Source organism: Acinetobacter endophylla, assembly GCF_053543775.1.
In genome coordinates this window covers 1-57671 of sequence record NZ_JBLVOM010000258.1, presented here as the reverse complement: position 1 = coordinate 57671, position 57671 = coordinate 1, and the positions used below count along the sequence as shown (strand labels likewise).

50 protein-coding genes, 6 tRNA genes, 1 other RNA gene and 2 pseudogenes (1 of these 59 running past the window's edge) are annotated in these 57671 nt (G+C 43.3%); 29 read left to right on the top strand and 30 right to left on the bottom strand.

Annotated elements, in window-relative coordinates; all coding sequences use genetic code 11:
* From ACNPNW_RS14410 to ACNPNW_RS14395, 4 genes are all read left to right on the top strand, one after another.
* Positions 1-169: the final stretch of a 16S rRNA (uracil(1498)-N(3))-methyltransferase gene (locus ACNPNW_RS14410; protein WP_129716726.1), read on the top strand. Its footprint begins 542 nt before the window's first position; the window shows 169 of its 711 coding nt (coding positions 543-711); its start codon lies beyond the left edge, outside the window; its stop codon occupies positions 167-169.
* 178 nt (positions 170-347) lie between these two features.
* Positions 348-3224: a putative bifunctional diguanylate cyclase/phosphodiesterase gene (locus ACNPNW_RS14405; RefSeq protein ID WP_129716728.1), complete on the top strand. Its 2877-nt coding sequence runs from the start codon at positions 348-350 to the stop codon at positions 3222-3224.
* Positions 3225-3364: 140 nt separating this feature from the next.
* Entirely contained in the window at positions 3365-5644 is a 2280-nt protein-coding gene (locus tag ACNPNW_RS14400; protein WP_129716730.1) for an NADP-dependent malic enzyme, read from the top strand.
* Between the two features lie 94 nt (positions 5645-5738).
* On the top strand, positions 5739-6974 hold the full coding sequence (locus ACNPNW_RS14395; RefSeq protein WP_129716731.1) for a multifunctional CCA addition/repair protein: 1236 nt from the start codon (positions 5739-5741) through the stop codon (positions 6972-6974).
* A gap of 83 nt (positions 6975-7057) precedes the next feature.
* On the opposite strand, the gene epmA is transcribed toward ACNPNW_RS14395, so the two are convergent.
* The 6 genes from epmA to greB all read right to left on the bottom strand — a co-directional run bounded on the left by epmA (position 7058) and on the right by greB (position 10675).
* Positions 7058-8032 (bottom strand): EF-P lysine aminoacylase EpmA, encoded by a 975-nt coding sequence (gene epmA / locus ACNPNW_RS14390; RefSeq protein WP_129716733.1) that lies wholly within the window; start codon positions 8030-8032, stop codon positions 7058-7060.
* Positions 8029-9096, bottom strand: coding sequence for a 4-phosphoerythronate dehydrogenase (locus tag ACNPNW_RS14385; RefSeq protein ID WP_129716735.1), 1068 nt, complete (start codon positions 9094-9096; stop codon positions 8029-8031). Before ACNPNW_RS14385 ends, epmA begins: the two co-directional genes overlap by 4 nt.
* 180 nt (positions 9097-9276) lie before the next feature.
* A tRNA-Ser gene (locus ACNPNW_RS14380) sits at positions 9277-9366 on the bottom strand.
* Positions 9367-9639: 273 nt separating this feature from the next.
* Positions 9640-9729: transfer RNA gene (locus ACNPNW_RS14375), tRNA-Ser, on the bottom strand.
* A 273-nt stretch (positions 9730-10002) separates the two neighbouring features.
* Positions 10003-10092: transfer RNA gene (locus tag ACNPNW_RS14370), tRNA-Ser, on the bottom strand.
* 88 nt (positions 10093-10180) lie between these two features.
* Positions 10181-10675, bottom strand: a complete 495-nt coding sequence (gene greB, locus ACNPNW_RS14365; RefSeq protein WP_005103930.1) for a transcription elongation factor GreB — start codon at positions 10673-10675, stop codon at positions 10181-10183.
* A gap of 362 nt (positions 10676-11037) precedes the next feature.
* On the opposite strand from greB, the gene ACNPNW_RS14360 reads away from it, so the two are divergent.
* Entirely contained in the window at positions 11038-12153 is a 1116-nt protein-coding gene (locus ACNPNW_RS14360; protein WP_004280534.1) for an MltF family protein, read from the top strand.
* A gap of 93 nt (positions 12154-12246) precedes the next feature.
* Here ACNPNW_RS14360 and ACNPNW_RS14355 read toward each other — a convergent pair whose 3' ends face one another.
* Both ACNPNW_RS14355 and ttcA read right to left on the bottom strand, forming a co-directional pair.
* Positions 12247-12633 (bottom strand): SCP2 sterol-binding domain-containing protein, encoded by a 387-nt coding sequence (locus ACNPNW_RS14355; protein WP_004280536.1) that lies wholly within the window; start codon positions 12631-12633, stop codon positions 12247-12249.
* A gap of 206 nt (positions 12634-12839) precedes the next feature.
* Positions 12840-13766 (bottom strand): tRNA 2-thiocytidine(32) synthetase TtcA, encoded by a 927-nt coding sequence (gene ttcA, locus ACNPNW_RS14350; protein ID WP_004280538.1) that lies wholly within the window; start codon positions 13764-13766, stop codon positions 12840-12842.
* Between the two features lie 499 nt (positions 13767-14265).
* Between ttcA and ACNPNW_RS14345 the strand changes: the two genes are divergently transcribed.
* Both ACNPNW_RS14345 and htpX read left to right on the top strand, forming a co-directional pair.
* Positions 14266-15138, top strand: coding sequence for a lytic transglycosylase domain-containing protein (locus ACNPNW_RS14345; RefSeq protein ID WP_448767087.1), 873 nt, complete (start codon positions 14266-14268; stop codon positions 15136-15138).
* 176 nt (positions 15139-15314) lie between these two features.
* The gene (htpX, locus tag ACNPNW_RS14340; RefSeq protein ID WP_004280540.1) at positions 15315-16220 is read left to right on the top strand and encodes a protease HtpX; all 906 of its coding nucleotides are present in this window, start codon (positions 15315-15317) and stop codon (positions 16218-16220) included.
* A gap of 81 nt (positions 16221-16301) precedes the next feature.
* Here htpX and ACNPNW_RS14335 read toward each other — a convergent pair whose 3' ends face one another.
* The 4 genes from ACNPNW_RS14335 to ACNPNW_RS14320 all read right to left on the bottom strand — a co-directional run bounded on the left by ACNPNW_RS14335 (position 16302) and on the right by ACNPNW_RS14320 (position 23447).
* A complete protein-coding gene (locus tag ACNPNW_RS14335) occupies positions 16302-16883 on the bottom strand; it encodes a DUF4112 domain-containing protein (RefSeq protein WP_129716737.1) in 582 nt (193 codons plus the stop codon).
* Between the two features lie 74 nt (positions 16884-16957).
* The gene (mgtE, locus tag ACNPNW_RS14330; protein ID WP_129716739.1) at positions 16958-18298 is read right to left on the bottom strand and encodes a magnesium transporter; all 1341 of its coding nucleotides are present in this window, start codon (positions 18296-18298) and stop codon (positions 16958-16960) included.
* 190 nt (positions 18299-18488) lie between these two features.
* Positions 18489-21587, bottom strand: coding sequence for a multidrug efflux RND transporter permease subunit (locus tag ACNPNW_RS14325; protein WP_448767086.1), 3099 nt, complete (start codon positions 21585-21587; stop codon positions 18489-18491).
* 258 nt (positions 21588-21845) lie between these two features.
* The gene (locus tag ACNPNW_RS14320; RefSeq protein WP_004280550.1) at positions 21846-23447 is read right to left on the bottom strand and encodes an isocitrate lyase; all 1602 of its coding nucleotides are present in this window, start codon (positions 23445-23447) and stop codon (positions 21846-21848) included.
* A 662-nt stretch (positions 23448-24109) separates the two neighbouring features.
* On the opposite strand from ACNPNW_RS14320, the gene ACNPNW_RS14315 reads away from it, so the two are divergent.
* The 3 genes from ACNPNW_RS14315 to ACNPNW_RS14305 all read left to right on the top strand — a co-directional run bounded on the left by ACNPNW_RS14315 (position 24110) and on the right by ACNPNW_RS14305 (position 26877).
* Positions 24110-25099 carry a LysR family transcriptional regulator gene (locus ACNPNW_RS14315; RefSeq protein WP_005097703.1) on the top strand — a complete coding sequence of 330 codons (990 nt, stop codon included), beginning with the start codon at positions 24110-24112 and terminating at the stop codon, positions 25097-25099.
* A gap of 127 nt (positions 25100-25226) precedes the next feature.
* Complete coding sequence (paeA, locus tag ACNPNW_RS14310; RefSeq protein WP_005097704.1) at positions 25227-26549, top strand: polyamine export protein PaeA; 1323 nt, start codon at positions 25227-25229, stop codon at positions 26547-26549.
* A 46-nt stretch (positions 26550-26595) separates the two neighbouring features.
* Positions 26596-26877: a hypothetical protein gene (locus tag ACNPNW_RS14305; protein WP_005097706.1), complete on the top strand. Its 282-nt coding sequence runs from the start codon at positions 26596-26598 to the stop codon at positions 26875-26877.
* A 52-nt stretch (positions 26878-26929) separates the two neighbouring features.
* Here ACNPNW_RS14305 and ACNPNW_RS14300 read toward each other — a convergent pair whose 3' ends face one another.
* Positions 26930-27436, bottom strand: a complete 507-nt coding sequence (locus ACNPNW_RS14300; protein ID WP_005097708.1) for a hypothetical protein — start codon at positions 27434-27436, stop codon at positions 26930-26932.
* A gap of 174 nt (positions 27437-27610) precedes the next feature.
* Here ACNPNW_RS14300 and ACNPNW_RS14295 point away from each other — a divergent pair.
* The 3 genes and pseudogenes from ACNPNW_RS14295 (at position 27611) to ACNPNW_RS14285 (ending at position 29372) form a co-directional block, all read left to right on the top strand.
* A pseudogene (locus ACNPNW_RS14295) lies at positions 27611-28338 on the top strand (hypothetical protein).
* A gap of 170 nt (positions 28339-28508) precedes the next feature.
* Positions 28509-28594 (top strand) — tRNA-Leu (locus ACNPNW_RS14290).
* A gap of 91 nt (positions 28595-28685) precedes the next feature.
* A complete protein-coding gene (locus ACNPNW_RS14285) occupies positions 28686-29372 on the top strand; it encodes a hypothetical protein (protein ID WP_129716743.1) in 687 nt (228 codons plus the stop codon).
* Between the two features lie 30 nt (positions 29373-29402).
* Here ACNPNW_RS14285 and ACNPNW_RS14280 read toward each other — a convergent pair whose 3' ends face one another.
* The 5 genes from ACNPNW_RS14280 to rlmE form a co-directional block, all read right to left on the bottom strand.
* A complete protein-coding gene (locus ACNPNW_RS14280) occupies positions 29403-29717 on the bottom strand; it encodes a DUF5713 family protein (RefSeq protein WP_071850728.1) in 315 nt (104 codons plus the stop codon).
* 108 nt (positions 29718-29825) lie between these two features.
* A complete protein-coding gene (gene folP, locus ACNPNW_RS14275; RefSeq protein WP_071850729.1) occupies positions 29826-30677 on the bottom strand; it encodes a dihydropteroate synthase in 852 nt (283 codons plus the stop codon).
* A gap of 78 nt (positions 30678-30755) precedes the next feature.
* A complete protein-coding gene (locus ACNPNW_RS14270; RefSeq protein ID WP_448767085.1) occupies positions 30756-31370 on the bottom strand; it encodes a GNAT family N-acetyltransferase in 615 nt (204 codons plus the stop codon).
* Positions 31371-31476: 106 nt separating this feature from the next.
* The gene (gene ftsH / locus ACNPNW_RS14265; protein WP_004280565.1) at positions 31477-33366 is read right to left on the bottom strand and encodes an ATP-dependent zinc metalloprotease FtsH; all 1890 of its coding nucleotides are present in this window, start codon (positions 33364-33366) and stop codon (positions 31477-31479) included.
* Positions 33367-33498: 132 nt separating this feature from the next.
* Entirely contained in the window at positions 33499-34149 is a 651-nt protein-coding gene (rlmE, locus tag ACNPNW_RS14260) for a 23S rRNA (uridine(2552)-2'-O)-methyltransferase RlmE (RefSeq protein WP_004645756.1), read from the bottom strand.
* 195 nt (positions 34150-34344) lie between these two features.
* On the opposite strand from rlmE, the gene yhbY reads away from it, so the two are divergent.
* Together yhbY and ACNPNW_RS14250 are read left to right on the top strand one after the other, a co-directional pair.
* On the top strand, positions 34345-34668 hold the full coding sequence (gene yhbY / locus ACNPNW_RS14255; protein WP_004280569.1) for a ribosome assembly RNA-binding protein YhbY: 324 nt from the start codon (positions 34345-34347) through the stop codon (positions 34666-34668).
* Positions 34669-34679: 11 nt separating this feature from the next.
* Positions 34680-35219 (top strand): DOMON-like domain-containing protein, encoded by a 540-nt coding sequence (locus tag ACNPNW_RS14250; protein WP_129716256.1) that lies wholly within the window; start codon positions 34680-34682, stop codon positions 35217-35219.
* Positions 35220-35367: 148 nt separating this feature from the next.
* Here ACNPNW_RS14250 and ACNPNW_RS14245 read toward each other — a convergent pair.
* Positions 35368-35588: pseudogene (locus tag ACNPNW_RS14245) on the bottom strand (hypothetical protein).
* Between the two features lie 104 nt (positions 35589-35692).
* Positions 35693-36181 carry a hypothetical protein gene (locus ACNPNW_RS14240; protein ID WP_129716258.1) on the bottom strand — a complete coding sequence of 163 codons (489 nt, stop codon included), beginning with the start codon at positions 36179-36181 and terminating at the stop codon, positions 35693-35695.
* A gap of 308 nt (positions 36182-36489) precedes the next feature.
* Between ACNPNW_RS14240 and carA the strand changes: the two genes are divergently transcribed.
* The 3 genes from carA to greA all read left to right on the top strand — a co-directional run bounded on the left by carA (position 36490) and on the right by greA (position 41441).
* Entirely contained in the window at positions 36490-37629 is a 1140-nt protein-coding gene (gene carA / locus ACNPNW_RS14235; RefSeq protein WP_004280574.1) for a glutamine-hydrolyzing carbamoyl-phosphate synthase small subunit, read from the top strand.
* Between the two features lie 13 nt (positions 37630-37642).
* Complete coding sequence (carB, locus tag ACNPNW_RS14230; protein WP_138742916.1) at positions 37643-40873, top strand: carbamoyl-phosphate synthase large subunit; 3231 nt, start codon at positions 37643-37645, stop codon at positions 40871-40873.
* A gap of 91 nt (positions 40874-40964) precedes the next feature.
* A complete protein-coding gene (gene greA, locus ACNPNW_RS14225; protein WP_004645764.1) occupies positions 40965-41441 on the top strand; it encodes a transcription elongation factor GreA in 477 nt (158 codons plus the stop codon).
* A 72-nt stretch (positions 41442-41513) separates the two neighbouring features.
* On the opposite strand, the gene ACNPNW_RS14220 is transcribed toward greA, so the two are convergent.
* Entirely contained in the window at positions 41514-42107 is a 594-nt protein-coding gene (locus ACNPNW_RS14220; protein ID WP_423090213.1) for a TetR/AcrR family transcriptional regulator, read from the bottom strand.
* Between the two features lie 136 nt (positions 42108-42243).
* On the opposite strand from ACNPNW_RS14220, the gene ACNPNW_RS14215 reads away from it, so the two are divergent.
* The 3 genes from ACNPNW_RS14215 to ACNPNW_RS14205 all read left to right on the top strand — a co-directional run bounded on the left by ACNPNW_RS14215 (position 42244) and on the right by ACNPNW_RS14205 (position 43695).
* The gene (locus tag ACNPNW_RS14215; protein ID WP_004280579.1) at positions 42244-42648 is read left to right on the top strand and encodes a RidA family protein; all 405 of its coding nucleotides are present in this window, start codon (positions 42244-42246) and stop codon (positions 42646-42648) included.
* A 101-nt stretch (positions 42649-42749) separates the two neighbouring features.
* On the top strand, positions 42750-43376 hold the full coding sequence (locus ACNPNW_RS14210; RefSeq protein ID WP_420937866.1) for a CatB-related O-acetyltransferase: 627 nt from the start codon (positions 42750-42752) through the stop codon (positions 43374-43376).
* 37 nt (positions 43377-43413) lie between these two features.
* Entirely contained in the window at positions 43414-43695 is a 282-nt protein-coding gene (locus ACNPNW_RS14205) for a hypothetical protein (protein WP_423090211.1), read from the top strand.
* Here the strand turns inward: ACNPNW_RS14205 and ACNPNW_RS14200 are convergent.
* Positions 43692-44561 carry an IS982 family transposase gene (locus ACNPNW_RS14200; RefSeq protein ID WP_423090210.1) on the bottom strand — a complete coding sequence of 290 codons (870 nt, stop codon included), beginning with the start codon at positions 44559-44561 and terminating at the stop codon, positions 43692-43694. The genes ACNPNW_RS14205 and ACNPNW_RS14200 overlap by 4 nt on opposite strands.
* 288 nt (positions 44562-44849) lie before the next feature.
* Here ACNPNW_RS14200 and ACNPNW_RS14195 point away from each other — a divergent pair, with 288 nt between their 5' ends.
* Positions 44850-45266: a hypothetical protein gene (locus tag ACNPNW_RS14195; RefSeq protein ID WP_420937851.1), complete on the top strand. Its 417-nt coding sequence runs from the start codon at positions 44850-44852 to the stop codon at positions 45264-45266.
* 37 nt (positions 45267-45303) lie between these two features.
* Here the strand turns inward: ACNPNW_RS14195 and ACNPNW_RS14190 are convergent.
* From ACNPNW_RS14190 to coaD, 4 genes are all read right to left on the bottom strand, one after another.
* Positions 45304-45380: transfer RNA gene (locus tag ACNPNW_RS14190), tRNA-Met, on the bottom strand.
* Positions 45381-45452: 72 nt separating this feature from the next.
* Positions 45453-45830, bottom strand: an RNA gene (gene rnpB / locus ACNPNW_RS14185) — RNase P RNA component class A.
* Positions 45831-45856: 26 nt separating this feature from the next.
* Entirely contained in the window at positions 45857-46120 is a 264-nt protein-coding gene (locus ACNPNW_RS14180; RefSeq protein WP_004280584.1) for a YfhL family 4Fe-4S dicluster ferredoxin, read from the bottom strand.
* Between the two features lies 1 nt (position 46121).
* Complete coding sequence (gene coaD, locus ACNPNW_RS14175; protein ID WP_004280585.1) at positions 46122-46613, bottom strand: pantetheine-phosphate adenylyltransferase; 492 nt, start codon at positions 46611-46613, stop codon at positions 46122-46124.
* Positions 46614-46752: 139 nt separating this feature from the next.
* Between coaD and smpB the strand changes: the two genes are divergently transcribed.
* Positions 46753-47232 (top strand): SsrA-binding protein SmpB, encoded by a 480-nt coding sequence (gene smpB, locus ACNPNW_RS14170; protein WP_004280586.1) that lies wholly within the window; start codon positions 46753-46755, stop codon positions 47230-47232.
* A gap of 55 nt (positions 47233-47287) precedes the next feature.
* On the opposite strand, the gene ACNPNW_RS14165 is transcribed toward smpB, so the two are convergent.
* Genes ACNPNW_RS14165 through rluD form a run of 3 tightly spaced genes read right to left on the bottom strand, consistent with a single transcriptional unit; the run spans position 47288 to position 49719 of the window.
* On the bottom strand, positions 47288-47848 hold the full coding sequence (locus ACNPNW_RS14165) for a flavodoxin family protein (RefSeq protein WP_004645771.1): 561 nt from the start codon (positions 47846-47848) through the stop codon (positions 47288-47290).
* A gap of 40 nt (positions 47849-47888) precedes the next feature.
* On the bottom strand, positions 47889-48629 hold the full coding sequence (gene pgeF / locus ACNPNW_RS14160; RefSeq protein WP_448767084.1) for a peptidoglycan editing factor PgeF: 741 nt from the start codon (positions 48627-48629) through the stop codon (positions 47889-47891).
* 37 nt (positions 48630-48666) lie between these two features.
* Entirely contained in the window at positions 48667-49719 is a 1053-nt protein-coding gene (rluD, locus tag ACNPNW_RS14155; protein WP_005106323.1) for a 23S rRNA pseudouridine(1911/1915/1917) synthase RluD, read from the bottom strand.
* A gap of 71 nt (positions 49720-49790) precedes the next feature.
* Here rluD and bamD point away from each other — a divergent pair, with 71 nt between their 5' ends.
* Together bamD and ACNPNW_RS14145 are read left to right on the top strand one after the other, a co-directional pair.
* Positions 49791-50756: an outer membrane protein assembly factor BamD gene (gene bamD / locus ACNPNW_RS14150; RefSeq protein WP_311203727.1), complete on the top strand. Its 966-nt coding sequence runs from the start codon at positions 49791-49793 to the stop codon at positions 50754-50756.
* A 225-nt stretch (positions 50757-50981) separates the two neighbouring features.
* Positions 50982-52904, top strand: coding sequence for a DNA primase (locus ACNPNW_RS14145; protein WP_311203728.1), 1923 nt, complete (start codon positions 50982-50984; stop codon positions 52902-52904).
* Positions 52905-53044: 140 nt separating this feature from the next.
* Here the strand turns inward: ACNPNW_RS14145 and hemA are convergent, their stop codons facing one another.
* Entirely contained in the window at positions 53045-54334 is a 1290-nt protein-coding gene (hemA, locus tag ACNPNW_RS14140; RefSeq protein WP_423090207.1) for a glutamyl-tRNA reductase, read from the bottom strand.
* Between the two features lie 79 nt (positions 54335-54413).
* Between hemA and wthA the strand changes: the two genes are divergently transcribed.
* The 4 genes from wthA (at position 54414) to ACNPNW_RS14120 (ending at position 57638) form a co-directional block, all read left to right on the top strand.
* The gene (wthA, locus tag ACNPNW_RS14135) at positions 54414-56126 is read left to right on the top strand and encodes a CtpA protease adaptor WthA (protein ID WP_216071046.1); all 1713 of its coding nucleotides are present in this window, start codon (positions 54414-54416) and stop codon (positions 56124-56126) included.
* Between the two features lie 7 nt (positions 56127-56133).
* Positions 56134-56712 (top strand): lipoprotein insertase outer membrane protein LolB, encoded by a 579-nt coding sequence (gene lolB, locus ACNPNW_RS14130; RefSeq protein WP_005106318.1) that lies wholly within the window; start codon positions 56134-56136, stop codon positions 56710-56712.
* Between the two features lie 21 nt (positions 56713-56733).
* Positions 56734-57561: a 4-(cytidine 5'-diphospho)-2-C-methyl-D-erythritol kinase gene (gene ispE, locus ACNPNW_RS14125; RefSeq protein WP_448767089.1), complete on the top strand. Its 828-nt coding sequence runs from the start codon at positions 56734-56736 to the stop codon at positions 57559-57561.
* A gap of 2 nt (positions 57562-57563) precedes the next feature.
* Positions 57564-57638: transfer RNA gene (locus ACNPNW_RS14120), tRNA-Gln, on the top strand.
* Positions 57639-57671: the final 33 nt, after the last annotated feature.

Below are 57671 nucleotides of genomic sequence, written 5' to 3'. Positions count from 1 at the left end.
AGCGACCTTGGATCTTGCCCTGTTAATTGGCCCCGAAGGCGGTCTGAGTGAGGCAGAAATTAACGCCGCAAACCAGAAAGGTTTTCTGAACTGGTGTATCGGCGAACGTGTACTGCGTACCGAAACAGCCCCTGTGGTTGCCCTATCAATTTTAAATTACGTGCTTTAGTTCATCAGATGAGTAAAAATTTGTCTTTAATTTTGTTGATTTTTAATTTTTAAGACAACTAATCTCGACTAAAGAATAATAAATACTTATTAATTGATTTCACACATTTCCTGGGGTTTTTATAACAACAATGTACAAGGACGAAAACCGTTTAGGATGAATACAGGCATTGAATTACATGGTTGATAATCAGAACGACTATATTCAGCAACATTTACATGATGCGCAGATTGCAAACACGCTGCGCCATAGTCGCTATTTTTTAATCAGCATCATGGTGATCTGCTTTTATATTTTTTGTATTTATCACATTCAATATAGCCCTTCTAATACTTATTTTAATACCTGGTTCATTCTGACAGAGTTCCTGGTCAGCATATGCTGGCTGGTCACTACACTGTATTTTAAACCTGAGCAATATAACCAGAAGAGTGCGCACCGCTGGTTACAGATTCAGAGTCTGGCTGTTGGCCTCAGTATCGCGGCTGGTATTTTTACCATTTACTATTATTTGCCTCAAGCCAACCCGGCCTTTGACGATATTGAAGCGCTGACCTTATCCGCCTTGTTGCTGATTGTCACCCAAACCTTTGGCCTAACCTATTTAACCCAAAAACTCAGTTATTTCTGTCTGGCATTTTTACCCTCTTTACTGCCGTTTTTACTATCACAAATTTATCAGGTCGGTCATTCCAACCCCTTCTTTGCGCTGGCCTTAAATTTCGCCATGATTGTGATTCTGCTGTGTGCGACCAGTAGCTACCGCATTCATCGCCGTACCTCACGCCTTTATGCAGAAAATGACATTCTGGTGAAAAATGCCGAGCAGCAAGTCCATTGGACTGATGAACTGTGTCAACAGCTCAAAGCTGAAGTCAATAAATCCAAAGACATCGAACTGCAATTACAGCTCAACAATCAATTGCTGGAACAAAAAGTACGGGAACGTACTTATGATATTGAACAGATCAATCATGACCTGAAGAATCAGCAGCAGAATCTGGAACTGGCACATGAAATTGCCGGTATTCGCCCATGGGACTGGAATATTCAAGAGCGCAGCATCACTTTAACCAATCATAAAGACGAAAAGATTCTGCGTGATTCCAAAGATCATCATCTGCAATTACAGCATCTGATTCACCCTGAAGATCTGGACTATTTTAAGCACAATATGAAACAGCATCTGCGTGGCCAGATTGAACGCTATGATGCCACTTACCGGATCAAGCTCAGTGAAGGTGGCTGGAGTTGGGTGCATGATATTGGCCGGGTAATCAGTCGTGATCCTAAAAACAAAAAACCCTTGCGCATGGTCGGCATCCGGCGTGATATCCAGCAGGAACGTCTGTCTCAAGAACGTTTAAAGCTGGTGGCCAGTGTACTGGAACAGGCTGCAGAAGGCATTTTCATTCTGAATCCTGATTTAGATTATATCGATGTCAATCCTCACTACGAATACCTGAGCGGTTTTGAGCGTGACGAGATTATCGGTAAATCCTTATTTGATATTGCGGTGCAAAACAAATCCCAGCAACGTACTTTTCAGGCCAATATTGTCAAACAGATTCAAAAGATTGGCTCTTATGATGGAGAGGTCTATGCAAAATTTCTGTCTGGCAAAGAGTCGACCTTATGGCTGCATATTAATGCCGTGACTGATGATGAAGGCCGGATTACCCATTATATTGGCATCGTATCAGATCTGACTGAACGTAAATTACAGGAACAGCGCCTGTCCTATTTGGAAAATTACGACACGCTGACCGATTTACCGAACCGCTTCTATTATAATTATCAGTTACATCAATATCTGGTTTCGCAAAAAGACTCGATTAAAGAGATGGCGGTGATTCGACTCAACATCGACCGTTTCCGCCCATTGAATGAATATCTGTCCAATAATGGCGGTGATGAACTTTTACGTCAGGTAGCGCAGCGCCTGCGCATGACCAATGCAGAAGCGCTGTTTGTGGCACATCTAAATGGTGATGATTTTGCGATTCTCTATGAAATCTCACATATTCGCCCTTCAGTTCAGCACCATTGTGAACGCATCGCTCAGGCCTTTAGCAGACCATTCAATATTTATGGTCAGGATCATGTGATTACCCTGTCTATGGGCGTGGCATTTTATCCGGATCATGGCCGTCAACTGGATTATTTGAATAACTGCGCCGAACAGGCATTGAACGAAGCCAAAAATCTCGGTGGCAACACCATTCATTTTTATTGCAGTGAAAATCATTCATTACAGAACAAAGGAGTTTTTCTGGAACGGGATTTGCGTAAAGCGATCCAGAATAATGAACTGGTGGTATATTATCAGCCCAAAATCAATTTCAGCGATCAAAGCATTTATGGCTTTGAAGCACTGATTCGCTGGAACCATCCAGAAAAAGGCATTATTGCACCCGGGCTGTTTATCCCGTTAGCGGAACAAACTAGCCTGATTTCAGACATTGGTCGTCTGGTGATCCAGCAGGCCGCTAAACAGATTCGCCAATGGAATGATCTGGGTTTTAATCATATTTGTGTATCAGTCAATATCGTGGCGCAGCAATTGCGTCGTGGTCAATTGCTCGATGATCTGGATCAGGCCATTGCAGATAACCAGATTTCTGGCGCCAGCCTGGAGCTGGAAATTACCGAATCTTCTTTAATCGAAAATTCGGAAGCGGTCAAAAACCTGCTCAATGAGATTAAACAGCGACATATTCATATTGCCCTAGATGATTTTGGTACAGGCTACTCCTCTCTCTCCTATCTTGCTGATTTTCCTATTGATACCTTGAAAATTGATCGCAGTTTTGTTTGCAAGATTGGGGAAAACAAGCAGGCAGCGATTGTCAGTGCCATGGTGGCCATGGGTAAAGCCATGGGTATGACCGTGGTCGCGGAAGGAATCGAGACCGAAGAGCAGCTAGAATATCTACGTGATTTAGACTGTGATATTGCCCAAGGTTACTTATTTTCCAAACCGCTTCCTGAGCAGGATGCAACCGCTTATTTAGTGCGAGACAAGACGCATCAGACTTATATATCTCAAGTCTAAGTCCATACCCCACCACAATAAGTTTGTTGGAAAAACGGCCGTCTTTGTCTGTCCGAACTGGTTAACAAATGGTATATTCAGGAACATAAATAAATTCTTTGCCCGCTGACCGGGTAATCTTTACAACGATCGAGAGACTGATGGACGAACAATCTTTAAAGCAACAGGCCCTTTACTATCACGAATTTCCTACCCCGGGGAAAATCAGCGTTACACCAAGCAAACAATTGGTCAACCAACGTGACTTAGCCCTTGCTTACTCGCCTGGCGTAGCTGCACCATGTCTTGAGATTGAACGCGATCCTTCAACTGCTGCATTGTATACAGCTCGTGGCAACCTGGTTGCTGTCGTGACCAACGGTACTGCCGTGCTTGGCTTGGGTAATATTGGTCCTTTGGCCTCTAAACCAGTGATGGAAGGTAAAGGCGTATTATTCAAAAAATTCGCCGGCGTTGATGTATTCGATATCGAAATTGCTGAAAATGATCCAGACAAAATTGTGGATATTGTCGCTGCATTAGAACCGACTTTCGGCGGGATTAACCTTGAAGATATCAAGGCGCCAGAGTGTTTCTATATCGAGCAAAAACTGCGTGAACGCATGAATATTCCGGTATTCCATGATGATCAGCACGGTACTTCAATTATTGTCGGTTCTGCGCTCCTCAACGCGTTGCAAATCAACGGCAAAAAAATTGAAGAGATCAAGATTGTGGCTTCAGGCGCGGGCGCTGCTGCACTGTCTTGTTTAAATCTGCTTTGCGCTCTGGGTGCTAAAAAAGAGAATATCATCGTTGCCGATTCACGCGGTCTGCTGACTACACATCGTGAAGGCTTGGATGAATCCAAGAAAGCCTATGTACAAGACATCGAAGCTACTCAGCTTGGTGACGTGATTGCAGGTGCAGACATGTTCCTCGGTCTGTCTGCTGCGGGCATTCTGACCAAAGAAATGGTCAAGGTCATGGCTGAAGATCCGATCATCTTTGCCTTGGCGAACCCGGATCCAGAAATTCTGCCTGAACATGCGCATGAAGTCCGTGATGACGTGATCATGGCAACCGGCCGTTCTGACTATCCGAACCAGGTGAATAACGCACTGTGCTTCCCGTACATCTTCCGTGGTGCGCTGGACGTTGGTGCAACCACTATTAACGAAGAAATGAAAATTGCCTGTGTCCATGCAATTGCACGTATGGCACATGTTGAAGCTGATGCAGCAACTTATGGTGAAAAATCGGCATCATTTGGCCGTGAATACCTGATTCCGGGCCCGCTGGATCAACGCTTGATCCTAGAAATCGCACCTGCTGTTGCACAAGCAGCAATGGATTCGGGTGTGGCAACACGTCCAATCACGGATTTCTCGCATTATCGTCAACGTTTGTCTGAGTTTGTCTACAACTCTGCATTCATGATGAAACCGATCTTTGAACAGGCGAAATCTGATCCTAAACGTATTGCTTATGCAGAAGGTGAAGACCTGCGTGTACTTCGCGCAGTTCAAATCGCGGTAGATGACGGTTTGGCAATTCCGATTCTGGTAGGCCGTCCAGCTGTCATTGAAGCCAACATCAAAAAATTGGGTCTGCGTCTTGAAGATGGTGTGAATATCACTATCGTCGATCAGGAAAAGAACCCGAACTATGAAATGTTTGCAGATGATTACTACAACATCATGCAGCGTAAGGGTGTAACGCCTGAATATGCACAGCGTGAAGCACGTCGTCGCTCGACCCTGATCGCAGCGATGCTTGTGAAACATGGTATGGCAGACGGTATGCTGTGTGGTACATATTCAAGCTACGACATTCACCTGGACTTCGTCAGCAACATCATTGGCAAGAAAGATGGTCATAACACTTTCTTTACCTTGAATGCCTTGATGCTTGAAGACCGTAACCTGTTCATTGCCGATACGTATGTCAATACTAATCCAACGGCTGAACAGCTGGCTGAAATGACCATTCTGGCTGCTGAAGAAGTTCGCCGTTTTGGTATGACACCACGTATTGCCCTGCTTTCTCATTCAAGCTTTGGTTCAGACCAGCATGATGCCAGCGCGCAAAAAATGCGTAAGGTGTATGACATCCTGTCTGAAATCGCGCCTGAGCTGGAAGTTGAAGGTGAAATGCACGGTGATGCTGCACTGGATGAGAACATTCGTCAGTTTGCATTCCCGAATTCACGTTTCAAAGGCTCTGCAAACTTGCTGATCATGCCGAATCTGGATGCTGCCAATATCTCGTTTAACCTGTTAAAGGCAACTTCAGGCAACAACGTAACGATTGGTCCAATTCTGTTGGGTGCTGCGAAACCTGTGCACATTTTGACGCCGACTGCGACCACGCGCCGTGTGATCAACATGACTGCACTGACTGTTGCAGAAATCCAGCAAGCGGAACAAGATGCACTTTAAGCCAATGACAAGATAACGACGAATCAGCCTCGTTTCTTAACTTGAGAAAACCTCTATTCTGTAGCATGATGCTTGTAAGAATAGAGGTTTTTTCATGCAAGTTTATTTAGTAGGCGGCGCAGTTCGAGATCATTTGCTCGGACACCCCTATCACGAAAAAGATTATGTGGTCGTTGGTGCAACTCCCGCGCAAATGCTTGACTTAGGCTATCAGCCCGTAGGCAAAGATTTCCCTGTTTTTCTACATCCCCAAACAAAAGAAGAATATGCACTGGCGCGTACTGAACGCAAATCTGGCGCCGGTTATCATGGTTTTGAGTTTCATACCGATGTCAGCGTTACGCTAGAGCAGGATCTGATTCGTCGCGATCTGACCATTAACGCCATGGCCATGGATGATGCCGGCCAGGTTTATGACCCCTATGGCGGTCAACAGGATCTGGAAAACCGGATTCTACGTCATGTTTCCGATGCCTTTATCGAAGATCCATTGCGCGTGCTACGCATTGCCCGTTTTGCTGCCCGTTATACCAGTGCAGGCTTTGTGATTGCCGATGAAACTTTGGCGTTAATGCAACGCTTGACTGAATCGGGTGAATTAAATGCCTTGACACCGGAACGCGTCTGGAAAGAAACTTCCCGTGCATTATCCGAACGTCATGCTGATGTGTATTTTGAAGTATTACGCGAGTGTGGTGCTTTAAAGGTACTCTTCCCTGAGATTGACGCCTTATATGGCATTCCGCAACGACCTGAATATCATCCGGAAATTGACTGCGGCATTCACACGATGATGTCCTTGCAGCAGGCATGTCGTCAAAATTATAGCCTGGATGTACGTTTTGCCGTTTTAGTGCATGACTTAGGAAAAGCTTTAACGCCGGTTGAAGAATTACCGCGACATATCATGCATGAAGAGCGTGGCATCAAGCCAGTGAATGAACTGTGTGACCGTTTAAAAGTGCCGACGTATACCAAGCAGCTGGCTTTGGCGGTGTGCAAAGAGCATCTGAAATGCCATCAGGCCTTCAATCTTAAGCCGGGAACCTTATGGCGATTATTGCAACGTCTGGATGTGTTACGTCGCCCTGAACGTGTCGAAGCTTTCGTCCAGGCGTGTGAATGTGATTCACGTGGCCGTCTAGGTCTGGAAGATCGTGCTTATCCACAAGCACAATATGTCCTCGATGCCATGCAAACCGTACGCGCCATCAAGGCACAAGACCTGCCTGCCGATATTCAGGGTCCGGATATTGGTGAAATGCTGATTGAACGAAGGATTCAGGCACTCGGTGAACTCAAAGCACAACAAACCGTAGCGATTGAATAATAAAAAAGCACCCTCGGGTGCTTTTTTAATAGCTTAATTTCTCTTTATCACAAAAGGAATTAAGAAATATTGGATCAGTACCATCAGGAAATATCTGCCGGAAAAGTAATCACTTGCTCCAGTTTCATTTGATTGGTTGCAATCATCAACAAACGGTCAATTCCAAGGGCAATTCCAGAACATTCCGGCATATTCGGTAAAGCTGCCAATAGATATTTATCGATCGGCATGACATGCAAGCCCAGCTTGGCCCGTTCTGCATTATCCGCCTCAAAGCGCGAACGCAATACGTCGGCATCAATCAGCTCATCATAGGCATTGGCCAATTCTAAACCTTCGATATACAGCTCAAAACGTGCGGCGACCAGTTCACCCTCTTCATCGATTCGGGTTTTCGCCAGAGAGGCCATTTCAGGGGGGAAATCGGTCAGGAATACTGCGGTATCAAACCCCAGACTCGGTTCAACCATATGTGAAAATAATAGGTCGATATAACCGAGACGATCCTCGCCCAAATCCAGACTTAAACCGACGCGGCGGCAGCAATCTTTCAATTCCTGCAAAGTTGCCTGAAGCGGATTGAGATCCAGACGATCCATGAACGCGTGCTTATAACTCAGAATGGTCGGACGTATTTCGCCAAAACGTGCTTTCAAGGTCACATTCAACAGATCAGATACTTCAAACATCAGATCTTTTAAGCTAAATCCCGGACGATACCATTCCAGCATGGTGAATTCGCTATTGTGCTTACGCCCATGCTCATCATCACGGAACACTTTACAGATTTGATAAATGGGTCCACTGCCACTGGCCAATAAGCGCTTCATGGCAAATTCAGGTGAAGTCTGCAAATAATGGGTATGCGCTTTACCCAACACATGGCGCTGGGCCTGTACCGAGGCTAAATGCACATCAGTCACACCGGCTTGAGACAAAATCGGTGTTTCCACCTCTAATACATCCCGCTCAGCGAAAAATTGACGGATTTGACGATATAAATTCGCACGCGCATACATGGCTTGAAGGTTACAAGTAGGTTGATACGTCATCGTCATGCCTTCGGCCCACCATGAGCTGCCCACTCACGACGCAGCGGATAAGTTTTACGTAAATGATCAAATGCCTGCTGATCGATTTTGCCTTCTTTGAGACAGGCGCGTAGATTGGCATCATCACGAGCAATGTCATAAATTTGGGATAAATGCTGTTGCAATGCCATTTTTAAATCCTGCCCCTGAAAAAACTGCTCACAGACAGGCAGCTGCGTTTCAAACTGTTTACTGGCTGCAAAACCGAAAGTTTGACAAAAAGCCTCATAAATCATCTGAGTACCACGTGCCTTGCCTTCCAGGCTATAGCCGGCAATATGCGGAGTGACCAAAGTCACCAGATCCAGCAGTTCTGCTGAAATCAGCGGTTCGTGTTCAAAGACATCCAAAATCACTGTTCGGTGTGTCGCCTGTATATCCTGGATTAGCGCGGCCTCTTCAATGACTGGCCCACGTGCTGAATTAATCAAGATCGCGTCAGGCTGCATTTTTGCCAATGCAGTAGCATTAAATAAATGATAGGTTGGATATGCGCCTGTTTTGGTTAAAGGAACATGAATCGAAATTGCATCTGCTTGTTGCAGCAATTCATGAAATTCGACTTGATCAACCTGCTCTCTTTGCACAAAAGGATCGCAACCGATCACACGCCAGCCCAAAAGTTTCGCCATATAAGCCAGACGGGTTCCGACATTACCCAAACCGACAATACCCAAGGTAAATGTCGCATTGGCATCGAGTAATTCAAGACGTACCTGCAATAATGCGGTAATGACATATTCAGCCACCGCTTGCGCATTACAGCCGGCCGCATTACTCCACTGAATCCCATGTTGTTCTAATGCAGCAATATCCAAATGATCTGTACCAATGGTGGCACTGCCCACAAATTTAATCGAACTATTCTGTAGCAGTGCTTCATTGACCTGAGTCACTGAACGTACCAACAGGCTGTCGGCATCTTTGACATCATCTGCACTTAAGGTTCGCCCTGCACGATGTTGAATATCACCAAATTCGGAAAAGAAATAATCGGTATATGCCAGATTTTCATCTGCGACAATTTTCATAATGAGATCCATATGATGCTTGGGCGTATGATAGCGCGTTGACGCCTCTGACTCTATATTTGGCCGATACGTCCATTTTTCAAGATTTTATGAATTAAGTTAAGGACTGAAGAATTTAATATTCAAGATCTGCAGCCTAAAAAGAAAAACCCCAATCTTTCGACTGGGGTTTTAAAAATTTGGCGGAAGCGGTGAGATTCGAACTCACGGAGGACTCACACCCTCGTCGGTTTTCAAGACCGGTGCATTAAACCGCTCTGCCACGCTTCCTTGGCCGCCATCATATAAATAAATTAGATTTTTGGCAATAAAATTTAGCGAAACTTCTATAAAAAGCGGCTTATTCAGCTAAAAATCATCCGAAATCAAAGCCAACCTGGGCATTTTCATTCAAAGATTTGAATCTTGAAATGATCTTGAGTTGTATTTAACTCAGTAGAGAATAATGAGAGAAATAACCACATTCAGCATCAAGCGGATCAACAACTGAAAAAATATTCAGACATAAAAAAACCCAGTCAAATTGACTGGGTTTTTAAAATTTGGCGGAAGCGGTGAGATTCGAACTCACGGAGGACTCACACCCTCGTCGGTTTTCAAGACCGGTGCATTAAACCGCTCTGCCACGCTTCCTTGGCCGCCATCATATAAATAAATTAGATTTTTGGCAATAAAATTTAGCGAAACTTCTATAAAAAGCGGCTTATTCAGCTAAAAATCATCCGAAATCAAAGCCAACCTGGGCATTTTCATTCAAAGATTTGAATCTTGAAATGATCTTGAGTTGTATTTAACTCAGTAGAGAATAATGAGAGAAATAACCACATTCAGCATCAAGCGGATCAACAACTGAAAAAATATTCAGACATAAAAAAACCCAGTCAAATTGACTGGGTTTTTAAAATTTGGCGGAAGCGGTGAGATTCGAACTCACGGAGGACTCACACCCTCGTCGGTTTTCAAGACCGGTGCATTAAACCGCTCTGCCACGCTTCCATGGCCGACATGATATAAACAAAAATCATGCTTGGCAAATATTTTTATGCTTTCACTGCATCAACTGCACAAAATAAAATCAATTACATTAATCTGCTGAATTTTCTGGCTTTTCATAACGAATTGAGTTGATGAACCAAAGTTTCTTGCCGGAGGGGGTCAATACCTCGGCCTCATCATCGACCTGCTTGCCTAATAACGCGCGTGCCATCGGTGAACTGATCGAAATATGCTGCGGATGATGATCATAAATTTCATCTACACCGACAATACGTAAAGTTTTTTGTTCCCCTTCTTCGTTTTCAATTTCTACCCAGGCACCAAAATAGACCTTACCCTCTTGCTCCGGGGAAAAATCTATAATTTTTAGCTCTTCTAGGCGCTTGCCGAGATACCTGACCCGTCGATCAATTTTACGCAAAATTTGCTTGTTATATTGGTAGTCTGCGTTTTCAGAACGGTCGCCGAGACTGGCTGCCCAGTTCACTTTTTTGGTAATTTCAGGACGCTCTTCATGCCAGAGATTCTTAAGTTCTGCCACCAATTTATCGTGTCCAGCACGGGTGATTAAGTTGGATTTCATACGTCTTGCTGATCATATTTTCAGTGTTTTAACTTACAAACAGCTTATTTTATTTACCATTTTAACACAATGGCAAAATTCCAAAAAAATTAACTTTATATTTCAGTATCTTAAAATTATTTTTAAAAATAATTTGTGTACAAAATTTGACAATCGTTTTTTAGATCATTAATATGCCAGCAACTTCCGGAAATGCTTACTTTTTAATCTATGTAGTTTTTCTACATAATTATCTTTAAATCTCTTGTCATTTTGAATGACGTCATGACTGCCCAACCCTTATTGAATTTATCAAACTGTTAAAATTTCTGGCTTTGTTGGCTGTGATTTTTAGGGCATAAATTACTTGTAGCGGAGACAACATGCACAGTAGTTCATCCACTGGGTCGAGGCTTTGCCTAAGATCTGTAATTTCTTCTCTCCCTTTGAAAGCACTTGTACTGAGCACTGCATTTATTCCCCTACACAGTATCAATGCAAGTAAGACCACACTTCAGTTTGATCATGTGGTCAATAGCAATAAGTTGACCGTGGTTGCGGTTGAAAATCCGACTACCGTATTCCAGGATGGACAACATCTACATGGCTTCGGTTATGATCTGGTTCGTAACTATGCCAACAATCTGAATGTAAAGCTCGATTTTAAAATCGTTCCTGATAATCAGACTGCCCTACAATGGGTTGCTCAGGGTAAAGCCAATCTGGCTATGACGACCACCGATATACGCACCATTGAAAACAAGCGTTTGACGTCATTCTCAGCCACTTGTGGCGATGAATCGATTCTGTCGAGTAATGGCTTGAATACCAATTTAAATCTGGTGTTTAAATCTGCTACAGATCCTTTGAGCCAGACGGCCAGTGCTTTTGTCTGCAAAGGCAAACAAAGTGGTGCCATCAAGCAGCTTGCTTCATTTTATAATCAGAATGTCGTGAAAGAGGAATCTTGGACCACCATTCAACGTGATTTGAACAACCGTCTGCCGATCTATGAAGCGAGTTTTAAACAGACAGCGCAGCAGTATGACCTGGATTGGCATTTACTGGCGGCCATTGGTTATCAGGAATCTTATCTGAAACCGAATTCAGTTTCTCCGACGGGTGTGCGTGGTTTGATGATGCTGACCAACAGTACAGCAAAAGCCATGGGCGTGAGTAACCGTACCGATCCTGCTCAAAGCATTCAGGGTGGTGCCAAGTATTATGATCAAATGCTTAGTCGCTATGATCATATTCCTTTTCCAGATCGGAACTGGTTTGCACTGGTAGCTTATAATATGGGCCCAGGTGCAGTGAATCAGTTGCAAAAGCGCATTCAGTCGCAAGGCAAGAACCCGAATAACTGGGTGAACTTATATGCCTATCTGGATCAGAATAAAGCCAATAATGGTCGCTACCGTCAAGCGGTACAATATGTGACCCGCATTCGTGCTTATTTGGAACATATCAAGACCACACCACAATTGGTGAATATCTAAGCTAAAACCTTAGCATTAATCAAAATGACATAAAAAAAGCTTACCTCAGGGTAAGCTTTTTTCGTCTTTATTCAGGCTAATGTCTTAGTAGAATTAAGCCGTGGTATTTTCAAGTACTTTCTTGAACAAATCTTTTTGTTCCTGACTTGGTTTTGCAGTTTGAAGTGCCATCAATTGTGACATATCACCCTGTACTTTGATTTTGCCGGTCATGAAGGCCTGCATCGCAGCAGCCATATCAAATTCCAGGAAAACTTTACGTAGAGTTTCGCCATCCATATTCAGCGTGGTTTTGGCATTTGAAGACAAACCTTTCTTGATTGCCCCACCATCTAAAGATAGTTCAGTATTACCTGTAGTGTCCGCTACAACCAAATTAATCGCAAGGTTCGCCAAAGCTGGTGGCAAATTCAAATCGCCAGCTTGCGCAGTTAGAGTTTCTACAGTTGAAAACCAATCATCAGTTAAAAAAGCAGGCATGATCTTTCCTCAAATTATTTGTTCATTTGTGTCGACTATCCAGACGACATCATGTTGAAGCTATTATGCTTGTGCTTTGTTATATCATGATCATTAGCGCAAAGGCTAACGAATTTTGTACGCGCCGTTCAATTTTTGTAGTTCTATTTTTATTTATGTTTATAAGCAGACATCAACCCGCGGGCTGATGTCTACACGTTCTAAAATTAGTCTGCAGCAAAGCCCAGATTAACCATATTGATCCGGCGGTTCTCGCCTTCCACCGCTTCTTCAGTTGAATCACCACCTTTGAAGTCGAATTCACGCTGGCTATCCAGAACTTCAAAATCAAATAATTCACGATCGACCAGCTGTGATGGCGAAACATTTTGCAATGCGCCAAAAATGCTGTGCAGACGTTTTGGATGTGCTTTATCCCAATCACGTAACATGTCATTGATAATTGCGCGCTGCAGGTTGTCCTGAGAGCCACATAAATTACATGGAATAATTGGAAATTGACGCATTTCTGCATATTTAATGATGTCTTTTTCTTCCACATAGGCCAGTGGACGAATCAGAATGTTCTTTTTGTCTGAAGACAACAGTTTTGGTGGCATAGCTTTCAAGCTGCCGCCATGGAACAGGTTCAGGAAGAAAGTCGCCAGGATATCATCACGATGATGACCTAAGGCAACCTTGGTCGCACCAATTTCCTGCGCAAAACCGTATAAAGAACCACGACGCAAACGCGAACAGACTGCACAGTAGGTTTTACCTTCAGGCGTCAACTTTTTGGTGATGCTGTAGGTATCTTTTTCCAAAATGTAATACGGAATGTTATTTTCTTCTAAATAACGCGGTAATACATCTTCCGGGAAGCCTGGCTGTTTCTGGTCCAGATTCACAGCCACTACATCGAAATTGATCGGTGCGATGCGCTTGAACTGTAGCAGGATATCCAACAGGGTATAACTGTCTTTACCACCAGAAATACACACCATGACCTTATCGCCTTCTTCAATCATCTTGAAGTCACGAATGGCATGTCCGACCTGGCGGCGAAGCTTCTTCAACAAACGGTAGTAGGCTGAGCTTGTTGGCAGTTCAGGTTTGAAATTAAATCCTTGTTCGGACTCAACTGGCGAGTACATAGACGAGATTAACCCATAAAAAAAATACCGCGCAATTTTAGCCGATTCGGACCGCTATCGCATCAAAAGAATTTATTTTCATGAAAATGTCTTATTAGTTTCATTTTCATGTTTTATTTAGATTGATATATTGAACGATTGCGTTCATTTTTTAGTCAAGATGCTTATCTTTTGGACTTTTCCACAGTTGTCCACAAAAGCTGTGGATAACTTTGTGGATTGAAACAGACTTGACAACTTGTCCGGCTCAAAAGATAAGGCTTTTCTTTGAATTGATCATTTTTTGATCAATTTAATTATTTATAAAAATCAATTAGTTAAACCTGTCAAGCCTAAGGTTTTAAATTAAATCATATTTTTTTTTCTACTGCTAAAATGTAAAAAATGACTTGCATTTACAAACTCGTTTATAAATGCAGCGCACAAGTCTTTTCATTCCGTAATTTTTTGTTAAACTCTTTATTGAATTTTTCTCGCTTGTGTTTACTTAATATAAACAATGAAAATAAATGTGTATGTTTTGGGGCGTTATGGGATCAGTGGTTTGCTATTAGCAAGCTGTTGTCATTTTGCTTATGCCGGTCAAACGATCTATCAATTACGTGACAGTAATGGCAGTACTTTATTGACCAATAAGAAAAGTCGCTATAACCATCTACAGGTAGAAAAGAAAACCTATTATCCAGACAGCAATATTCACAGTTATAGCAACTGGGGTTCAAGTGAAGCTTCGGTATTGCCAAGTTATAGTAAAAATAAAAATGCCTATGACTCGATCATCCGTCAGGCAGCACAAACCTATGGTGTATCTGAAGGCTTGATTAAAGCCGTGATGCATACCGAATCCGGTTTTAATGTGCAGGCACGTTCTCCAGTCGGTGCACAGGGCTTAATGCAACTCATGCCCGCGACTGCCCGTCGTTTTAATGTCAGCAATGCTTATGACCCGCAGCAGAATATTATGGCAGGTGCCAAATATCTGGCCTGGTTATTGAAACGTTTTAATGGCAATACCACCTTGGCACTGGCCGGCTATAATGCCGGTGAAGGTAATGTTGCCAAATATAAGGGCGTACCACCGTTTCGTGAAACTCAGGACTATGTCCGTCGTGTCAGCAGCCGTTATCAGAACCTATATGCTCAAGGTCTAGGTAATCATAGTGCTGCCTATACAGCATCTTCTGATACTGGCCGTGTGATTGCCAGTTCTGACAATTATTCGATTGAAACCACCACAGCTTCCAATATTCAGGCTGCCAAGTATCAGCGTCAGATCATTGCTCAAGCGGATGGCAGTTTCACCGATGCACCGGCAGGCTCATATGCCACCGCGAATGCGTCAGCATCTGCAAAAATATATTTAAGTGAATAACTCCTAAACAGCTTTGTTTTTAAAGACCTATGTTTCAATTTGCACAAAAAATATCCTGTGTTTTTTGTAGCCAAATGCTATTTTTTCCTTGAATTCTTCTCGATTTCACCGCATATTGATTTCAATGATTTACATTTAATAATCAGATTATTTTTCTATAATAAGAGGATTTCTCAATGATGCGGATTGGTTTGTTCTTGCTAACCAACCTCGCGGTACTGGTTGTAGCTGGCATTATCTTGTCACTCTTCGGTGTCGGTAGTTACCATGGCGCAGGTGGCTTGAATCTAGGCAACCTGTTGGTCATCTGTTTTGTGTTCGGTATGGTCGGCTCAATGATTTCCCTGTTCATGTCTAAATGGATGGCGAAAAAGACCACGGGTACTGAACTGATTGACCCGAATGCACCTCGTAACCAAGCTGAAGCCTGGTTGCTCCAAGAAGTTGCACAACTTTCTCAGCGTGCAGGCATTAAAATGCCGGAAGTGGGTATTTTCCCCTCTTACCAGTCGAATGCCTTTGCCACCGGCTGGAACAAAAATGATGCTCTCGTTGCGGTATCAACTGGCTTGCTTGAGCGTATGAACAAAGACGAACTTCGTGCAGTATTAGCGCATGAGATTGGTCATGTCGCCAATGGTGACATGGTCACTCTGGCACTAATCCAAGGTGTTGTGAACGCCTTCGTGATGTTCTTCGCACGTGTCGCAGGTGATTTTATTGACCGCAATGTCTTTGGTCGTGAAGAAGGTGAAGCCCCGGGTATTGCCTATTTCGTGATTACTATTGTGCTGGATATCGTGTTCGGTATCTTGGCATCGTCGATTGTGATGTGGTTCTCTCGTCACCGTGAATACCGTGCTGATGAAGCAGGTGCACGTCTGGCAGGTAAACAAGCCATGATTTCAGCATTACTGCGCTTACAGGCAGAATCTGAAATGCCAGATGCCATGCCGAAAGAAATGAAAGCATTTGCGATTTCTGCGGGTAAAGAAGAAGGCTTTAGCCTTGCTGCATTGTTCCAGACGCATCCAAGCATCGAACAACGTGTCGCTGCATTGCAACAACTTGATTGTGCTTAAGTAAAACTTTATTTTTGATTCAAAAAAAGCCTGCAATTGCAGGCTTTTTTTATTGGATTCAATTATTCTTTAGCTGACCTATCATTGGCTGAACCATTGATACAGCGCCATAGCACCCCACCCGATCGCGAAGACAAATACAATCAGGAATAAAGTACCTAAAATATCGGGGATGTGAATCCAGATCCAGGCCACCACGGGATTGCGCCAGAATGCAGATTGCTGTTGTTTGCGTTCCAGACTTTCATGCAAAAATGGGTGTACCACATGCCGGTCGCTGCTAATCTGATATTCCTCGCGAATATGCCGATGCACGACATCGAGCGCCTTGCGACTGGGCCGAATAAAAATATCAAAGACCGTGCCCGCCACCGGAATAAATCCTACTACCGCATCGATCGCCGCCATCTTCATCACTGGATTGAGTTTGGCACTCGGAACCCCGATCTGTTTGGCCTTATGAATGGCATAACAGGTCAATACAAAACCGGCAATATCTCCCGCAACCGGAATCGTACTCAAAGCAGCATCTGCCCCCACTCCTTGCTTGGTAAACGGAATACGTACTACGGAATCCATTATATTGGCAAACTTGGCCAGATCACGTTCCAGACGTATCACCTCTTGTTGGCTTAGTTTTGGTTTTTGTCCAGACTCAGGCATAGGTTATTCCAGAAATAATGCTGATTTTCATGAGCATAAAGTATTTTTTATACGCTGATGTATCAATCTGTGAATTAAAACAATAATTTGGAAGCCACAAATAAATACAGAATCACACCAGTAGCATCGCAGATGGAAGTCACCAACGGCGCCGAAGCACTGGCAGGATCAAGTTTGAGTTTATTTAAAATAAAAGGCAGACTCATGCCGATCAGGCAGCCCATCAACACAATCCCGAGCATGCTGATGGCCAGCACCACAGCTACCATAATATCTCCCCGAATATAACCCAGAATGGATACCGCAATCGCCATGGTGCCGCCTAAGCACAGCGCCACCAGAGATTCGCGACTGAGCAAATTAAACCAGTCCTTAAATTCGACATCGCCTGTGGCCAAGGCACGCACCATCAAGGTGGCGGATTGCGAACCGGCATTTCCGCCACTCCCTACCAAAAGTGGTAAGAAAAATACCAACACGATATGCGCGGCAATGATCTCTTCAAAGTGTGCAATGCCAATTCCAGAGAGCAGACTGCCAAAAACCAGAATGACCAGCCAGAAGACCCGCTTCTGATACAAGGTCAAAATCGGGGCAGTTTTAAGGCTCAATTCAGTCAACGGCGTCACTGCACCCGACTTTAAAATATCTTCAGTAGTTTCGGCTTCGACAATGTCCATTGCATCGTCATAGGTGACAATTCCTAAGAGTTTTTGCTGTGCATCAACTACAGGCAGAGCAATAAAATCATAATAGGCCAAGGCTCGAGCTACAATTTCCTGATCATCTGTTACTTGGGCAGAAATGACGTCACGTTGCATCACCTCGGCAATGCTCAGCTCAGGTAAGGCCTGAATGATCTGCCTTAGGGAAATCACACCGATCAGCCGTTTTTCTGCATCGACAATATAAATCAGATACAGGGTTTCCTGCCCGGCGGCCACCACACGTAAAGCCTGTATCGCTTCATCCATGGTTAAATCAGGTGATAGCGTCACAAAACTTGAGCTCATCATGGCCCCAGCCGTGCCTTCCGGATAGATGGCCAGATCTTTGAGTGTCTGCTGGGATTCTTCAGATAATGCGCTCATCAATTGCAGCTGTAGCGGCGGCGAAAACTGCTTATAAATATCGACAAAATCATCAGAAGGCATTGCATCCAGAATGGGAACAAGTTCTGAAATAGATAAGTGCTGTGCCACGTTTAACTGCTGCCCTAGGGGCATAAAAGCATAGACCAAGCTTGGTTCATTCAGTTCCCTTAAAATTCGGGCCTGTTGCCGAGCATCTAAACGACTTAAAATGCGCGCCTGATCGGCGACATTCAGCTGACTGAGTAAACCTACAGCGATGTCGTGATTTTCAGAATGTAATTGTTGTTGGATATGCTGGATTTTTTCTGAAATTGTCGGCATAAGCAGCTCATCATAAAAGTCTGGCATTCAAGAGATGTTTGTCCTGATCCCTATGTATCCTAATTTTTCATGTGAATAATTTTAATGATCATGCTGCAATATGACGATATTTTTTGTATTAATCAAATCCTCGATATTTAGCCAGAAAAAAGCCTGACTGAGTCAGGCTTTTTATAAAAAAACCATAAATTTATTCAATAATTGGTTTTTTCTTTATCAAGCGACGAATCAAAACATACATAAATGGAATAAAAATCAGCACCAGCACAGTTCCAAAAATAACACCACCAAATACACTCACCCCAATTTCCTGACGACTCACCGCACCTGCCCCTGTAGCAAAGACCAACGGTAAAATCCCTGCGCCAAAGGCCAAAGAAGTCATCAAAATTGGACGTAGGCGTAAAGAGGCACCTTCTAGTGCCGCTTCTACTACCGATTTGCCTTGTTGCTGCGCTAATGAAGCAAATTCTACAATCAAAATAGCATTCTTACAGGACAGACCGATGGTGGTCAGCAAGGCAATCTGGAAATAGATATCATTCGGGAAACCAGCCAGATAACTAAAAATAATATTGCCGCCAATCCCCAGTGGAATTGCCGACATCACGGCGGTTGGAATGCTCCAGCTTTCATATAAAGCCGCCAGACACAGAAAAATAAAGCCAATTGAAATCAGATACAGCCAGATCGCCTGATTATTGGACTGTTTTTCCTCAAAGGAAAGACCGCTCCAGACCACATCGACTCCCTCCTGTTCAGCAATCAAAGCTTCCACATCCTGCATGGCCTGACCGGAACTGCTGTCTTTGGCCCGATCGGCTTCCATTTGCAATGCGGTATACCCCATAAAGCGGTTGACCACTTCAGGACCACCACTCCAGCCCACTTGCGAGAAGTTACTGAAAGGCACCATCTGATTTTGGTCATTTCGTACATGCCACTGTGCCAGATCTTCCGGCTTAGAGCGGAATTCAGCATCACCCTGCATAATCACCCGTTTAATCCGACCACGATCAATAAAGTCATTGATATAACTGCCGCCCCAAGCACTGGATAAAGTACTGTTGATTGCCGATTGAGTCAGGCCGTTGGCCATGGCCTGTTTCTGATCAATATTGACACGTAGTTCTGCTTTGTCAGGATTAGAACGCTTGCCCAGATTTTCAAAGCTTGTATAGTTGCCCGCCCGAGCTTCCAGCGCTTTAAATTGCTGTTCCAGATATTGCCGGCCATTGCCATTGATGTCTCGAATCCAGAAATCCAGACCATCGGTTTGTCCCAGACCATTGACTGAAGCTGGCATGGACACATTAATTTGTGCATTGCGATTACTCTGGAAATGCTTCAAAGCCCGTTCACGAATCGCTTGTGCAGTATTGTCCTGACCGGAACGCTCATCCCAATGTTTCAACGCTACAAAACCGGTCGCGAGGTTCTGACCAGTTCCAGAGAAATTTCGCCCATAACGGATCATCACCAGATTGACATTAGCTTGTTCCTGATCCAGAAAATACTTACGGACTTCTTCACCGATCTGAATGGTATTTTTCATCGGAGCGCCTTCCTGCAATTTGATTTGCAAGCTTAAGATCCCCTGATCCTCACTCGGTAAGAAACTGGTCGGCAAGGCATGATAGAACAGCGCAAACACACCGATCAATCCGGCAAACAGCAGCAAACAGATTGCCTGACGCTGGACCGTGAGTTTAGACAAATTCAGATAACGATGTTTTAAATGATCCAGTTTCTGGTTAAACCAGGATGCCCATTTTGCCGGTTTAGGATTCGGTTTTAGAATAAGCGCGCACAATGCTGGGGTTAGAATCAATGCCACCATTAAGGACAGCGACATGGCCGCAACCAAAGTGATAGAAAATTGGCGATAGATCACGCCAGTCGAACCACCAAAGAAAGCCATCGGAATAAAGACTGCGGTCAAAACCAAAGTAATCCCGATCAGTGCTCCACTAATTTCCTGCATGGATTCCAGGGCCGCTTCCTTGGCAGACAGTTGCTTTTCATGCATCAACCGTTCGACGTTTTCCACCACAACAATCGCATCATCCACCAACAGGCCGATCGCCAGAACCAGCGCAAATAAGGTTAAGGTGTTGATACTCATACCCAGTGCATACAGCACCGCCATCGTACCCAAAATCACCACTGGAACAGTCACGGTAGGAATCAAAGTGGCACGCCAGTTCTGCAAGAAAATGAACATCACAATGATGACCAAGATCACGGCTTCGATCAGGGTTTTGACCACTTCTTTAATTGATTCTTGTACAAAAGGCGTATTGTCACGCGGGTAAGCAATTTTATAGCCTTCAGGCAATTGCTGGGAAATGCGGGCAATTTCAGCTTTAATCAGATTAGAGGTGGCAATGGCATTGGCACCTGAGGCCAGCGAAATACCCAGACCAGCCGATGGATAACCATTATTAGTACTATAGGATTGATAATTTTCAGCACCCAGTTCCACCCGCGCAATATCTTTCAAATAAATAAAGCTGCCGGCACGATCCGATTTGACAATAATATTCTGGAATTCTTCCACGGTTTTTAGCCGTGAACCCGAAGTAACTTTGGCATTCAGGTATTGCTCATCTATAGCGGGCAAATCACCAATCGCACCAGCAGCGACTTGGGTATTCTGGGCTTCAATCGCAGCACGCACATCGCTTGGCATCAGGTTATATTGTTTTAATTTTGCCGGATTCAGCCAGATCCGCATCGCATATTGTGAACCAAAAACATCGACTTCACCAATGCCTTCAATCCGGGAAATGTCCTGTTCCAGATGGGTCATCAGATAGTCGGAAAGTTCAATATTGTTGCTGCGCCCCGACTCATCATACAGGCTGATCACCATATGGGTATCGCCGAGCGATTTGAAGACATTAACGCCTTGGCGTTGTACATCTTCCGGTAATCGGTTTAGTACCCCATTAATCGCATTTTGTACCTGAACCTGTGCAGTATCTGGGTCGGTGCCATTTTCAAAGCTAATGCTGACCCGGCTGCGTCCTGAAGAATCACTACTCGAACTGAAATACAGCAGATGGTCAATGCCTTTGATTTGCTGTTCCAGCACTTGAGTCACGCTTTCTTCCACAGTTTCCGCAGAAGCGCCGCTATAAGTTGCTGCCACCGTTATCCTTGGCGGGGCAATGTCCGGATAACGTTCCACTGGCAGGTTCATCACTGCGAACAAGCCGATTGCCATGACAACAATCGCCAGCACCCCAGCAAAGATCGGGCGGTGGATAAAAAATTTAGACAGCATAAGTCCGGGTCACTTTTAATTAAATAGGGGTAAATTGATGCAGAACATAAGCATGCTATATCCAAATATTCAGTGACATAGCGCTAGAATGCAAGAATTAAACACATAAAAGCTGCGATAAAAAACCAATCATGGAGAAATTATGGATAATCCCTTTTGAGCACATTCTTGAGATTGCTCTTCCCTATTTATTAATAGCATTTTTCCAAACAAAAAACCCTGCAGATGCAGGGTTTTTTGGTGAATCAATTGAGCGGATTAAGCGCTGAACTGGTTCATTGTGTTTTTAGAATCATCACCAGCTTTCAATGCATTGTCACCAGCGAAGATTTCTTTGTGGTCATCACCGATGTCAGAACCAGCCATTGCTTGGTGTTTAACACATGCGATACCGCCGCGGATTTCTTTACGTTGTACGCCAGCAACATAAGCCAACATACCTTCAGTACCGAAGTAACCTTGAGCAAGCTCATGAGTAGAAAGCGCAGCTGTGTGGTAAGTCGGAAGTGTGATCAAGTGATGGAACACACCCGCTTCACGAGCAGCATCAGCTTGGAAGGTACGAACTTTTTCGTCAGCTTCAGCAGCCAGTTCAGTTGCATCGTACTCAGCGCTCATTAACTTAGCACGGTCGTAAGCAGAAACGTCTTTACCTTCAGCAACCCAACGGTCATATGCTTGTTGACGGAAGTTTAAAGTCCAGTTGAACGAAGGCGAGTTGTTATAAACAAGTTTCGCATTTGGAACTGTTTCACGTACACGGTTAACCATGTGAGCGATTTCAGCAACGTTTGGAGTCGCAGTTTCGATCCAAAGCAAGTCAGCACCATTTTGTAGGCTAGTTACACAGTCAAGTACAACGCGGTCGATTTGCGTGCCTTCACGGAACTGGTATAGACCAGAAGCAAGACGTTTAGGACGGTGAAGTTTACCATCACGCTTGATCAGGATTTCGTCTTCTTGAGCTTCTGAAATGTCGATTTCAGTTGTATCTAAGTAGCTGATGTATTGAGAAGCGATGTCGCCTGGCTCTTTAACCACTGGGATTTTTTGAGTCAAGTCAGCGCCTTCAGAGTCAGTACGTGCAACGATGATACCGTCGTCAAGACCCATTTCCAGGAATGCATAGCGAAGAGCGTGGATTTTCGCGATGAAGTCTTCGTGTGGAACTGTTACTTTACCAGCTTGGTGACCACATTGTTTCGCATCAGAAACCTGGTTTTCGATTTGTAGTGCACAAGCACCCGCTTCGATCATTTTCTTAGCAAGTAAGTAAGTCGCTTCTTCGTTACCAAAACCAGCGTCGATGTCCGCAATAATTGGCACAACGTGAGTTTGGAAGTTGTCGATTTGTGAAGTGATTTCAGCTGCTTTAGCAGTGTCGCCCGCTTCTTGTGCTTTTTTAAGTGCACGGAACAAGTCGTTTAATTCTTTCGCGTCAGCTTGACGTAAGAATGTGTAGATTTCTTCGATCAATGCAGGAACAGACGTTTTTTCGTGCATAGATTGGTCAGGAAGTGGACCGAATTCTGAACGAAGCGCTGCAACCATCCAACCAGAAAGGTAGATGTAGCGACGTTCAGTTGTACCGAAGTATTTTTTGTTCGCAATCATTTTTTGTTGCGCGATGAAACCGTGCCAGCAACCTAGTGATTGAGTGTATTTGCTAGAGTCTGCATCATAAGCAGCCATATCACGACGCATAATTGCCGCTGTATATTTCGCAATGTCTAAACCAGTTTTGAAACGGTTTTGAAGTTGCATACGCGCAGCATCTTCAGGACTGATGTCTGCCCAAGTGTTACCGAATTTCGCTTTTAATTCGCGGATTGCATCAATCGCTGTTTGGTATGTAGTCATGATATATTCCTGTAATAATATTAGGATTTTTCTGCAACGAACCGCTCAAATCACACCCTCAATGACTTGTTCAGATTTTCGACGATCCGTTGGGATAGCTAAAGATTAGTGGGCTTATGAAAATTAATCCAATAGTCTGCAAGAATCTTCAGTATTTATTTAAAAAATGAGTAGATCAAAGTCTTAGTACAATCTTAATTAATTAAATTAAATCGCTGTTTTATATATATTTATTTAAAAATAAAAATTAATAAAATTTCCGCATGTTGCTTAAAAATAATTCATTAGACTTAAGTCTGGATATGGATTTTATGTCCTTTTATTTTTAAAAAATGCTGATCTTTGATGATTTATTCAACTCAAGGAATTCTTGATTTAGTTTACTTTTCACTCAAATCTTGAATGCAAGAATAGCTTTTATGATTTTCTTTTAAAGCGAAAAGAGGGCTTTCATCCCAATCTATAAAAAAGGCTAAATGATGGTCCATTTAACGTGCATCTTTTTTCTTATGTACACTGTAAATAATAGAGTCTAAGCCTGTGTTAATTCTGTAAACTTTATCAGTGAGCACATGGCTTTTTTTCATCGGCGCTTTACACAAGGCCCGGCAATTATGGCATAATCATCATAATTTCTTGTATTTATTCTCGGTATTTCTTTTATGAATCTGGAGCGGGTCGATCTCAATCTATTAATTTATCTTGATGTACTTCTTCGCGAAAAAAATGTCACACGTGCAGCAGAACAATTGGGTGTTACCCAACCTGCCATGAGCAACATTTTACGTCGCTTACGCAATTTATTTAATGATCCCCTCCTGATCCGTTCTTCTGAAGGCATGACCCCAACCGAACGTGCCTTAGAATTACAACCACGTATTCGGGATGCACTGGCTGACTTGTCGATGATTCTGGAACCACGTACCGAGTTCCGTCCTTATACCTCAAATCGTGTGTTCCGGATCATGACTTCGGATTATGCGGAAGCAACGCTGGTTCCGCGTCTGGTCAAAGCCTTACGTTCAGAAGCACCGAATGTAGTATTAGACTTCCTAACCCCAAGTGACGTGTCATATCGCGACATGGAACAAGGCAAAGTTGATCTGGCGATTAACCGTTTTAATGAAATACCGCAAAGTTTTCATCAGGTTCTGGTCTGGCGTGACAGTTTTTCCTGTTTATTAAACAATAAACATCCGGCTGCAACCAACCTGAACTTAAAAAGCTATCTGGATGCACAGCATATCTGGGTCTCTAAAACCGGTATGGGTGTGGGCTTCGGGGTCAACCCGGAGAAACAGGCCGGTTTAGGCTGGATCGATCAGGCTTTGGAACGTATTGGCCAGAAACGTAAAATCTCGGTCTTTACCCGTCATTATCAAATGCCAGGTTTATTGGCCTCCAATGTCGATCTGGTGGCAACCCTGCCTTCACGGATCGCACGCCTGCAAGCCAAGAATCATAATTTAATTCTGAAAGATCCACCATTTTATATTCCCGAATTTGAACTCAAAATGGCATGGTGCCCTCTATTGCATCATCACCCTGCACATCGCTGGTTACGTCAGCTGATTTTGTATGTTGCGCGTCAAATGATTGAAGAAGAAAATCGTGAATTCCTGAGCAATAACTCTCAATTTTCACACTATTAAACTCAAATTCTTCTAAATTCTTATTTTTTAAGATTATACTTTGAAGGCTTGAGAGGTAGTTTTTACACCTCAAGCCTTTTTTTGTGTTAAAAATATCCCAAGATACTATTCATCCACAGGTGGATTTGTGAGCCTCTTACAAAATATCGTGATTATCTTAATACTCATCGCGGGGGCCGGTTTTTTATCTTTAACAGAAATCGCCCTCGCAGGTGCCCGTAAAGTCAAACTGAAAATTCTGGCTGAATCGGGTGAACATCGCGCTCAAAAAGTTTTAGATCTACAAGAAAATTCTGCTGACTTCTTTGCAGCCTCTCAAATCGGTTTAAATGCAGTCGCCATTCTTGGCGGTATTTTAGGTGAAGGAGCCTTCCGTCCTTATATTTTTAATTTTGTTTCCCGCTTTTACCAGGGTCCGTGGGCTGAAAACATTAGCTTTGCACTTTCCTTCACTGTCGTCACTTCTTTATTTATTTTATTTGCAGACTTGATGCCGAAACGTCTGGCCATGATTGCGCCAGAAAAGATCGCAGTCTCGGTCATTGAACCCATTCAGATTTTCATTAAAGTCTGTAAGCCTTTGGCCTGGCTCATTAATGTTATTGCCAACATGCTGTTCCGTCTGTTTAAAGTGAATACCATTCGTGATGATAATATTACCTTTGATGATATTTCCGCAGTGATGGATGCAGGTGCACAAGCTGGCGTACTGCAAAAACAGGAACATCATTTCATTGAAAATGTATTCGAGCTGGAAGAGCGTAATGTACCTTCGAGTATGACTACCCGTGAGAATGTGGTGTTCTTTACCTTAAATGAACCAGAAGAAAGTATTCGGCAAAAGCTGGCGGAATATCCCTATTCCAAGTTTCTGGTGTGTAGCAATGACATCGACAGTGTGATTGGCTATGTCGATGCCAAAGATATTCTGGTGCGGATTCTGAATAACCAGTCGCTGCTACAGTTAAATGAAAATACCATCCGTAATGTCCTGACCATTCCGGATACTTTAACTTTATCGGAAGTTCTGGACCGTTTTCGCTCGACCAAGGAAAAATTTGCCGTCGTCATTAATGAATATGCGCTGGTGGTTGGGGTGATTACCCTCTCCGACATTATGATTACTGTAATGGGCGACTGGGTGACACCAATTGAAGCCGATCAGCAAATTATTAAGCGTGACAATAATTCCTGGTTGATTGAAGGCAGCACGCCAATTGAAGACATGAAACATGCGCTTGAAATCGACTCAATGCCAGATGAGGAAAATTACGAAACACTGGCTGGTTTTATGATGTTCAAGCTGCGTAAAATTCCGCGTCCTGCCGATACCGTCATTCATGCCGGTTATAAATTTGAAGTCGTCGATGTCGATCATTTCAAGATTGACCAGTTGCTGGTGACTCGGATCATTGAAATCAATCCATTAATTCAGGAAGAATCAGAATAATCTGATTCTTCCTCTATTTTAAAATAAAAATCATAAGGATAGAGTGATGTCCATTTCTGCGCTGTTGGCTTGTTTTAGTTTTTATTCAGGACTGTATTTAATCTATTTCTTTTTTGCTCAACAACAAAATCCGCTGTTCTTGTTTTTAGCGATCATTTTATTGATTTTTGCTTGCATCATTACCCCTTATGGTTACCAGCGTCACCGTGGCCATTATGACCGAACCATGAGTTGGGGACAGTATTTGGCCATACCTTTGATTTTATGGGGACGACTATTTATCGTTCCTATCAGTTTTATTTTAAGTTTGTTTTATTCAAACCAGTAAATTCAATCATAAAAAAGCACCTAACGGTGCTTTTTTACATCTATTGAGGTGCTTAGATCTTTGTTAACAATGCATCTAAAACAGCTTGATAGTGAATCTGGATATCATCTTCTAGAATCTTGTAAGCATTGTCGAACTGCACCATAGGCCAGCCTTCTTTCCAGAATGGAAAAATATTATGCAGGTCATGGGTAACAATCGCATCTTCACGCAGAATCGCTTGTGCAATCTGGGACAGCACTTGTGCCGTTTCAGCGCCATCAATCGCCATATAGTCGATTCCGCGCGCTTTTAAAATACGGACGCGGTCTTTTTTATAACGGATTTTTTTGATTTGTGCCGTATTCAGGCCCAAAGCCAAAGATACCGCTTCGACAAATTTGTCTTCAAATGACTGATTCAATGCCACTAACGCTTCTTTATGCGCTTCCTGACGACCAGCTTTACCACCCTGACGAATCACTTCTTTCGCCTCAGTATTTAGCTCATCCTTTTTCATGCTTTGCAGGATGTCTAAAATTTCGATGTCGCTTAACGCCTCAGGAGATTGATCAGTCATAAACTGTCCTTAAAAAAATAAATCTTGAATCGGCTATTTTCGCATAATTCGTGGCTAAAAAACTAAAATCTTCGTGATTAAAGCAATGATAAGCGCTGAAAATGGATTTGTCCTGTGATTCTGCGTCAAATCGACTATAGTGCCTGTGTCTATTTCTGAATCAATCTCTGGATGATGCCCCCTACGCAAGTGACTTTGTTGCTGCAGCAACTTAAGCGCCAATATCCGACTGCATTTAAAGGAAATTACCTTTTTACAGTCAGATTAAAATCCGTGGAATCTGGGATAAAGCCAAGCTTTTAATTCCTTGGGCCTCGGCCGCCATGATTTTTGTTCCCATCAGTTTGATGTTAGGAGATCTCGTACAGCAATCTTTTGTGCAAATCAGTGAATTTCAGGCACAGAGTTATGCCATTTTGGCCATTCTACTGTTCCTGATGTTGAGTCTCACCTTGATTCTGTACCAGATTCAGCATTCTTCTTATTCGCTGTATCAGTTATTGCGTCATACCCCGATCAAGATGGCTATTGTGATTCTGATGCAAGCCTTAAATCTGGTCTTTATACAAAGCAGTTTGCTGATGTGGAGCTTATTCTTCTTTGGCGTGAGCTTTGGTTTTGTGCGCTTTTATCGAGAAAATTTATTCAAGGAAAATAGTAAAAATACTGAGCACTATCAGCTACAACAATTACGTAAAATCTGTTTTTGGGCTTATAAACAAACCTGCCTGATCCGACTAAAATTACGTTTTTATTCAAGCCATGATCCTCGGTATGCCGAACTAAAACAGCAATTAAATCACTATGCCGGGTTATATACGCGGCTGCTGAAATATGAGCATCAATATTGTAAAACGATCAAGCATCTAGATGTCGACAGCTATCTGGATGAAAATTCATAGTTCTCTCTATCCTTTTTCATTGGCCATCTTAAAGATCTGCAAATATTGAATTTTAAAAAACGTTGATTTGCTGATTTTTAGAATAGAAGCCACGGAATTGCTTGAAAAGAAAGCAATCATTTCGGAATTTGCTTGCCAAGCTTTATTTCGTCCTCTATTATTGCGCACATGCCCGAGTGGTGAAATCGGTAGACACAGGGGATTTAAAATCCCCCGCCCACAAAGCGTGCCAGTTCGAGTCTGGCCTCGGGCACCATTTTAATATTTATTAAAATGGTGCAATAAAAAATCCAGCATTAGGCTGGTTTTTTTGTGCCTGAATTTTATTCTTTTAGCGCGAAATCCCCATGTCAGAATTAAAACACTTTGATCTCGCTACATTACAATTACGTCATCCAGACGCTTTTTTCCTTAAACTGCGTTATAGCCGCTTTAAATTTAATGCCTTGCAAAATATCCAGTTTGTTATCGCGATTAATTTACTGTCCCTTCTGGTCTGTGTAGCCTGTAGTCTCAGCTCAGTATTTCTGGAATATTATTTTTTTAAAAATGCCACGATTGCGTTTAATGTCACCTTAATTGTGCTGCTGGCACTACTGTATCCCTATATCTGGCATGCACAATATCAGGCGCAATTCAGCTCCAAAGCTTATAGTCAGCGTTTGCAAAATTGTCTCTATCTGCAAATTCCAATTTTTCTATGTTTGCTGCTTAACCTTTATCTGGTTCATTCGGATGTGCTGGTCATCATTAGCATGATCATTTTAGCGCTATCCTCTTTTGGCGCTGTGATCTTGGAACCTCTATTTAAAAGTTCCTGTAGCGCAATTGATCAGATCAAATTGCAGAAACTCCGGCAACTGGCTTTTTGGGCTTATCAACAATCCAGATCAAAAACACCACAACAGGTTCAGGGCCACTCAAATCTGCAAGCTTATTACCAGAATCTCTATCAGCAATGTATGAATGAAGAGCAACTATTATTAGGCTCGATTCGCTTTAATAACTTTAAAGATTATTTCAACAGACATTAAAAAACCCTGCAGCTGCAGGGTTTTCTTAAATCACCATTCACGGTTGGTAATCAACTCTTCCATTTCAATCTCGAACAGGCCGTGCTCTTGCACCACCATCATCATGGCTTCAGCAATATAATCAGCGGCAGTATCATCCAGAGATGAATCCAGATCTTCAAACTGAGGTTTCATGACATTAATATCAGCCACAGTCAGATTGGCAAGCTGATAAATTTCTTGATCTGACAAACCTGATTTAGCGACTTTTTGGGCAAAACGTTCGATGTGCTGCTTGATTTCAGCAACCAGAATATCGGGATAATATTCATCATCGAACATGGGGAGAAGTAAATCTGCAAACATTACAGGCACTCTAAAGGATGACTATCTAATCTAAGCGTGCCTATATAGCATATTGTTGCTTAAAAGCCAAACAACATTGCCAAGATGCTAATTTTCAACCCTGAAGTTCTAAGCTGTTTGCATAGCCTGCCAGATTTTAATCGCATCGGCTGTAGCCTTAACATCATGTGCCCGTACCATACACGCACCTTGCTGAATACTCAATAAATGTGCTGTTGCCGAACCGACTGCACGCGCTTGCGGTTCAGCACCATCCAGAACTGCTCCGATAAAGCGTTTACGAGATAAAGCAGATAAAATCGGATAGCCCATTTCTGTAAATTTATAAAACTCTTGCAACAGCTTTAAATTTTGCTGGGCATTTTTAGCGAAACCAAAACCCGGATCGATCATGATATTTTCTGCTTTTACTCCCTCATCCAAAGCATCCTGAACGCGTTGGGATAACTCGCGAATCACATCAGCAGTGACATCTTCATATTGATCCAGATTATTCATGGTGGTTGGTTCACCACGCATATGCATGATGATCACTGGAATATTCAGCTCTGCTGCAGTCTGCAATGCATTCGGCTTTGTTAATGCACGAACATCATTCCAGATATGCGCTCCGGCCCGAATCGCTGCGCGTATGACTTCAGGTTGCGACGTATCAATCGAAAGAATGACCTTATGTTTAGCTAGTTCTTCCACCACAGGCACGACGCGGCGAATTTCTTCTTCCACTTCTACCACTGCGGCACCTGGACGGGTCGACTCACCGCCAATATCAATTACCGTGGCACCTTCAGCCATCATTTCCAGTGCGCGGGCAACCGCATCTTTTTTTTGATTATGCCGACCACCATCACTAAAAGAGTCCGGGGTGACATTGAGAATCCCCATTACATGCGGCTGGGATAAGTCCAATTTTAAATCACCAAATGTCCATACATGTGGTAACAAAGGCATCAGCTGCATGATTCAATACTCATTCACAATAACCCCAATATTGTCTTATGGATAATTAAATAAAGCAAAGCTGAATAAGGCCAGGACCTAGATTTCGAAGTAATTTTTTTTAGAATATTGCATTATCTTGGTTTGTAATAATGTTTTCACATCTGCCCATTCACTTTCTAAAATACTATAGATGTAGCTATCTCGAATAGTCTGTCCATCTTTACGCAGCATATGACACCTAATGATGCCATCTCGCTTGGCACCTATTCCTTCAATCGCTTTCTGGCTCGTGACATTAAGATGATCAGTCCGAAAGCCGACGACCTGAGCATTTAAATTTTCAAAAGCATGTCTTAACAAAAGATATTTACAGACGCGATTTACATAGGTTCTGTGATAGCGCTTGGCATACCACGTAAAACCAATTTCAAAACGTGGAATTTCCGTCTTAATATCATGATAACTGGTGGTCCCAATTGCTTGGCGGGAGTTTAAATCGATCACAGCAAAAGCCATCCTTTCACCTTGAGCTTGCTGTTCAAAAGCCTGAGTAAAATATTTTTTTAAGTTATGCAGATAAGGCACTGAGTTATATAAAATCTCGCCTAAATTTTCTGCAGCGCATGCGATGGCTAAATCAGAAAAATGTTCCCAGCTCAACGGTTCAAGACGAAGCTGGTAAACACTGGATTCCAGAACAGGCATATTCATTTTTGTTTTTCTTATTCATTTTTAATCGCTCAATATAACACTCAAAAAGATATGACAAAAATGACAAGCATAAAAAAACCACCCGAAGGTGGTTTTTTTATTGAGCTTAGTTCGCTGGCAATGGCGGAGGAGTCAACGGACCATCATCTGGGGTTACATCAATCACAGGATTATCTGCAACATAGACTTTCGGTGGCTGAGGCTCACGACCTTCCATGATGTCACGGATTTGATCACGATCAATGGTTTCCCATTCCATCAAGGCTTTCACCATCGCATGGGCAATATCTTTTTTGCTTTCCAAGATATCGCGTGCGATTTTATATTGTTCATCCAGAATGCGACGAATTTCACGATCAACTTCTAGTTGTGTGGTTTCCGAAATACTGCGACTACCAATACTGCCCATGAAAGATTGCTGCGCATCTTCTTCATAGACCATCACACCGAGTTTGTCCGACATACCGTATTTGGTCACCATCGCACGTGCCATTTTAGTTGCACGTTCGAAGTCATTTGAAGCACCAGTCGACATCTGGTTAATGAAGACTTCTTCAGCAATACGACCACCAAACAAAATCGAAAGTTCATTCAACATTTTGTCTTTATAATGGCTGGTCTGGTCAAATTCAGGCAACTGCCAGGTGACACCTAAAGCCCAGCCACGCGGCATGATCGTCACCTTATGCACAGGATCTGTGCCTGGCAAGCTTTCAGCAACAATCGCATGACCTGCTTCATGATAAGCCGTCGCGCGACGCTCTTCATCACGAAGTACCATTGATTTACGCTCAGGACCCATATACAGCTTGTCTTTTGCATCTTCAAAGTCATGCATATCGACGGTGTTCTTGTTACGGCGTGCAGCAAAGAGTGCAGCTTCATTCACCAGATTTGCCAATTGCGCACCCGAGAAGCCCGGTGTACCACGTGCAAGAACTTTAACATCCACACCTGTCACTGAAGGCAATTTTTTCAAATGTACATTCAGGATTTGTTCACGACCCTTGATGTCTGGCAAGCCAACCACAACTTGACGGTCAAAACGACCTGGACGAAGAAGTGCTTTATCCAATACATCTGCACGGTTGGTTGCAGCAATCACGATAATGCCTTCATTACCTTCAAAGCCATCCATTTCAACCAGCATCTGGTTCAGTGTCTGTTCACGTTCATCGTGACCACCACCAGTACCTGAACCACGATGACGACCGACTGCATCAATCTCATCAATAAAGATGATACATGGCGCATGACGTTTCGCCTGTTCGAACATGTCACGAACACGGGATGCACCGACACCGACAAACATCTCAACGAAGTCAGAACCTGAAATACTAAAGAATGGAACTTTCGCTTCACCGGCAATGGCTTTGGCAAGTAGGGTTTTACCCGTACCTGGAGGACCGACCATTAACACACCGCGTGGAATACTCGCACCCAGACGTTTAAATTTGGTTGGATCTTTCAGGAAATCTACGATTTCAACGACTTCTTGCTTGGCTTCGTCACAACCAGCAACATCAGTGAAAGTGACTTTAATCTGGTCTTCAGACAGCATTTTGGCTTTAGATTTACCAAAACTCATTGGGCCGTTTTTACCACCTGCACCGCCACCCATGTTGCGCATAAAGAACATGAATAACAAAATGATTAAAAGTACAGGGAAACTTGCAATAAGCAACTGCATGAGCAAGCCTTGACGTTGTGGTGCTTCACCTTCAACCACAACATTATTTTTAATCAGGCTTGGCATCAGTTCAGGATCCTGAACTGCCGGACGGATACTTTCAAACTCTGAACCGTTCGATTTTTCGCCACGGATTCTTTCGCCGTCAATCACAACTTGTTTAATTTGGCCAGCATTGACCGCGGCAACAAACTCTGAGTAGTTCATTGTAGTCGGTTGATTGCGGTCACTGACGTTGCTGAAGATTAACACCAGCACACCCAGTATCACGAGCCACAATACGGCATTCTTAAAAAGATCGCTCAAAGCTTTATTCCCATTCCAATCTAATTTGATCATGCCCTGTTCAGGGTGACCTTAATACTTAAGCTGTAAATCAACTTACAATTATCTAAAAACGTACAAAATGCACAATTTTTAACGACTTGGCAAGTAGACTTATTTTAAAGCCTTCTTACGTCCCTGCCCGATCAGGAAAACTTCCTTGGAGCGAGCACGTGATGCCAAAGGTTTAGATGTTTTCAGAACATCAAAACTATCAACCACTTGCTTACGGAATTCGTCAAAACCTGAACCTTGGAAAACTTTTACCACAAATTGACCTTTAGGGCCTAGCACCTTGTTGGCAAAATCCAGTGCAAGTTCACACAAGTAAATCTGACGCGGTTGATCTACAGCCTTATTACCTGATGTATTGGGGGCCATATCTGAAATTACAACGTCTACAGTACGACCATCTAAAATTTCTAACAATTGCTGGAAGACTTCTTCTTCGCGAAAGTCACCTTGCAAGAAAGTCACATCAGGTAATGCATCCATTGGTAAAATGTCAGATGCAATCAATAAACCTTTGTCGCCGACCAACTTACCGGCGATTTGTGACCAACTCCCGGGAGCTGCACCCAAGTCGACCACGGTCATGCCGGGTTTGATGATCTTGTACTTTTCTTGCATTTCTAAGAGCTTATATGCTGCACGCGCACGATAGCCGTCCTTTTGTGCCTTTTTCACATAAGGATCGTCTAAATGCTCTCTCATCCAATCACGACTACTTTTAGATAACTTTTGGTTGGTAATGCGTGTAGCCATAACTCTCTAAATAAAAAAACGTCTAATTATTAATTGTACGTGAAAAAGACATATTTTGCAGTATACATGTGTATCTAAATCGAGGAGTTTTGCTCGTTATGAAGAGATATTGGAAATGATTATTTCCTGAGAATTTAAAGCGTTTGTTTTTTGCTTTTGCTATACTAAGCCGTTTTAAAATTCAGGTTATCTCTCATGGCGTCTTTATCTATTCAGGAACGTAAGCGTTTACGTCAAATCGGACATGCTTTAAACCCGGTCGTTATGCTGGGTGACAAAGGCCTGACTGAAAATGTCATCGAAGAATTGGCGCGTGCTTTAAACGATCACGAACTAATTAAAGTGAAAATCGTAGCTGAAGATCGTGAAGCGCGTGCAGCACTGATTGCTGAAATTTCAGAAGCGACTGGTGCTGAAGTGGTTCAAACTATTGGTAAAATTGCACTGCTTTACAAGAAAGCTGCGAAACAAAACCAAAAATTGTCCAACCTTGTCCGTTTCGCTCATTTGTCTAACTAAGTACAGGACTTATGGCAAGTTACGAGCTTAGCGCATTTGATCGCCGTTTTCAGGCCATCTCTCTGGTTGCCGCCATCGAACAGCAAGGCCCATACAATTTAAATGTGGGCTTCTGGATCCGTGATCCCAATCAGTACATCTTGTGGCCCGATATGGTGACGGCACATCCCCGTCAGGATTTCCTGTGGGAACAGACCTGCTTTGAAATTTTTATTGGGGTTCAGGGCGAAGATTTTTATCGTGAGATTAATCTTTCCCCTTCTCAGGCCTGGCAGGCTTATCAATTCGAAGAATACCGTTATCCTGAAGAGATGCCACCGCAAGCTGCGGATGATATTGAGCTGAACCAGCTCAAACGTACGCATTATGGTCTCAATGTCAGTGTGGATCTGACTGATTTTATGGCAACACATAAACTGAAATGGGAAAACTTGTTCCTGGGTTTATCTGCTGTTTTAAAAACCTCACAAGGTGATCAATACTATGCCATGCAGCATAGTAGTCCTCAGGCAGATTTTCATAATAAACGTGACTGGTTGCATGTATTTTAAATAGATTGACGCTGTGCATCAGCTATTTAAAGTGTAACAGGCGAATAAAACGTGAGACTTAAAGTCTCACGTTTTTGTTTATCGCTCAACAATGATTGATCCTCTGTATAATTATTCTAGATTTTTTATCGTTTTCAACGTTCATATTTTAATGATGCAGATGATGCTGTTCCTGAATGGTTTTCACAGCAGCATAAAGAATAAAAGAAAAGTAATGATCATCAGAAGAATGGTCCCAAACACCAGTCCCAGTACTCCCAGACATAATACGATTACACCCAGATAAAGTATGCGCCCCAATCCGCTTTCCAGATTCAGTAGCATGATCAATATCAGTAAAATAAGTACACCTACAAAATGCTGTTGCATCGTGACCCCCTTTAATTGTTATTGTGAGTCCGTTTTGCTGCATAAAGACAAAGGAGAACATTTGATTGTTCTCCTTTTTTTAACTAGCGGCCTTTCAGCGCAGCCTAACTTTTCAGCTCAGGACTTTTGTCTGAGCTCTCTGTTTTCACCACGGGTTTGACTTTTTTTAGTACTTCAATGGTACTGTCCTTAGAACGTTTAAAAGTATCGGTCAGATGTTCCTTATGTTTGGTCGAAATCTGGCTGACATCTTCTTTCAGTTCTTTACCCAGATTGGATAAGTCTTCGACGACAGCGTTGAATTCTGTCTTGATAAAGCTTTTTAATTCGGTTAATTCTTTCTGTGAACCGAAAATCTGCTCCTTCAAAGTATCAATACGCTGTAACACCTCCTGCTTAAATTGACGCAATTGTTCCTGCACAGTGTCGCTTAACTGCTTGGCTTCAACTTCAAGCTTTTCCTTACTTTCCTCGATGGTTCCAATTGCCTGATCTTTAGCCTCGACTGCTACTTTTTCAAGCTTCTCGGCAGTTTCAGTCACCACGCTCGGAGTGATTTTTTTAGATGTAGTAGATTTAGGTGCTGTAGCCATTTGTCTTGTTCCTATTGTTATATCGACTAAGCTATATTAGTAGATTTGATAAAAATTAAGATTTGATTTGTCTGACAATTATTAATTGCTTACATTTTTTCACATTGCCTACAAAACAGACTTCCATGCAAAAAGCAAGCCATTTATCTCATACTTTCGCTGCAAAGCCGTTGGACTTTGGGGGGCATTCTGCGTATAATGCCGTGTTAAGTTCAAGCGAGCAGACATAGGAGGGTAGGTTTAAAAAATAGCCTTCCTTTTTTTTCGTCTTCTCGCTTTTTTACAGCCTAAATTTCAGGAGCTTTGGTTTGAGCACCCCAGCAATTTTAGCCCTTGCCGACGGAACTATCTTTAAAGGTACTTCGATTGGCGCATCGGGTAGTACGACTGGTGAAGTCGTTTTCAATACTGCCATGACTGGCTATCAAGAAATTTTGACTGACCCGAGTTATGCACAGCAACTTGTGACACTGACTTACCCACATATCGGTAACACAGGCTGCAATGAAGAAGACGCTGAATCAGGTCGTATTCATAAGGTTTGGGCGAACGGATTGATCATTCGCGACCTGCCTTTACTGCACAGTAACTTCCGTTCCACCCAATCATTAGCTGAATATTTGGTACAACACAATGTTGTGGCAATTGCGGATATCGACACGCGTAAACTGACACGTATCTTACGTGACAAAGGTGCGCAAAATGGCTGTATCCTTGCTGGCGAAAATATCACTGAAGCTGAAGCGCTTGAAAAAGCACGTGCATTCGGTGGTTTAAACGGTTTAGACCTGGCAAAAGAATGTTGCGACCCTGAAGGTTTTGAATGGACTGAAGGCTCTTGGACATTAGGCAAAGGTTTCTCTCAACCAGAAGCTAAATTCCATGTTGTTGCATACGATTACGGTGTCAAAACCAACATCTTACGTATGCTCGCAGACCGCGGTTGTAAACTGACTGTTGTGCCGGCGCAAACTCCTGCTGCTGATGTACTTGCACTGAATCCAGATGGCGTGTTCCTATCGAACGGCCCTGGCGATCCGGCTGCATGTGACTACGCAATTGAAGCTGTAAAAACAATTGTAGAAACCACTGAAATTCCAGTATTTGGTATCTGCCTGGGTCACCAGATCCTTGCGCTTGCAAGTGGTGCTAAAACCTTAAAAATGCCTCACGGCCACCACGGTGCGAACCATCCTGTACAAAATCTTGATAACGGTACAGTGATGATTACTTCTCAAAACCATGGCTTCGCAGTCGATGAAAGCAATCTGCCTGATGTGTTGCGTGTAACGCATCGCTCACTGTTTGATGGCACCAACCAAGGTATCCATCGTACAGACAAACCTGCGTTCAGCTTCCAGGGTCACCCTGAAGCAAGCCCGGGTCCACATGACTGCGCACCATTGTTCGATCATTTCATCGAACTTATCGAAGCATCTAAGAAGTAATTAAGGAAGCATCATGGCTAAACGTACTGACATTAAAAGCATCTTGATTATTGGTGCTGGTCCGATTGTCATCGGTCAAGCATGTGAGTTTGACTACTCAGGTGCTCAAGCATGTAAAGCCCTTCGTGAAGAAGGTTACCGCGTTATTTTGGTCAACTCGAACCCAGCGACCATCATGACCGACCCAACCATGGCGGATGCAACTTACATTGAGCCAATTACTTGGCAAACTGTTGCAGCGATCATTGAGAAAGAACGTCCAGATGCTGTTCTTCCAACCATGGGTGGTCAAACGGCATTGAACTGTGCCCTTGCCCTCGATGAGCACGGCATTTTAGAGAAATTCAATGTTGAATTGATCGGTGCAACCAAAGAAGCGATTGAAAAAGCTGAAGACCGTAAACTGTTCGACCAGGCAATGCGTAAAATTGGTCTTGAATGTCCAAAAGCTGACGTTGCTGAGTCAATGGAACATGCTTTAGAAATTCAAGCACGTTTCGGCTTCCCAGTAATTATCCGTCCATCATTCACCATGGGTGGTTCTGGTGGCGGTATCGCATACAACAAAGAAGAATTTATCGAAATTTGTGAACGCGGTTTCGATCTTTCTCCGACTAAACAATTATTGATTGATGAATCTTTAATTGGCTGGAAAGAATACGAGATGGAAGTTGTTCGTGACAAAAACGACAACTGTATCATCGTATGTACGATTGAAAACTTTGACCCAATGGGCGTACACACTGGTGACTCAATCACTGTTGCCCCTGCTCAAACGCTTACAGACAAAGAATTCCAGTTACTACGTAACGCTTCTTTAGCTGTACTACGTGAAATTGGTGTTGAAACTGGTGGTTCTAACGTACAGTTCGGTATTTGCCCAAATACTGGCCGCATGGTTGTAATCGAGATGAACCCACGTGTATCACGTTCATCTGCCCTTGCTTCTAAAGCAACTGGTTTCCCGATTGCGAAAATCGCTGCGAAACTGGCTGTGGGTTATACGCTTGATGAGTTGAAAAACGACATCACTGGCGGTACAACACCTGCATCGTTCGAACCTGCAATCGACTACGTTGTAACCAAGATTCCTCGTTTTAACTTCGAGAAATTCCCACAAGCTGATGCGACTTTAACCACACAGATGAAATCTGTCGGTGAAGTGATGGCGATTGGTCGTAACTTCCAGGAATCTGTACAAAAAGCCCTTCGTGGTCTTGAAGTGGGTGCTTCTGGTTTTGACGAAAAAATTGAAGTGGGTGCTGAAGGTGCGCGCGACAAGATCTTGCAAGAACTTAAAGTGCCAGGTCCAGAGCGTATTTGGTACGTGGGCGACGCATTCCGTCACGGCTTTACTTTAGACGAAGTATTCGCTGCAACGAACATCGACCGCTGGTTCTTGATTCAAATCGAAGACATCATCAAAACTGAAAACCAAATCAAAACTTTAGGTTTTGGCGACTTGAATGCGGATAACATCCGTTCGTTCAAACGTAAAGGTTTGTCAGATCTTCGCATTGCGGACTTGATGGGTATTTCACAAAAGCAATTCCGTAAACACCGTTGGAACCTGGGCGTAACGCCAGTTTACAAACGTGTCGATACATGTGCTGCAGAATTCGAATCTGATACAGCTTACATGTACTCAACTTACGATGAAGAATGTGAAGCAAATCCATCGAACAAAGACAAGATCATGGTGATCGGCGGTGGCCCTAACCGTATCGGTCAAGGTATCGAGTTCGATTACTGCTGTGTACACGCTGCCCTGGCTATGCGTGAAGACGGCTATGAAACGATCATGGTGAACTGTAACCCTGAAACAGTTTCAACGGATTACGACACATCAGATCGTTTGTACTTCGAACCAATCACTTTAGAAGACGTTTTAGAAATCGTACGTATCGAGAAGCCGAAAGGCATTATCGTTCAGTACGGTGGTCAAACACCTTTGAAATTGGCTCGTGCTCTAGAAGAAGCCGGTGCGCCAATTATCGGTACATCACCTGATGCGATTGACCGTGCAGAAGACCGTGAACGTTTCCAGCAAATGATTCAACGTCTGCAACTTCGTCAACCGAACAACAGCATTGTAAAATCTGCTGAAGAAGGTATGGCTGAAGCATCTAAAGTCGGCTACCCGCTTGTAGTACGTCCTTCTTACGTCCTTGGTGGTCGTGCGATGGAAATCGTGTACAACGATGAAGAACTTAAACGCTACTTACGTGATGCAGTTCAAGCATCAAACGAAGCGCCTGTTCTTCTTGACCGTTTCTTAGATGATGCGATCGAAGTTGACGTGGACTGCGTATCTGACGGTAAAGACGTTGTGATTGGCGGCATCATGCAGCACATTGAACAAGCGGGTATTCACTCAGGTGACTCGGCATGTTCGATTCCTCCTTACTCTCTATCTAAAGAGATTCAGGACGAAATGCGTCGTCAAACCGTGGCTATGGCAAAAGAGCTTGGCGTGATCGGTTTGATGAACGTTCAGTTTGCGGTTAAAGGCGAAGACGTTTACATCCTGGAAGTGAACCCACGTGCATCTCGTACTGTGCCATTCGTTTCTAAGTGTATCGGCGAATCTTTAGCGAAAGTTGCTGCACGTTGCATGGCTGGTCAATCTCTTGAGTCGCAAGGCTTCACAACTGAGATTATTCCTGAACACTTCTCTGTCAAAGAAGCCGTGTTCCCGTTCAACAAATTCCCTGGTGTTGACCCGATCCTTGGCCCTGAGATGAAATCGACTGGCGAAGTGATGGGCGTTGGTAAAACATTTGGTGAAGCGTTCTATAAAGCTGTTTTAGGTGCAAATGAGCGTTTACCAGGTCTTCCAACTGAAGGTGAAGTCAAACACGCATTTATCTCTGTACGTGACTCAGACAAACCACGTGCGGCGGGTATTGCAAAACAATTGATTGACCTAGGCTTCAAGATTCTTGCAACTGATGGTACATTTAAAGTGATTAGCGATGCTGGTCTTGAATGTGAACGTGTCAATAAAGTGACTGAAGGTCGTCCTAACATTGTGGACCGTATTAAAAACGGCGAAATCCACCTTGTGATTAACACGACTGAAGGCAAAAAGGCACAAGAAGACTCATTCTCGATCCGTCGTTCAGCACTTCAAGGTAAAGTGTATAACACAACTACATTGAATGGTGCGGATGCAGTATGCCAAGCTTTAGCAATTAAATTGCCAATGGATGTATATCGTTTGCAAGACCTAACTAAAGGTTAATTCGCTTCCAAGAAGTCCCGCTACCTTCTTGGTGGCGGGCTTTTTTTTATTTATAGATTTTATATCTTTCAACTGACTTTTGAGGGACAACATGCAACGTTATCCTATGACACCTGAAGGCAAAATTGCCTTAGAGAAAGAATTACACCAACTGAAAACAGTGGATCGCCCACGTATTACAGCTTCAATTGCAGAAGCGCGTGAACACGGCGACTTAAAAGAAAATGCGGAATACCATGCAGCACGTGAACAGCAAGGCTTCTGCGAAGGCCGTATTCAGGACATCGAAGGCAAACTGGGTGCAGCTCAGGTGATCGATGTCAAAGAACTTGAACAGAATGGTCGTGTAGTTTTTGGTGTGACTGTCACGATTGAAAATCTGGATACTGAAGAACAGAAAACCTATAAAATTGTAGGCGATGACGAAGCAGACTTTAAGATCAACAAGATCTCAGTGAACTCGCCGATTGCACGTGGTCTTTTGGGCAAAAACGAAGGCGATGATGTGAAAATCAATACACCAAACGGTGAAGTTGAATACGAAATTGTGAAAGTTGAATATCTTTAAAATTTAAAGCTATTTAATTTAAAGCCCCTCGATTGAGGGGTTTTTTACCTTTATCCGCTTCCTACAAACGGATTAACTCTGTGCTTCTTTTAAAAACCCCGATGCAAATAAATTAAATGCATATAAGGCCTCAGTGAGTACTTGCTCAGGATGTTCGCTAGAAGCCACCCAGAGTGCTGCATTCATTGCTGCACCATTTAAAAATATCGCAGCAGCTTCTGGATCAACTGTTTTAATTCGGTCTACTGCCAATAATTGTTCAACACATTCACGCGTGGACTGCAAACATCTGTTTTGACTTGGCCAATGTGCAGGATCGCCTAGCACAGCCGGCCCGTCACGCAGCACAATGCGCTGGAATTCCGGATTTAAGGCATTTTGAATATAGGTCCGCCCTTCTAGCATCAATCCTTCCCACAGATCAGCAGGCTGCTCCAGATGCTGCTGGGCAGATGAAGCCATTTCCGAATCGATCTGGTCGACCACTGCAGCAAACAAGCCTTTTTTATCACCAAAATGGTGATACAACGCTCCACGAGTCAGCCCTGCTTCTGCCGTGAGCTTATCCATTGAAGTGCCAGCATAACCATATTCCGCAAACGCACGGCGTGCCACTTCTATCAGTTTCTTGCGGGTTTCCGCCATCTTTTGTTCACGAACAGACATGAATTACTTTACCTCATCATCATAAAAATTTTAATTGACATACGGACCGTATGTCAATTATGTTTACATACGAAGCGTATGTGAAAGTCAAGTTGCTTTCACTCACTGATAAATTAGATATTGAATGAGAATAGACATGACTAGAACTGCGATATTTCCCCAAGACCGCCATGCCCTGTATGAACAGCATGGTTATTCTGCTGCGATCAAATCGGAAGATTTACTCTTTGTATCGGGTCAGGTCGGTAGCCGTGAAGATGGCTCTCCTGAACCAGATTTCGAGAAACAGGTAGAACAGGCTTTTAAAAACTTAGCTGCAACTTTGGCAGCGGCTGGTTGTACTTTCGATGATATTGTTGATGTCACCACCTTTCACACTGATCCAGAACAGCAGTTCGAAAGCATCATGAAAGTTAAAAATCAGGTGTTTACACAAAAGCCTTATCCTAATTGGACAGCTGTAGGTGTCACGTGGTTAGCAGGTTTTGATTTTGAAATTAAGGTGATTGCTCGTATTCCTCCAGCATCGACCACAGCTTAATCATTGTTTTATGCGTGCGCGAATGTCTTTTAGATATTATTCAGCAAGTTTAAACCCCGATTAGGTATAATTTCTTATTCACTATTTTTTGTATCTCCCTTATGTCTGAAAAGTTAATTAATTCTCCTGTAAAGCATTGGTGTGAGTTCGAGTTTATTTCGAAAACGGTGAAAAATCCGAATATTCACATTAAAGGGAATTACTCATACTACTCAGCTTATTGGGATCAGGGTTTTGAGCGTTGTGTGGTACGTTATTTACATGATAAGCCTGCAACGCCTGAGAAGCCGATTGATCAGCTCTATATCGGCAATTTCGTCTGTTTTGGCGCAGAATGCGTGATTATGATGGGCAGCAACCAATTACACCGTACCGACTGGATTTCAGCATTTCCGTTCGATACACGGGGTTTTGAACTTGCGGGTGACACGATTATTGGTGATGGTTGCTGGATTGGTTCTCGTGCCATGATTATGCCCGGTGTAAAGCTTGGTGAAGGTGCTGTGGTCGCAACAGGTGCTGTTGTGACTGAAGATGTGCCACCTTATGCAGTTGTGGGCGGCGTACCTGCAAAAATCATTAAATACCGTTTCCCGCAAGAAGATATCGAAAAACTGCTTTCACTTAAAATTTACGATATAGATGAAAAGCAGTTTTTAAAAATGCGTGAGCAATTGCAAACGGATGATGTGAAATCACTGCTTAATTATGTACAAAGTTTGATCTAAACATTATATTTAATTCAAACCATTATTTTGAATAAATATGCATCTATCAACTAAGACACTTGAAAAACTTCGTGACTTAATCAATGAAATCACCGAATACCGATCAGGGCCAAAAATTATCGATTTTTTTGGTATGTTCGATTATCAAGATGTATATGGGCAAGGTTTTCCATCTAGATGGATGTACACAGATCTACGACTTTCTCAAATAAATGGCACACCAAAATTAGATATATGTATTAAAAACTTATTTAATCCTATAAATTATATTGAAGACTTAAATCGACTAGATAATTTAATTAACCCGAATCCTGCTTAAGCCAATGATTTCATAATTTGAATTGTTGGCTTATTTCGATGGGTTAATTGGTATGCACATAAAGAAGCATAAATCCCACTTAGAAATCCATGAATACTACGAGCTTTACTCGTCACTAAATTATATTGTCCTTTCAATAAACTGAATAACGTTTCTATTTTATTGCGCTGTCTTAAGTGATATTCATCTGATGCACAAACTTGTACAGACTGCATGTTCTTTCGATGATAGGTAATCAAATCAATACCTTGTTCTTTTAATCTATTTTTTAATTCCTGGCTGATATAGCCACGATCACCATAAAGCTTTGCTTCGAAACCTTCAACCAAATGTTCAACCATTTTTATGTCAGCAATATGCCCATTGGAGAAAGCGGAACGAACGATTTCACCGAATTGATTCATAACAACATGTAACTTACAGCCATAGAACCAGCTCATTGAGCTTTTACCACGGGATGCAATTTTGGCTAATGATTTATGACGTTGAATACGTTGATTTTTACAGACTGGTAGAGTCGTTGAATCAATCCATAAATATTGTTTATATTGACCTTTCATTACAGCTACATGTAAAGCATGTAGTGCTAATTGATGCATATTGATCAGGTGAATCATCCTTTGGTAACAGGGTAAGCTTTTAAATAAATGACTTTTATCCTGCTTCAACCATGAGAAGAATGCTTTGAAATTAATGAAATGGGAGCACTTATACCAAATGGCAATAAAGCAAATTTCAGAAAGTGTAAGTTGTGCAGTTCTGACTCTTAACGAATGATGGCTTTGTTTGAGAAATTTCCAATAAGTTGCTTCAAATTTCAGAAAGAAATCATCAATTACGCAGAATAATTCGGTACTATTGAACATCAGGACTAGGGCTTTAGGTTTTGTGTGGTAACTCAACTGATGGCTCTAGTCCTCTTATTTTTCAAGTCATTTTCTTATCCGCGATTCGGGTTAATTAAAGAGTTCAATAAATATCTACAATTCGACAAATATCAAATTACTAGAACCAACACTGAAATTAACCTTACACCTATTACAAAAATCAATCTTGATGAACAATTCCAATCAGATAATGAAAATATTGAAAATAACTTTATAAAACATTAATTTAAGTTTGATTACTCTCAGTTAAATCTCATCCCAACCTTAATGCCTGTAATCAAAAGTAGAATAATAGAAATTGAAAAAGCTTTTAAAGCTGAAGCATACCTTTCCGTTGTGTTATTAGCTGGTAGTACATTAGAGGGAATATTCTTAAATATTGCTTCTTTAAATCCAAGGGTTTTTAATACTTCAAACTGTAGCCCTAAAAAAGATGGCAAAGTAAAAAACTTCGATCAATGGACACTTCATAATTTCATTGAAGTATCTCATTCAATTAATTTAATTGAAAAAGATACATATCGATTTAGCAAAGAATTAAGAGATTTTAGAAATTACATACATCCTTTTCAGCAAATGACTGAAAAATTCTCACCTAGAGAACAAACAGCTAAAATTTGCCTACAAGTTTTGAAATCCGCTATCTCTGATATTCAAACCAATCAAAATAAAATTGGGGCATAAAAAAACCCACTCAATCGGAGTGGGTTTTTTCAGAATATGGTGGCTATGACGAGACTTGAACTTGTGACCCCCGCATTATGAGTGCGGTGCTCTAACCAACTGAGCTACATAGCCTTAAACTGTGCGCGCATTATGGGATTTTCTGTAAATCACGTCAACCCCATATTGTGCTGTTTGATCAAAATTTGTTGAAGTGAGCCGATAAGCCGGGTTCTGTCGTGAACGATCATTCCTCTAGGCGCACAATCACTCATGCGCTCAAGCGACCTACCCGAATCCAGCATGGGCCATGCCTAATGGATTCCTATTTGGTCTTGCTTCCGGTGGGGTTTACCTCGCCATGAACTGTTACCAGCCATGCGGTGCGCTCTTACCGCACCCTTTCACCCTTACCTCCGATTCCGATTGCTCGAAAACATAATGAAGGCGGTCTTCTCTCTGCTGCACTTGCCGTCGGTTTGCACCGCCCAGGCGTTACCTGGCACCTTGCCCTATGAAGCCCGGACTTTCCTCCCCTGCTTCAATCACGGAGATTTCCACAGCAGCGATCGTCTGGCTCACTTCGAGCGGCATAGTATCAAATATCGAGACTAATTGCTTGATGTTTTTTGAGCAGTCAGTTTTTCATACTTGGCTTGCAGCTGTTCCTGCGTTTCGACATGATTCGGATCCAGTGGAATACAATCCACCGGACAGAACAACTGGCACTGCGGTTGATCATGATGTCCGACGCACTCTGTACATAAATCTGGATGAATCTCATAAATGAGTTCACCCATATAGATGGCCTCATTCGGGCATACAGGTTCACAGACATCACAGTTAATACATTCATCGGTGATATATAAAGACACGCTACCAACCTTGTTGAAGTTTACGCTCGAAGGCCGCAACCACGTTTGGTGGTACAAATTTGGTTACATCACCTCTTAATCGAGCAATTTCACGCACCAAAGTGGATGAAATAAAAGAATATTGCTCTGAAGGGGTTAAAAACACCGCTTCAAAGTGGGAGTCCAGCTGACGGTTCATATTTGCCAGCTGAAATTCGTACTCAAAATCAGACACTGCCCGCAAACCACGCAATACAGCAGTCGCCTTTTGCTCACGGAAAAAATTGACGAGCAAACCATCAAAGCCTACAAATTCAACATTGTCCAAATGACTCAATGACTCTTTCGCCAATGCGACACGCTCTTCCAGACTGAATACCGGATTCTTATGATGACCAATGGCAATCGCCACTACGACTTCATCAAACATTCGCGCTGCGCGTGTTACCAAATCAATATGTCCATTGGTAATTGGATCAAAAGTCCCCGGATAAATCACACGAGTTTTAGACATCCATTTGTACTCTGTTTGTTATGTAGAATCTTATTTTAGCAAAAACTTGTTTTTTTGGTGAATAATCCTCATTAATTTAAAAAACTTCACCTTATTTCTAGTTGCGGTACAATAGCAGCACGTTTGGAAGTATCAGATTATGGCGAAAGCATCTATTGTAGTAAAAAAAAATAATGGCGGTACCATTGCACTGAATAAACGTGCCCGCCACGATTATTTTATTGAAGAGAAATTTGAAGCGGGGCTTTCATTAAAAGGTTGGGAAGTCAAATCAATGCGTGCTGGTCGCATGACCATCGTAGAAAGTTATATTACCTTTAAAAATGGTGAAGCGTTCTTGTTTGGTGCACAGGTTCAGCCCTTGTTAAGCGCTTCGACCCATGTGGTGCCTGAAGCAACCCGTACTCGCAAGCTGTTGCTGAATCGCCGTGAAATTGAAAAGCTGATGGGTGCGATTAACCAGAAAGGTTATTCCTGCGTACCACTGGCGTGTTACTGGAAAGGTCCACATGCCAAACTGGAAATTGCCTTGGTGAAAGGTAAGCAACTCCATGACAAACGTGCCACCGAAAAAGACCGTGACTGGCAACGTGATAAAGCGCGAATTTTCCATAAATAATGGATTAAAAGTTGAATATAAAAAAACCTCCGCATTTGGAGGTTTTTTTATGGTTTTAAGTATGGCTATTTAAACGCGCTAGAGTCAAAGCAATATATTCACCAAACCAGAACGCAGTTTTTAAATCGCCTTCAGGTGGGGTCACTTCTACCGGTGCGTTATCTGACTGGGTCATTAAACCCAAAAAGCTCGACATCCGGTTCAGATCCGTGACGGCACGTCCTGTCGGCATTAATGGCAATCCACTCCACAACATCCCGTGCTGCATGGCAAACAGGTTGATTTGCTGCAGGACCGCCAGCTTGTCACCACTAAGTCCGCCACCATTGGTAAAAGCCGCTGCCAGTTTTCCCTGCCAGCTACGTGCCAGCCAGCGCTTAGAGGATTGCTCCATAAACAGCTTCATGGCAGAGGTCAGGCTACCCATATAGGTCGGACAACCAAAGATAATTGCATCGGCGGCGTCTAGTACATCCCAGTCTATATGTTCGACATTCATCATATGCACCTGAACACCGGTTTCCCGTGCACCATCGGCAATAAAATTTGCCACTTTAGCCGTGTGTCCATAAGGACTGTGATAAACAATCGCAACAGATTTGGAAGATAGGGACATAACGCTCAAAAGCCAAAAAATTCAGTTAAGTTTAACATTTTCATGCCATAAACACGAATGTCGCCATACGCCCTGTTTTTGGTTCACGGCGATAAGAAAAATATTCCTCTGGCTGGCGATAAGAACACTGATCCCCGCCCAATACGGTATTTATGCCGTGTTGCTGCAAGATATAACGCGCAATCGCATACAGGTCGGCATAATATTTACCTGCCTGTACACCGGGCTGAAATGCACTGTCCAGTTCAGGATATTTACTACAAAAAGCAGCTTTTACTTCAGCGCCAATTTCAAAACATGGCTGACTAATGGCCGCCCCGAGCCAGGCCCAGGTCGGCGGAGTTTGCATGGCTGCGATGGTATTTTCGATAATACCTCCTGCGAGTCCCCGCCAACCGGCATGCAGATTGGCAACTTCTGTGCCATCAGCATTTCCCAGTACTACAGGCAAGCAATCTGCAGTCATCATCATTAAAGCATGTGCCTTGCTCTGCGTCACCAGACCATCTCCGACCAGTGCGGTAAATGGCATCTGCTCATTAATGCTATGACAGATGGTGCTATGCGTCTGGGTCATCCAGGTAATCTTATCTACGCCAAAGGCAGCGAAATCCTGCAATAAAGCCATACGATGCTGTTGTACCCGTAGCGCATTATCCTGCACATGCAAGGCCAAGTTAAAACCTGCAAGCTCAGGCTGTGCGGATGGCTGTACTTTCGCATGGTGAACGCGAGTCTGGCCGACATACACACCTTGTGGAAGTCCTGGTACAAATTGCATCTCGATTCCTTGCTTTGACGCGAGCTAAATAAAAAGATTAATAGGCTTTGTTTTCGGTACGCAGCACTTCAACCAGATTGGCAAAGTCTTCCGGCCACGGTGCTTCAAAGGTCATTTCTTCTTTGGTACGCGGATGGGTCAGACCGAGTTGTACAGCATGCAAAGCCTGACGCTTGAAGCCACGCAAAGTATCATCTAATAATTGCGATGCACCTGCAGGCATACGGACACGTGGCATATACACCTGATCGCCCACCAAGCCAAAGCCGATATAGCTAAAATGCACACGGATCTGATGGGTACGTCCAGTTTCCAGACGGGCTTGAACACGGGTAAAATGCTGGAAACGCTCTTTGACATTGTAATGCGTCACCGCGTCTTTACCACCTGGAAGTACGGTCATTTTCACACGATCCACCGGATGGCGTTTGATTGGTTCATCAATGGTACCGCCAGCAATAATATTGCCGTAAACCACCAAGTCATACAGGCGATATACTGATTTTTTCTCAAGCTGTTTGCTAAGAGAAAACTGTGCTTCCAGATTTTTGGCAACGACTAACAGACCGCTGGTGTCTTTATCGATACGATGTACCAGGCCTGCACGCGCCAGTTCAGCCGATTTCGGATAGTGATGCAATAAAGCATTGACCAAGGTGCCAGAACTATTGCCAGCACCCGGATGCACCACCATACCGACTGGTTTGTTGATGACAATAATATCGTCATCTTCATAGATGATATCTAGTGGAATGTCTTCCGGCAGACTGCGCGTTTGCGCTTCAAGCTCAACATTTAAAGTCAGGGTTTCAAAACCATCACTTTTAAATTTCGGCTTAACCGGTTGACCATTCACCAATAAATTGCCATCTTTAATCCATTGCTTTAATTTTTCTCGAGAAAAATCGCTCCAGACCATTGCGGCAATCTGGTCGATCCGTTGCCCGATATAAGTTTCATCCAGTTGAAATTGCAACGATAAACGTGTTGCAGTTGCTTCTGAAGTATGGTTATCTGCATCCTCAGAATCTTCAAGTAAATTGAAATCAGTATCAGGGATATTAGAATTGGAAGATTGTGCTTGACTCATTTGCTCATTCAGACAAAAGTGGTTTAATAGTGCAATTGTAGCTCATTGCCCGTATTAACAGAGGAATTTTTATGTCGCTACCACATTATAAAATGACAATGCTTGCTGTGACGTTAGGCATTGCATCGGCAATGGTAGGCTGTAGCAGTAATCCAAAAAAAGAAGTCGTGGATAAAGGTCCGGAATCTAGCGAACAGGTTTATATTCAAAAAGCACAGAAAGCGCTAGATCGTAATCAATATACCGATGCAGCAAAACAGTTAGAAGCGCTGGAAACTTATTTCCCAACCAGTCAATATGCCCCGCAAGCGCAGCTTGAACTGTTGTATGTAAAATTCCAGCAAAAAGATTATGAAGGTGCGGTCGCACTGGCAGAGCGTTTTATCCGTCTGAACCCGCAACATCCAAATGTCGACTATGCCTACTATGTACGCGGTGTCTCAAATATGGAACAGAACTATAACGGCCTGCTGCGTTATACCTCGCTGAAACAGTCGCATCGTGATGTCAGCTACCTGAAAGTGGCTTACCAGAATTTTGTTGATTTCATTCGCCGCTATCCATCTAGCACTTATGCAGTGGATGCAGCACAGCGTATGCAGTTTATCGGTCAGGAACTGGCTGAGCATGAAATGAACGCAGCACGTTTCAACATCAAGCGTAAGGCTTATCTGGCAGCAGTTGAACGTGGCTTGTGGGTGATTGAACATTATCCTCAAACTCCGCAGATTCCAGAAGCACTGGCAACGGTTGCTTATGGCTATGCTCAGCTAGGTGATAAAGCGACTTCTCAGCAATATGTGGATGTATTAAAGCTGAATTATCCGAATCTGGTGAAATCAGATGGGACGGTGAATCTGCGTGCAGCGCGTAGTGAAGGCAGCTTCTTTAACCGCGCGACACTGGGTATTTTTGGTAAAGAAGCCAAGACTGTAACCGACACCGATGCACAATCGGATACGCCAGAAACTGAAAAGCGCAGCATCACCAATCGCATTTCATTTGGTTTGCTGGATCGTCCTAAAACGGCTGAATAAAGCTAAAGAAGGCCGGCAGCATCAGCAAATAAGACAGCGCTTTACAGGTGCATTTTCCTCAAGGGCAAGGTATCATACTTGCCCTTTTGCGTTGTCTTGCCCAGGCTTGAACAAAACGTGCAAAAGGTATACAAAGGAACTTGAAATATTCAATGTCCAACTAGACTATTTTCATTTTTTCAGTGATTTAGACCTTAGATTCCAGCACGAGAAGCTCAGCAGACCATGGCCATTCCTCAACATACGATTGATCAGATTCTCGATCGCACCGATATTGTCGATGTGATTGGTCAATTCGTAAAACTGAAAAAAACAGGCCGTACCTATTCAGGCTGCTGCCCTTTTCATCAGGAAAAATCACCGTCTTTCCACGTCTATCGTGACAAACAGTATTTTCACTGTTTTGGCTGTCAGGCCAACGGTAATGCCATCCGTTTTTTAATGGACATTGGCAGCCGTAATTTTGTCGAAGTGATGAAAGACCTGTCCAGCCAGACGGGCATCGAACTGCCTAAAGACAATACTGATTCCAATAAATTAAAATATAAACGTGAAGCAGCCAAACCCAAAATCGTGCCTGCTCAAACTGCACCACAAACTCAGCCGCAACAGAATAACGCTCCAACAGAAAATAATAATGCTGCATCTACGGCGAGTTTCGATCCATTTGCAGAGTTTCAGACAGTCGAACAGGATTTTTATGGTGACCCTTTTGCTTCTTTTGAACACCTACCGATGGCGGAAGTTCAGCAAGACGGTAACCTCTACGACCTGCTAGAAAATATCGCGCAGTTCTATGAGCGCCAACTCCCAAATAGCCCGAGTGCCCAGCAATACTTCAAGCAGCGTGGTCTGACTGCAGAGACCATTGCCTATTGGCGCTTAGGCTATGCGCCTGAAGACTGGCAACATCTGGAAAAAGCCTTTCCTCAGGATATTGAGGGCTTAAAACTTTTAGGTCTGATTCGCACCAGCGACAGTGGCCGTGATTTTGACCTGCTGCGTGAACGAGTCATTTTCCCGATCCGTGATACCAAGGGCCGTGTGGTCGGCTTTGGCGGCCGTGCCCTGAATGACGAGATCAAGCCGAAATACATCAACTCGCCAGATTCTGAAGTCTTCCATAAAAACCAGTTGCTGTATGGCCTCTATGAGGGCCGCAAACAGAAAGCCCAAGAATGGCTGATGGTCGAAGGCTATATGGATGTGATTGCGCTTCAGCAATATGGCATTCATGGCGCAGTAGCCACTTTAGGTACAGCCAGTAATACAGATCATCTGAATATTCTGTTCAAGCAGAGCAATCGGCTGACCATTGCCTTTGACGGAGACGCTGCCGGTCAAAAAGCAGCGCGCCGTACCTTGGACATTGCCCTGCCCCTGCTGAATGATGGCCGAGAGCTGAAGTTCTTTGTTTTGCCCGCTGACCATGACCCAGATTCATTGATCCGTCGTGAAGGGATAGAAAACTTCAGACGCTTGCTTGAACAGGCACCGTTGATGTCGGACTTCGTGTTTGCCCATTTGACCCAAAATCAGGACATCACCACACCTGAAGGCAAGAGTCAGGTTATGGGTGAACTAAAAAATCTGACCGAGTTACTGCCCAAACACGGTTCCTTCCGTTATCTGCTGCAGCAATTTTTCCGTGAAAAACTGGGCTTTAACCGTAAATGGCAACCCAAGGTCAATACGGATGCATCTTTAAGCTTTAGTACTAAAATTGATGCTGAAGAATATGTGATTGCGATCTTGATGAATCATCCTTATCTGTATATTCATTTTGAACCGCTGCGCGCGCTGGTGGCAGAAGATCAGCTGCTGTTTAAAATTCTGAACATTCTGAATGTGATTTTTGATGACTTGCCAGATGACCCAGAACTGTCGATCTATTATGTGCTCGGTGCCTGCGCAGCCCATCATCATGAACTGCAGCATATTCTGCAGCATGCCAATGTCAGCGATTACACCTCATCACCAGAACAGGCCGACAAATTGGCGGCTGATTTTTCAACCAAGCTGCAATATCAGTGTTTAAAAAACAAGATTAAATCCAAGAAATTTAACAGCATTGCTGAAATGAAAAACCTGAAAATGCAGATTTATGAAATTGACCGCAAACGCTCGATGACCCTATTAGAAGACTGATTTTCCACATCATTTATTCTTATGAATCAAAGGAAGTCGGTGCTAGATCTCAGTATTATTTATCATTTTCTCAAATAATCAGGCTGGTTTTTTATGTTGAAGTAATAATCAGCAAAGAACCAAGCCTCTCATCATACTGATTAAAATGAATGCCTGGATTTACGACGTTTCGCAACTACATTGCCCAGTTCTTCCTGTAACAGCTCAAAATAGGCAGGGTCTTCTGCTTTGGCTGCTTCACGCAGCACAATAGAGGTTGGATGTAACAGTTTTTGGGTCAAACGATGTGAAAACTCGGCCAGTACAGTATCTGCCTTTTCACCCTTGGCAATACGCTGCATTGCCAATGCCAGCTCTTCCTGACGTAATGTTTCCCCGTGGTCACGGTAGGCATGAATGGTCGCCCCGGCCTGTTTGACCTTCTGCTGGGTCATCAGTTCTGTAGCCAGCTGATTGACCATGATCTCAGCTTCAACCGCCGCTTGACGGCGCTGTGCCAGATTTTCCTCAATGACACTTTGCAGATCATCGACCCCATACAGATAAACCCCGTCCAGGCTTTCTACTTTGGCATCAATATCACGCGGTACGGCCAGATCGACCAACAGCATCTGCTGGTAACGGCGTTTTTTCAGTGCAGCCTTCACATCGGCAAAATGGATCACCTGATGTAAACTGCCGGTACAACTGGAAATGACATCGGCCCGATGCAGATTTTCTGCAAGCTGATCAAAATCTATAATTTCAACTTCAACCCGATGTGCAATTTCCTGCGCCAGAATATCCGCACGTTCACGGGTACGGTTACAGATAATGATCTTGCCCACCCCCATCTCTGCGAGGTGTTTGGCCACCAGACTGTTCATCTCCCCGGCTGCTACCACCATAATGGTCAGCTTGTCCGGATGACTAAATACTTGCAGAGCAAGTTGTGCCACCGCATAGCCCATCGAGACCGCATGACTGCCGACAGCCGTTTCTGAGCGCACGCGTTTGGCGGCATAAAAGGCATATTCAAAAATTCGGTTGAGATTGCGCGATACCGTATGGGAGTCTTTGGCCAGAGAAAGTGCAGTTTTGACCTGCCCCAGAATTTGCGGTTCGCCCAGCATCAGTGAATCCAGACCACTGGCAACACGCATTAAGTGAGTTACTGCCTGGGCATTTTCATAACGATAGACATGATGTTGCAGTTGCTTGACATTCACCCCATTTTTTTGGGCGAGCCAGTTCAGCACCATGTCAGCATTTTCAGACATGGCGTAAACTTCGGTCCGGTTACATGTAGACACCACCACCATGTCGTTCAGTTCAGGGTGTTGGCTTTGCTCGGCAAGAATGGCACTTAACTTTTCAGGGTTAAACGCCACTTGTTCGCGCAGTTCTACAGAGGCAGTTTGATGGTTGACACCCAATGCAAAGAAAGACATATCAGGTCATCATTTCACTAAATTTATGCTATTGTGCAACATCGGTGTCATAAAAAGCATTACTTGGATCAATAAAAAATTGCGTCAAACAATTAGCCGTATCAACGGCCCTACAATTAAGCAATATTCTACCACATTCCTACTGGTGGGTAGCATGGCTTCGACTGCGCATCTTTATGCAGCGGAAGCAGTTTACCATGCAAATCAAAATTATGATGCGATAAAACAAAGTATGATGGCTGAGTTTGCCATCGCTGCACATGACATTCCGACTGCTTTGCACAACTATACTGTGCTGGCGATCAAGAGCAATTCCACTTCAGTCAAGCAGCGTGCACTGAATGTCGCGCTGGAACATGATGACCTACAGGCAGCACTAGATATCTCCACGCACTGGGTGGTACAAGAGCCACAAGACGTCCCTGCTTTATTTTATTTATCACATATTGCCCTTAAAGCGCATGAATATGAGCTGGCTGCTGAGACCTTAGAAAAAATCCTGCAAATTGATGACAGTGCCGATCTGGAAGAAATTCTCGCCGGAATTTCACCGGAAGGCACAGAGGATCGTACTTATCTGATTCAGGCCTTAAGCACCACTAAAGCCAAGGACAATCCATCTATTCTGGTGCTAGTGGCCGGTCTGGAAGCACAAAATGGTCAGCTTGAACAGGCTTTAAATACAGTTAACCGCGCCTTAAAAAAACGTCCGAATGCGACCGGCTATATCCTGATGAAGGCCAATCTGCTCAATGCACTCGGCGATACTCAGGCGACACTGCAATGGTATGAAAAATCCAGCCGTAAACACCGTAATAATCTGGATGTACGTCTGGCCGAAGTCAAATATCTGGTCAAGCTGAACGAAGCGACTTTGGCTCTGAAAAAACTGCAAGACATTCTAAAAAAATGGCCGACTGCTGAAGAAGCCCTGTTTATTGCCGGACTGACCAGTATTGACCTGGAAGAATACGAGAAAGCCGAAAAATATCTGGTCGAACTGCGTTATTCTGCGCAATATCAAAACGAAGCCTATTATTACTTGGCGGTGAATGCAGAACGCAAACAGCATTATGAAACGGCGAAAGCTTATTATCGTCTGGTCGATGGCAGTCTTTACACCGTCTCACGTCGCAACATGATCTCGATTTTCGCCCAGCAGGATAAGCTGCATGATGCGCTGCGTTTCTTAACCCAGGAAAGGGTGAATTATCCACAACATGCCAGCTTCCTCTATCTAGCTCAGGCGGATATTTTGACGCGCATGCAGAATAAAAAAGCTGCGATTCGCCTGTTGGAAGAAGCCAGCAAAAACCTGCCGGATGACCCTGAACTGGTCTATTCGCAAGTTCTGTTGCTGGATCCCCATCAGGATCGCGTCAAGCTGGATGAACTACTCAGCACTTTACTTAAAATTGAACCGAACAGTCCGACCTATCTGAATGCCTATGCCTATACCCTGGCGATGCAAAACCGTCGCCTCGAAGAAGCACGCCGCTATGTCGAACAGGCACTAGAATATGCACCAGAACAGGCATCGATTCTGGATACCTATGGTTATATCTGTTATTTACAGAATGACTTCACCACAGCTGCGGATGTGTTATACAAAGCCTATCAATTGAATCCGAATGTGAAGATTGGGGTACGTTATGCCCGTTCCTTGTACATGAAAGGTGATCTACAACACTTCCACCAAGTGTTACAACAATTACAACAAAACCATCCAAATGACCCAGAATTGAAACAACTTAATTCGCTATTGTTAGCACCTCAAACCAAAACGAGTTAATTAATTTATGCGCAATTTGAGCCAATTGGGCTGCTGTGCCTTTGCAGCCACTGCTTTATTTTTAACTGGCTGTCAGCAGATGATCAAGCCACATGCGCCTGCCACCCCGTCTGTACAGGCAGAGAATCAATTTCAGCTGCAAGGTAAAATTGGCGTTCGCACCCCTCAACAGACTGGCAGCGCATTCTTTACCTGGGTACAACAGCAGGAAGAATTTGATATTGAGCTCAGCGGTATTTTAGGCGTCGGTAAAACCCAGATTTCTGGCACACCGGGACAGGTGACCTTAAACAGTGCCAAAACAGGTCTGATTCAGGCAGCCAGTGCCGAAGAGTTACTGCAACGCGCAACAGGCTGGCAAGCGCCGATCAGTTATTTAGTCGATTGGGTACAAGCCCGCCCTGCCACCACGACTGCCAAATTACAAAAAGACGATGCGCAGCGGATTAACCAGATTATCGAACAGGGCTGGACGGTCGATCTCAATTATAATGCGCAGGCCAAAATGCCAAACCGCTTGATTTTAAAGCAGTCACTTGAAAATGGTGCGGAAAACCGTATTACAATGATCATTGAAAACCGTTAATTGACCTGATTCCAGCCCATGATAATTCGTGTTCCTTCGCCTGCTAAACTGAATTTGTTTTTACATATTACCGGTCGCCGTGAAAATGGCTATCATGAACTGCAAAGTATTTTTCAGTTGATTGACCTGTATGACTGGCTGGAGTTTGAACAAAGCGCTGATGATGCGGTTCAGATAGAAGGTCTGGCCTCCGTCGATCTGCAACAGAATTTAATCTATCGGGCGATACAGTTGTTGAAGCCCTATGCTAAGACGCTCTCTGGACTAAAAATTCGTCTGGAAAAAAATATCCCGATGGGTGCAGGTCTCGGTGGCGGCTCTTCCAATGCAGCGACGACCCTGATTGTGCTAAACCAGCTCTGGCAGTGCGGTTTAAATGTTGAACAACTGGCAGAGCTTGGGGTCAAGCTAGGCGCAGATGTGCCAATATTTGTGCATGGCAAAAATGCCTGGGCGGAAGGTATTGGCGAACACTTAACATTCATAGACTTAGATCAAAAAAAATTCATTGTGTTAAAACCTGATTGTTTTATCAGCACTCAACTGCTTTTTTCGCAAAAAGCATTGACAAGAGACACGAAGAGCTCTAAATTTTGCGCCTATCAGGAAACGCCATCTGATTTTGGAAATAACTTTGAGCCACTGGCAAGAAGCTTATATCTCGAAGTCGATGAAGCAATGCAATATCTCGACCAGTTCGGAAAAGCAAAGCTTACAGGTACAGGTGCTTGTGTGTTTATTGAAGTCACTGACAATCTGAATATCGAAGATATTCTTGCAAATGCACCATGTAAAGCTTACCTGGTCAACAGTTTACAAGAATCACCTTTAGTTCAGTTTAAAGTGTAGATAGGGGTATCGCCAAGTGGTAAGGCACCGGGTTTTGATCTCGGCATCCGTTGGTTCGAATCCAGCTACCCCTGCCATCTTCCACCTGTAGATCAAATTAGGGGCGTCGC

Bases quoted from the DNA above. Each gene is read 5' to 3' on its own strand.
- ACNPNW_RS14385 (WP_129716735.1), bottom strand. From the start codon at position 9,096: ATGAAAATTGTCGCAGATGAAAATCTGGCATATACCGATTATTTCTTT.
- smpB (WP_004280586.1), top strand. From the start codon at position 46,753: ATGGCGAAAGCATCTATTGTAGTAAAAAAAAATAATGGCGGTACCATT.
- ACNPNW_RS14215 (WP_004280579.1), top strand. From the start codon at position 42,244: ATGACTAGAACTGCGATATTTCCCCAAGACCGCCATGCCCTGTATGAA.
- ACNPNW_RS14325 (WP_448767086.1), bottom strand. From the start codon at position 21,587: ATGCTGTCTAAATTTTTTATCCACCGCCCGATCTTTGCTGGGGTGCTG.
- lolB (WP_005106318.1), top strand. From the start codon at position 56,134: ATGCGCAATTTGAGCCAATTGGGCTGCTGTGCCTTTGCAGCCACTGCT.
- rlmE (WP_004645756.1), bottom strand. From the start codon at position 34,149: ATGGCTACACGCATTACCAACCAAAAGTTATCTAAAAGTAGTCGTGAT.
- ACNPNW_RS14305 (WP_005097706.1), top strand. From the start codon at position 26,596: ATGTCCATTTCTGCGCTGTTGGCTTGTTTTAGTTTTTATTCAGGACTG.
- ACNPNW_RS14165 (WP_004645771.1), bottom strand. From the start codon at position 47,848: ATGTCCCTATCTTCCAAATCTGTTGCGATTGTTTATCACAGTCCTTAT.
- coaD (WP_004280585.1), bottom strand. From the start codon at position 46,613: ATGTCTAAAACTCGTGTGATTTATCCGGGGACTTTTGATCCAATTACC.
- epmA (WP_129716733.1), bottom strand. From the start codon at position 8,032: ATGACGATGACGTATCAACCTACTTGTAACCTTCAAGCCATGTATGCG.
- folP (WP_071850729.1), bottom strand. From the start codon at position 30,677: ATGCAGCTGATGCCTTTGTTACCACATGTATGGACATTTGGTGATTTA.
- greB (WP_005103930.1), bottom strand. From the start codon at position 10,675: ATGAAATCCAACTTAATCACCCGTGCTGGACACGATAAATTGGTGGCA.
- ACNPNW_RS14195 (WP_420937851.1), top strand. From the start codon at position 44,850: ATGCCTGTAATCAAAAGTAGAATAATAGAAATTGAAAAAGCTTTTAAA.
- rluD (WP_005106323.1), bottom strand. From the start codon at position 49,719: ATGAGTCAAGCACAATCTTCCAATTCTAATATCCCTGATACTGATTTC.
- yhbY (WP_004280569.1), top strand. From the start codon at position 34,345: ATGGCGTCTTTATCTATTCAGGAACGTAAGCGTTTACGTCAAATCGGA.
- ACNPNW_RS14280 (WP_071850728.1), bottom strand. From the start codon at position 29,717: ATGTTTGCAGATTTACTTCTCCCCATGTTCGATGATGAATATTATCCC.
- carB (WP_138742916.1), top strand. From the start codon at position 37,643: ATGGCTAAACGTACTGACATTAAAAGCATCTTGATTATTGGTGCTGGT.
- ACNPNW_RS14240 (WP_129716258.1), bottom strand. From the start codon at position 36,181: ATGGCTACAGCACCTAAATCTACTACATCTAAAAAAATCACTCCGAGC.
- ACNPNW_RS14200 (WP_423090210.1), bottom strand. From the start codon at position 44,561: ATGTTCAATAGTACCGAATTATTCTGCGTAATTGATGATTTCTTTCTG.
- ACNPNW_RS14205 (WP_423090211.1), top strand. From the start codon at position 43,414: ATGCATCTATCAACTAAGACACTTGAAAAACTTCGTGACTTAATCAAT.
- ACNPNW_RS14320 (WP_004280550.1), bottom strand. From the start codon at position 23,447: ATGACTACATACCAAACAGCGATTGATGCAATCCGCGAATTAAAAGCG.
- ACNPNW_RS14355 (WP_004280536.1), bottom strand. From the start codon at position 12,633: ATGCCTGCTTTTTTAACTGATGATTGGTTTTCAACTGTAGAAACTCTA.
- ACNPNW_RS14400 (WP_129716730.1), top strand. From the start codon at position 3,365: ATGGACGAACAATCTTTAAAGCAACAGGCCCTTTACTATCACGAATTT.
- ACNPNW_RS14405 (WP_129716728.1), top strand. From the start codon at position 348: ATGGTTGATAATCAGAACGACTATATTCAGCAACATTTACATGATGCG.
- mgtE (WP_129716739.1), bottom strand. From the start codon at position 18,298: ATGCCGACAATTTCAGAAAAAATCCAGCATATCCAACAACAATTACAT.
- ACNPNW_RS14335 (WP_129716737.1), bottom strand. From the start codon at position 16,883: ATGCCTGAGTCTGGACAAAAACCAAAACTAAGCCAACAAGAGGTGATA.
- ACNPNW_RS14285 (WP_129716743.1), top strand. From the start codon at position 28,686: ATGTCAGAATTAAAACACTTTGATCTCGCTACATTACAATTACGTCAT.
- htpX (WP_004280540.1), top strand. From the start codon at position 15,315: ATGATGCGGATTGGTTTGTTCTTGCTAACCAACCTCGCGGTACTGGTT.
- ACNPNW_RS14250 (WP_129716256.1), top strand. From the start codon at position 34,680: ATGGCAAGTTACGAGCTTAGCGCATTTGATCGCCGTTTTCAGGCCATC.
- ttcA (WP_004280538.1), bottom strand. From the start codon at position 13,766: ATGTACTCGCCAGTTGAGTCCGAACAAGGATTTAATTTCAAACCTGAA.
- ACNPNW_RS14315 (WP_005097703.1), top strand. From the start codon at position 24,110: ATGAATCTGGAGCGGGTCGATCTCAATCTATTAATTTATCTTGATGTA.
- ACNPNW_RS14270 (WP_448767085.1), bottom strand. From the start codon at position 31,370: ATGAATATGCCTGTTCTGGAATCCAGTGTTTACCAGCTTCGTCTTGAA.
- ACNPNW_RS14360 (WP_004280534.1), top strand. From the start codon at position 11,038: ATGCACAGTAGTTCATCCACTGGGTCGAGGCTTTGCCTAAGATCTGTA.
- ACNPNW_RS14345 (WP_448767087.1), top strand. From the start codon at position 14,266: ATGAAAATAAATGTGTATGTTTTGGGGCGTTATGGGATCAGTGGTTTG.
- bamD (WP_311203727.1), top strand. From the start codon at position 49,791: ATGTCGCTACCACATTATAAAATGACAATGCTTGCTGTGACGTTAGGC.
- ACNPNW_RS14145 (WP_311203728.1), top strand. From the start codon at position 50,982: ATGGCCATTCCTCAACATACGATTGATCAGATTCTCGATCGCACCGAT.
- ACNPNW_RS14210 (WP_420937866.1), top strand. From the start codon at position 42,750: ATGTCTGAAAAGTTAATTAATTCTCCTGTAAAGCATTGGTGTGAGTTC.
- ACNPNW_RS14220 (WP_423090213.1), bottom strand. From the start codon at position 42,107: ATGTCTGTTCGTGAACAAAAGATGGCGGAAACCCGCAAGAAACTGATA.
- ACNPNW_RS14395 (WP_129716731.1), top strand. From the start codon at position 5,739: ATGCAAGTTTATTTAGTAGGCGGCGCAGTTCGAGATCATTTGCTCGGA.
- ACNPNW_RS14300 (WP_005097708.1), bottom strand. From the start codon at position 27,436: ATGACTGATCAATCTCCTGAGGCGTTAAGCGACATCGAAATTTTAGAC.
- greA (WP_004645764.1), top strand. From the start codon at position 40,965: ATGCAACGTTATCCTATGACACCTGAAGGCAAAATTGCCTTAGAGAAA.
- hemA (WP_423090207.1), bottom strand. From the start codon at position 54,334: ATGTCTTTCTTTGCATTGGGTGTCAACCATCAAACTGCCTCTGTAGAA.
- pgeF (WP_448767084.1), bottom strand. From the start codon at position 48,629: ATGCAATTTGTACCAGGACTTCCACAAGGTGTGTATGTCGGCCAGACT.